Here is a 44,015-nt window from a genome sequence, read left to right as displayed (position 1 = left end):
GCCCGGGGCCGGAGATCGCCGCGCCCCTGGGGCACGCCGGGGCCACCGCAGCGGTGCTGACCCTGTCGGCCGGCGCCGCGTGCTGCGCCGGCTGGACGAGCCGGGTGCCCGCACAGCGGCTCGCGCTGTGGCTGCTCGCCGCGGGCGTGACGGCTGCCGCGGCCTTCCTGGACTCGACGACGGGCGTGGTGACCTGCTGCGCCGCGCCGGCGTGCTCGCTGGCCGCAGGGCGGATGCGCCACCGGGGTCCGGCGCTCGCCGCGTCGGCCGCGGCGGCTGCCCTGGTGACCGGCCTGACCTGGGCCGTCGCCGGGAAGCGCGTTGCCTTCGAGGCTCGCCGGCCCGCTCACGGACCGGTTGACGCCGCACCGCGTGGACCTGTGCGCGACGCCCTCGGCATGGTCCGCCGCCCGAGCGCGCTGGGCCTGGGCCCGGGACGCTTCGGCGAGCTGAGCACGACGGCGGAGCAGGCGACGCTGTCCGACGGCAAGCCGCATTCAGCGCCGCTGCAGACCGCGGCGGAGCAGGGCGTCGTCGGACTGCTGCTGCTCTCGGCGGCCTTCTGCTGGGTGTTGTTCGTGCTGTGGCGGTCGCAGCGTCCGACCCCGGTCGTCCTCACCGCCGGAGCCACGCAGACGGCGCTCGCCGCGGTGGCCGCGGTGGCCGCGGTGGCCGCGGTGGCCGCGGTGGCCGCGATCGGGAACGCGCTGAGTTTCACCATCGTGTCTGTGGGCGCGGCGCTGCTGGCCGGCCTGGCGACGGCCCGGCCGCTCGCCGCGGAACCCGCGACGCACGGCGCCCCGTCGGCGTTCGGGCGGGATCTGCGGCACGGCGACCGCCCGACGGCCGGACGCCCGTAGAGGCCGGACGCCGGGAGAGGCCGGACGCCGGGAGAGGCCGGACGCCGGGCGGGGGCGGACGCTCAGCGCGCGGGGCCGGGGGCTCCGGTGCGCAGCCGCTCCTGGATGACGCGGACCGCCGACTCGGCGTCGTCCACGGTGATCGTGAACGTGTGGCCGTCCCACAGGCGCAGCACCACGCCCTCGCCCTTGCGGACGACGACCGCCGTGCCCTTCTCGGGCCGCCAGCGATAGCCCCAGCCGCCCCAGTGACGCGGCGTGACGTGCGGTTCGAAGTCGGCGCCGGCGACATGCGTCAGCGGGATGCGCCGGCGCGGCAGCCCGATGTGGCCGCAGCGCACCTCGAGGGACTCCTTGTCGAGCTTCAGGTCGACGTGGACGAAGGCGAGGGTGCCGAAGAGCACCAGCAGCCCGGCGGCGATGCAGCCGACGACGGACATCACGAGCGGGGCGACGCCGGACGTCCAGGCGGACTCGACGGCGAGTTCGACGCCGAGCGCCAGGCAGGCGGCCCCGACCAGGGCGAGCAGCCACTGGAAGCGGTTGGTGGCGCGCCCCGTCCAGACGTCGGGGTGCGGGGCGTCGGGGTGCGGGACGTCGGGAAGCGGGATGCTCTCGTCGTGGGGGTGGTCCCTCATATTCATGAGGTTACTCAGGTTTCGCTGCGCCGGTACCCCGTAGCGCAGGGTGACTGCTCCGCCCGGGGGCCCCTGCGGGGCGTCCGGGCCGGACGGGTCACGGGTCGGGGTGCGCGACGGTCAGGGAGCGCGGTGCGCGACGGTCACGGGGCGGGGCTGACGGGCTGGAGCAGGCGGCCTTCCGCGTAGGCCAGCGCCGGCGCCGGCAGAGCTCCGGGGCGACCGCTGAGCAGAACCGTCACTGCACCGAGCGCCGCGTCCTCCGGCTCGGGGCGCGCGCCGATCCTGCGCAGGGCCTGCGCGACGACCGCGCCGGCCGATCCGTGCAGGACCAGCGGCTGGCGGCCGGGGCGTTGCACGGCGGCGCGGATGCGGTCGGCGACGAGCTCGTAGTGGGTGCAGCCGAGGACGACGGTCGTGACGTTCTCGGGGGTGAGGGCCGCCGCCGCGGCAACCGCCGCGTCGATCGCGCTCTGGTCCGCGTGCTCCACGGCCTCGGCCAGCCCCCAGCACGGGACCTCGGCGACCGTGACGCCGCCGGCGAAGTCCTCGATCAGGCCGCGCTGGTAGGGGCTCCCGGTGGTGGCGGGGGTGGCCCAGATCGCCACGGGTCCGCCGCCTGCCGCGGCCGGCTTGATCGCCGGGACGGTGCCGATCACCGGGATGCCGGGCTCGAGGGCGGCCCGCAGCGTGGGCAGGGCGTGCACGGTGGCCGTGTTGCATCCCACGATGAGGGCCTCGGGCCGGTGCGCCGCGGCGGCCTCGGCGACGGCCAGCGCACGCGAGGTGAGGTCCTGCGGTGTGCGCGGCCCCCAGGGCATGCCGTCGGGGTCGAGGGAGAGCACGAGATCGGCGTCCGGTCGCAGGCGCCGTACCGCGGCGGTGGCCGCCAGCAGGCCGATTCCGGAGTCCATGAGCGCGATCTTCACCCGGCCACCATAGACGATGTGCGCCTGCGGCCCGTTCGGGTGGGGAAGACTGCGCACGTGAGCGCCATCGTGTGGATCGCCGCCCTGTCCCTGGCCGCCTGGCTGTGGCTGCTGCTCTGTCAGGGATTCTTCTGGCGCACGGACATCAGGCTGCCGGACCGGACGGAGCCGCGGGAGTGGCCGTCGGTCTGCGTCGTCGTCCCCGCGCGCGACGAGGCGGCGGTGCTGCCCGCGAGCCTGCCCTCGCTGCTCGCCCAGGACTATCCGGGGCGGGCCGAGATCTTCCTCGTCGACGACGGCAGCGGCGACGGCACGGGCGACCTGGCGCGCGCCCTCGCCCGGCGGCACGGCGGGCTCCCGCTGACCGTGGCCTCACCCGGCGAACCGCCTGCGGGCTGGACCGGGAAGCTGTGGGCGGTGCGGCACGGGATCGCTCTGGCACGCGCGCGTGAGCCCGAGTACCTCCTCCTCACGGACGCCGACATCGCGCACGCGTCCGACAGTCTGCGGGAGCTGGTCGCGGCGGCCCGCACCGGCGGCTTCGACGCCGTGTCCCAGATGGCGCGACTGCGGGTGGAGAGCGCGTGGGAGCGACTGGTGGTGCCGGCGTTCGTCTACTTCTTCGCCCAGCTGTATCCGTTCCGCAGGATCGGCCGGCGCGGTGCGCGCACGGCGGCCGCGGCGGGCGGCTGTGTCCTGCTGCGCGCCGACACGGCCGAGCGGGTGCGGATCCCGGACGCCATCCGGCAGGCGGTCATCGACGACGTGGCGCTCGCGCGGGCCGTGAAGGGCGCGGGCGGGCACATCTGGCTGGGGCTGGCCGACCGGGTGGACAGCGTGCGGCCGTACCCGAGGCTGCACGACCTGTGGCGGATGGTGTCGCGCAGCGCGTACGCGCAACTGCGTCACAGCCCGGCCCTGCTCATCGGAACGGTGCTCGGCCTGATCCTGGTGTACCTGGTCCCGCCGCTCGCCCTCCTGTTCGGGCTCGCGGCCGACAGCGCGCCGACGGCGGTGTGCGGCGCGCTGGCCTGGCTGGTCATGGCGGGGACGTACGTCCCGATGCTGCGTCACTACCGGCAGCCGCTGTGGCTCGCTCCCGCGCTGCCGTTCACCGCGTTCCTCTATCTGCTGATGACGGTCGACTCCGCCGTGCAGCACTACCGGGGGCGCGGCGCGGCCTGGAAGGGCCGCACCTACACACGTCCGGACGCCGTCGCCGACGAAGGCTGACCGGCCCGGCCCGGTCCGGGCCTGGCCAGGTCAGGTCAGGTCAGGCCAGGCTCCTATTTGCGGCCCGGCGTCCAGTTCATGCCCCAGCCGTAGACGTGGTCTACGGTGCGCTGCGGGCTCACGCCGCGCTCGGGCACCAGATAGCGGGCCTCGCGCTGGACGACGAGGTCGCCGCCCTGGTTGGTGATGAGCGCCAGCGCGCAGACGGTCGACGGGACGGTGCACTCGTCCAGGGAGAAGTCGACCGGTGCGCCGAACTGGGGCTGCAGTGTGACCGTGGCGTGCAGGTCGGCGAACGATCGGGCCCCCTCGTAGATCGTCACGAAGACCAGGATGCGCCGGAAGTCGTTCTTGCGGTCGAGGTTGACCGTGAGGTTCTCGCCGCTCGACACGGCGCCCGTGCGGTCGTCGCCGTCGAGGTGGATGTAGGGCGGCTGGTGCAGCGAGCCGAAGGCGTTGCCGAGGGCCTGGACCACGCCCTTGCGGCCGTCGGCGAGTTCGAACAGGGCGCACAGGTCGAGGTCGAGGTCGTTGTGCAGCGCGACCGCCCGGCCGCGCTTGCTTCCCCACCCGGAGAACTGCTTGCGCACCTCCCAGTTGAGGTTGACGCGCAGGGCGCCCGAGGTGCCGCCCTGCTTGGTCAGGGACACCGACGGGGCGGCCTTGGTGAGCGTCACCTTGGTGAGCCTGACCGGCGCGCCCGGCGCCGCGGGCGGGGCGGGCGGGGCGGGCGGGGGCGGCGGGGCCTGGTGGAGGGGCGGGGGCACGGTGACCGGGAAGGCGGGCATCGTCGGCTGCTGGGGCGGCGGCGTCGGGGCCACGGGGGCGGGGGCCGGCGGGACGGGGGCGGCGTGCTGGGGCTCGTCGACGGTGATGCCGAAGTCCGTGGCCAGGCCCTCGAGTCCGCTGTCGTACCCCTGTCCGACGGCCCGGAACTTCCAGGCGCCCTGACGGCGGTAGAACTCACCCAGCACGAAAGCGGTTTCGACGGTGGCGCCCGCGCTGTCGAACCGGGCCACGACCGCGCCCTGCGACGCGTCCCGCACCTCGATGTAGAGGTCCGGGATCCGGCCGAAGGAGCCGCCGTCCGACGAAGCGGCCAGGACGACGGTCTCGATCGAGGGCTCCACGCGCGCGAGGTCGACGAGGATGCCGTCGGTCACCCGCCCTCCGGCGTCGCGCTTGCCCTCGTGGCGGACGGCGCCGGAGGAGTGCGCGGGCTGGTTGTAGAAGACGAAGTCGGCGTCGGAACGGACCTTCCCGCCCACCAGCAGCAGCGCCGACGCGTCCGCGTCGGGAACACCCGGCCCGGAACGCCATCCCAGCTCGACGCGCAGCGCCGTGGTCGGCACCGGGACATTGGACCCCTTCGACATTGACATGTACGCCCCCCTCACGTGTCGGTGCACCGGGCCGTAGGCGCCGACGCCCCTCGGCTTGTCTACCGGCCAACCTATTCCGAGGGACGGCACACGCCCATCGGGAGCGCAGGATCAGCCCTGGCCAACCCTTGGTAACCCACCCGGAACTCGGCCTTTACACGATCTACGCGCTGTTCGCCGTCCTTTTTTCCCAAGTTCGCTCGCATTGGGGATCCGAGGCTCCTACCGACACGGAAATCAACCCTCTTATCGGTCTCCCCAACCAGCACATCGTGGGCTTACCTTATGTGCCATGACCTCCCCCCGCTCCACCTACGGAGGCGGCTACTACTCCGCCTTCCCGGACACTCCGATCTACGACTCGCTCGTGGCCGAGCGGGGCACCCCGCAGATCGCTCCGATCCGGGTCCCCGCCGCGTACGACATGGGCGGCAGCAACCTGCCCGCGTTGCCGTCGGCGCTGCCCGCCCTTCCGGCGGGTCCCTCGCAGCAGTCCTACGGCTACCCGCAGGCGCAGCAGCCCGCGCCGCTGCAGCAGGCTCCGGCGGCCTACATCCCGCCGCAGGCCGTCGCGCCGCGCGGCTACCCCGGCCCCCAGGCGCAGCAGCAGCGTCCCGCGGCGCCCGGCATGAACTACGAGGCGATGCGCCCGGCCGCGCCCCGGCCCGCCGCGCCCCAGTACCAGGATCCGTACAACCAGCAGCAGTACCGCGGTTACTGAGCCGTTCCGGGGTCACCCGCGCCACCTGGCAAAATGACCCCATGCCTCTCGCGGAACTGCTGTCGATCCACGTCCATCCGGTCAAGGCGTTGCGGGGCCAGGCGCCCCGTGAGGCCGTCGTGGAGCCCTGGGGGCTGGCCGGGGACCGACGCTGGGCGCTGATCGACGACGGGGGAAAGGTCGTCACCCAACGCCAGCAGCCGCGCCTCGCACTCGCCGCCGCCGAGCTCCTGCCCGGCGGCGGCCTGCGTCTGTCCGCGTCCGGCCGGCCGTCGTTGACGGTCGCCGTGCCCGATCCCGCGGCCACGGTGTCGCTGGAGATCTTCCGCGACAAGGTGGAGGGGGTCCTCGCCGACGCCGCCGCGCACGCCTGGTGCAGCGACTACCTGGGCACGGACGTACGGCTCGTCCACATGGACGATCCCGCCACCCGCAGGCCCGTCGACCCGGCGTACGCGCTGCCCGGCGAGACCGTGTCGTTCGCCGACGGATACCCGCTCCTGGTCACCACGACCGCGTCCCTCGACGCCCTCAACTCAGCTGTCGCGCAGGGCGAGCACGCCGCCGAGGGGCCGTTGCCGATGAACCGTTTCCGGCCGAACCTGGTCGTGTCGGGCACCGATGCGTGGGCCGAGGACGGCTGGTCGCGACTGGTGGTCGGCGAGGTGGAGTTCCGGGTCGCCAAACCGTGCGGCCGGTGCGTGGTCACCACCACGGACCAGGACACCGCGGCGCGCGGCAGGGAGCCGCTGCACACCCTCGGACGGCGTCGGCGCATCGGCGGCGCGCTGCTCTTCGGCCAGAACCTGGTGCCGATGTCCCGCGGGACGATCAGGATCGGCGATCCGGTGCGGGTCACCGGCTGACATCCCGCGCACCGCCGCCCTCCGCACGTCACGGCCCCGCCCGGCCCGCCCGGTCACGGGCGGAAGGACCGGCGGGAACCCCTGCCCGGCTCCCGGGCGTTGGGAGGGCGGGAGCGATTCATGGGGGACGTCGGTCTTGGTGATTTCGCTCTCTCTTTCACGGGACGCGCGTGCGGACGGCTCCGGCGGGGGTTGTCTCGGAGCGGGAAGGGGGTGCGGTCCATGCGAGCGATCGGCGGAATCTGGCGTTGGCGACACAACCCGCTGCGCCGCGGAACGGACCTGGTCGAGGCGTGGGTGGCCCTGTCGGCCCTGCTCCTGATCCTGCTCGTCGCGCCCGTCGCGGGCTCCGTCGTCGGCGCGGCGGCCCAGGGCGCTCTGCAGCAGTCGGTCCGTGCGCAGCACGCGTCGCGCCACGAGGTGACGGCCACCGTGGTGCGCCGGGCGAGCGGTTCGTCGGTGGAGGTGGATCCGGAGACGACCACCGGCAGGGAGACGCGGACCCGGGTCGTCGCCGACTGGACCGCGCCGGACGGCACGGCGCAGCACGGCACGGTCCTGGCCGGTCTCAGGACCCCGCACCGCGGCGACCACTTCGCGATATGGACGGACGGGCACGGCCGTCTGGCGGCCCGTCCCCTGGACCCCGCCACCGCCACGACGCATGCCGTGCTCGCCGGCTTCGGCGCGGCCCTGTTCACCGCGGGCGCCGTGGAGGGCGGCCGACGGCTGGTCGTCTGGCGCATGGTCCGCCGCCGTTACGCCCGTTGGGACCGGGCCTGGGAGCGTGCGGGCCCGGACTGGGGGCGCACCGGCGCCGGCAGCTGACGGCCTTTCGTCTCTGGTCAACCCACTGCCCGCGCGCACGCTACGGTGGTCCGGCCGAAGCCTTCGGCATCAACCCGCGTACCACGAGGTGGGGGCACAGCAACGCCATGGCACAGGGCACGGTCCAGGTGACGCACACCGGCACATCGCGGTGGCGGCGCCGCACGGGTGAGTACGCATCGCTCGCCGCAGCCCTGGAGGCCGCGGCGGAGGGCGACGTCCTCACCATCGCTCCCGGCACCTACCGGGAGAACCTCGTCGTGGAGCGGCCGGTGACCCTGCGCGGTCCCGAGGGCTCCCCGGGCTCCGTGCGGCTGGCTCCGGTGGACGGAGTGCCGCTGACGGTGCGGGCCTCCGCCGTCGTGCAGGACCTGCACGTGGAGGGTCAGGACGCGGCCGCGCCTGCGGTGCTCGTCGAGGAGGGCACGCCCGAGCTGCTGGACCTGCGGATCGTCACCCGGTCCGCGGCGGGCGTCGAGGTGCGCGGCGGGGCCCGCCCCACGGTGCGGCGGTGCACCGTCGACAACCCGGCGGGCATCGGCATCGCCGTGGTGGACGGCGGCGGGGGCGTCTTCGAGGAGTGCGAGGTCCTCGCGGCCGGGCAGGCCGGCGTGGCGGTGCGCGGCGGCGCGCGCCCGCGATTCGAGCGCTGCCGTGTGCACCACACCGCGGGGGCGGGTCTGAGCGCGACCGGCGACCACACCGCGCTGGAGGCGGTGGGCTGCGAGGTGTACGAGGTCAGGGGCAGCGGCGTGCAGGTCAGCGCGCGGGCCACGGCCCATCTCACCGACTGCGACGTGCACCGCACCACCGCCGACGGCGTCACCCTCGACACCGACGCCGTGCTCACCCTGGCCGACTGCCGTATCCACGACATCCCGGAGAACGCGGTCGACCTGCGGTCCCGTTCCGTCCTGACGCTGACCCGCACGACGGTGCGTCAGTTCGGGCGCAACGGGCTGTCGGTCTGGGACCCGGGCACGCGCGTGGACGCCAACCAGTGCGAGATCTTCGACAGCACCGGTGACTACCCGGCCGTCTGGGTCAGCGACGGCGCCACCGCGGTGCTGGACTCCTGCCGGGTGCACGACGTGCCGGACGCCCTGTTCGTCCTCGACCGCGGCTCCCGTGCGGACGTCGTCGACAGCGACCTCTCCCAGGTGCGCAACACCGCGGTGTCGGTGAGCGACGGCGCCACGGCCCAGCTCGACGACTGCCGGATCCGGGACGCGGCGACCGGCGCCTGGTTCCGCGACCACGGCAGCGGCGGCACCCTCGACAACTGCTCCATCGACGGCACGCAGACGGGCGTGATCGTCACCAAGGGCGCCGACCCGACCGTCGAGCGCTGCACGGTCGACTCCCCCGCCGAGGCCGGGTTCTACGTGTCGGCGGGCGGCCGCGGCAGCTTTCTGAACTGCAAGGTGACCAACAGCGGGGGCTACGGCTTCCACGTCATAGACGGCAGCCGCACCACGCTGCGCAAGTGCCGGACCGAGCGCTGTGCGCGCGGCGGCTACGAGTTCGCCGACGCCGGTGCGGATTCCGCGTCCGGTTCGGCGCCCGTGGTCGAGGACTGCAGCAGCGACGAGAGTGCGGGCGTGCGCTCGCCAGGGGCCCCCGTCGCCCTGGAGACGGCCGTGCAGACGACCGTCCAGTCCCCGGGGCTGCTCGGCGTGCTGCCCGATCAGCGCGTCGCCGCGCCGGAACCGCAGCCGGCCGCACCGGAGCCGCAGACGCCGGTGCGGACCTCGCAGGACGTGCTCGGCGAGCTGGACACCCTGGTCGGTCTGGACAGCGTCAAGCGCGAGGTGCGGGCCCTGATCGACATGATCGAGGTGGGCCGGCGCCGTCAGCAGGCGGGGCTCAAGGCGGCGTCCGTCAAGCGCCACCTGGTCTTCACGGGCTCCCCCGGAACAGGCAAGACGACGGTCGCACGCCTGTACGGCGAGATCCTCGCCGCGCTCGCCGTGCTGGAGAAGGGCCATCTCGTCGAGGTGTCCCGGGTGGACCTGGTCGGCGAGCACATCGGCTCGACGGCGATCCGCACCCAGGAGGCGTTCCAGCGGGCGCACGGCGGCGTGCTGTTCATCGACGAGGCGTACGCGCTGTCGCCGGAGGACGCCGGCCGGGACTTCGGCAAGGAGGCCATCGACACCCTGGTGAAGCTGATGGAGGACCACCGCGACTCCGTCGTCGTGATCGTGGCGGGCTACACGGCGGAGATGGAGCGCTTCCTGTCGGTCAACCCGGGTGTGGCGTCCCGTTTCTCACGGACCATCACCTTCGGCGACTACGGCCCGGACGAGCTGCTGCGGATCGTGCAGCAGCAGGCCGAGGAGCATGAGTACCGGCTCGGTCCGGGCGCCGCGGACGCGCTGCTGAAGTACTTCACGGAACTCCCGAAGGGCCCCGCCTTCGGCAACGGCCGCACCGCCCGCCAGACGTTCGAGGCGATGGTGGAGCGGCACGCGAGCCGTGTCGCGCAGGTGGCGGAGCCCAGCACGGACGACCTCACCCTGCTGTACGCGGAGGACCTGCCGGAGCTGCCCTGACCCTGCAGGACCGGCCGCCCTGCACGACGGCGCGCCCTGCATGACGGTCGGCCCGACCGACCCTCGCCGCTTCGCGCCCCCGCTGCTTCACGGCCCCCCGCCGCTTCACGACCGCTGCACCGGCACCTCCCCCGAGGGCGTCTCGGGCCGCAGCCGTCCCAGCAGCCGTTCGCGCTCCTCGGCGAACGCCGGGTCGGCCTGGTAGTCGGAGTGCCCGAGGACGGGCGCGGGCAGCGGATGGTCCTCGCTGCGACCGTACGCCAGGGGGTCGGCCAGCGGCTCGCGGTCCACCCGCGGGCCGCAGCCGTCGCCGGACAGCCGTACGGGGCCGCCGATGGGATCGGTCGGCCGGTACAGATTGCGCCAGCAGTCGATGTCCTCGTGCAGGGCGGCCAGCGCGGCCGGTCCGAAGTGGGCGGGGAACCAGCGGCCGTAGAGGCGCTCGATCGGGGAGCCGTAGGTGAGCAGGGCGACGCGGGCCCGGTCGGAGGGTTTCAGCTGCCAGGCCGCCGCGGCCGCGAGGACGCTGCCCTGGGAGTGCCCGGAGATGACCAACCGCCCGCCCGTCGCACGCGTCCAGGTGGCCATGCGCCAGGTCAGGTCGGGTACCGCGCGCTCCGCGTAGCAGGGCGGGGCGAAGGGGTGCGCGGCGCGCGGCCAGAACGTGCCGACGTCCCAGAGGATGCCTATCGTGCGTCGCGCGGAGACGTCCTTGTAGGCGCGCCGCCCCCAGGTCACGAACAGGATGAAGCCGAGCCCGATCATCCAGGAGCCCAGCGCCTGAGCCGTCTGCGCGGCGCCCTGCACGAAGGGCGCAGCCGATTGCGCGGCCCGCACCGGGGTCCGTCCGGTGCCGAAGGCGCCGACGAGCGCGCCGGCGCCGAGGAGCAGGGTCGCGGTGGCGACCACGGCGACGAGGAGCGGGCCGCGGTCGGTGAGCGCGGCCATCGCACGGGCCCGGGCGATGAGCCGGGTGCGCGCCGCGTCGCCCGAGCGCACCCCGTACGTCCGGATCACCTCCTGCTCCTCGACCCGGATCAGCAGCAGGGTGCGCCGGGCGAGCAGCGCGCACACCACCAGCACCACCGCGAGCAGCACCGGAATGACGGCGGCCTGCCAGGTCAGCAGCACCGGCGGGCCTTCGAGGGAGGTCCCGGTGCCGTCGAGCCAGTCCGACACCCGCTGCGACACCCCGCCGGACATGACGCCGCCCAGCGCGCAGGCCAGCATCGCGACGGCCGGTCCGCCGAGGCCGTGCAGCGCGCAGCGCTCCGGCGGCGCGTCCGGCCCGTGTCGTCGCGGGCAGTGGTGCAGGGTGCGGGCGACGACGGCGAGGGCGATCACCAGGGCGCCCTGGGCGAGAGCCAGTGCGCCGAAGGTCGCGTCGCCCGCGAGCCGGCCGTCGGACCTCCAGCCCGGGCGGTCCCATCCGGCGTACACCAGGGTGAGGGCGAGCAGCACGAGGGCGGCCGACGGCAGCCCGTGCACGAGGCGGGCGTCGACCCGCCGGTCGAGGCGGTGCTCGCTGCGGCCCCGGCGGCACACCACCCACACCGTGGCCAGCGCGCCCGCGGCCAGGGAGGCCTCCAGGGCGCGGCCCAGCAGGTCGAGGAGGGCGGGGCCGCCGGGCCTGCGGTCCTCGCGCGCGGCCGCCGTGCCCACGGCCGCGGCGACCGTCAGCAGGCCGGCCGCGGTGTGCGCGGCGCGCAGCCTTGCGACCAGGCGGCGGCCGTACCAGAAGCCGGGCCGGCCGAGCGCCGTGTGCGCGGGGCCCGTCCCGGGCTCGGGCGCGCGGTCCAGGGGTTCCTGGGACTCGTACGCCCGCCAGGTGCGGTGGGACAGGTACCACAGGAGCGCGGTGAGCGCGGTCGGCAGCAGGGCGGCGAGGGCGAGCCTGCGGCCCGGCAGGCTCCACCAGCCGCCGTCCGAGACGGTCGGCGAGAGGAAGCCCAGCCAGGTGTGGCGTTCGGCGCAGGCGGTCGTGCCCGCGCACTGCCAGGCCGTCAGGTCGAGGGCGACCTCGCAGGCCGCGGCCACCAGCAGCACCGTCAGGCTCAGCGCGGCGAGCCGCACCAGCAGGCCGTACACCCGCACCGCGCGGGCGCCCTCCCGTGCGGCGGGGCGCATCCAGTGGGCGAGGTTGACGACCATGAACGGCAACAGCAGCAGCCACAGGGCGCGGGTGCCGTTGCCGGACGTGAGGTTGGACCACACGTACGCCTCGGGGACCGGTACGCCGCGGCCGCGGTCGACGCCGGGGCCGGTGTCGGCGGCGACGTCGTCGGCCCGCCGGTAGACGGCCGCCGTCCCGTCGCCGGTGATCCGCACGGTACGCGGATCGTTGAGCATCTTCTCGGGCGTGGCGCCGCCCACGCCGTGGACCAGGAGTTCCAGGGCGGCTCCGCCCGCGGAGGCAGGTTTCACGATGCGCACTTCCCCCATGACACGCCTTCGAATGTGTCCGTGCGGGCATAAGGATCGCCGCTTCGGACGCGTGATACACCTCCGGTCACGGAATCTTCGCGCGGTGTGCGAGCGACGGGCGCCCACCTCGGTGGCATGCACGCGTCGGGGTGGTGGTACAGCTGTGACCCCGCCGTGCGAGGATGGGACGCCCGCACACCGGCGTCGGGGGCGAAACGTCCTCGTCGGAGCAGGTGAGCGGCCCGTCGGACGGCTTGAGGGAAAGGACCGGAGCGTACGTGAGTGAGAATCAGAACCTCCTCGCGGAGCAGCGGCGCTCCCTGATCCTGGACGAGGTCCGACGCCGTGGCGGCGTCCGCGTCAACGAGCTGACCCGCAAGCTCGGCGTGTCGGACATGACGGTGCGGCGTGATCTGGACGCGCTGGCCCGGCAGGGAGTGCTGGAGAAGGTGCACGGCGGCGCGGTGCCGGTGGTGGAGGCGAGCACCCACGAGCCGGGCTTCGAGGCGAAGTCGGGTCTGGAGCTGACCGCCAAGGAGGACATCGCCAAGGCCGCGGCGGAACTGGTCGCCCCGGGCAGCGCGATCGCGTTGTCGGGCGGTACGACCACCTATGCGCTGGCCCATCACCTGGTGGACGTGCCGGACCTGACCGTGGTGACGAACTCGGTGCGCGTCGCGGACGTCTTCCACGTGGCGCAGCGCACCGCGGGCCCGCGGCAGGGAGCGGCCACGGTCGTGCTGACCGGCGGGGTGCGCACGCCGTCGGACTCACTGGTGGGGCCGGTCGCCGACCAGGCCATCGCGGCACTCCACTTCGACGTGCTGTTCCTCGGCGTGCACGGCATATCGGCCGAGGCCGGGCTGTCGACGCCGAACCTCGCGGAGGCCGAGACCAACCGGCGGCTGGTGCAGTCGGCGCGCCGGGTCGTGGTGGTCGCCGACCACACCAAGTGGGGTGTGGTGGGCCTGAGTTCGTTCGCCGCGCTGGAGCAGGTCGACACGCTCGTGACGGACGCCGGTCTGCCGGAGGCGGCGCGCGCGGAGATCTCCGAGCACCTGCGTCGGCTGACGGTGGCGGGCGAGCCCGACGAGGGTGCAGACATCTGAGAGGGCGACGGCTAGGGTGGCGCACCCGTCTCCCCGCCATGCGGAGGTCGCGCGTATGCCTCGCCGGTTGCGCCCCGAAGGGCTCGACTTCGTCCGGACCGCTCGCGTGCGGCTGGTCTTCGCGACGGAGGTGTCCGCTGCCCCCGAGCGGGTCTACCGTGCTCTCGCCGAGGACGTGCCCGGGTGGGCGCAGTGGTTTCCGGCCGTGACGTCCGCGCAGCCGCTGGACGACGGGGCGGCGCGCGAGGTGCGCCTGCGGGGCGGCACGCGTTTTCGTGAGACGGTCCTCGCGGCGAAGGAGCCTGAGCTTTACGCCTACCGCGTCGACGTCACCAACGCTCCGGGCCTCGGGGCGCTGGTCGAGGAGTGGCGGCTGGCGCCGGCCGGGGCGGGGACGCGCGTGCAGTGGACGTTCGCCGCGGACGGGAGCGGGGCGTTCCGGGCGGTGCTGCGGCTGGCCCGGCCGGGGCTCGGGCGGTCCTTCCGCGGTGCCGTGACGCGACTGGACCGCCGGCTGTCCGGTTGAGCGCGCCGCCCGTGGCGGGTGCTCCGGTTCAGTCCTGCCACACGCCGGTGGCCAGCAGCGTCTCGATCACCGCCGTGTAGGGGGCGATGTCCAGGCCCTGCTCGGCGAGCCAGTCGTCGGAGTAGTACTTGTCCAGGTAGCGGTCCCCCGGGTCGCACAGCAGGGTGACGACGCTGCCCCGGCGGCCGTCGGCCACCATCTCGGCGACGATCTTGAGCGCGCTCCACAGCCCGGTGCCCGTCGAGCCGCCCGCCTTGCGGCCGATGGCCCGTTCCAGGGCGCGCACCCCGGCGACGCTGGCGGCGTCGGGGACCTTCATCATGCGGTCGACGGCGCCGGGGATGAAGCTGGGCTCCATCCGGGGCCGGCCGATGCCCTCGATACGCGACCCGCAGTCGCAGGTGACGTCCGGATCGCCGCTCGTCCATCCCTCGAAGAAGCACGAGTTCTCCGGGTCGGCGACGCAGATGCGGGTGTCGCGCTGGGTGTAGTGGACGAAGCGCGCGAGGGTGGCGGAGGTGCCGCCGGTGCCGGCCGTGGCGACGATCCAGGCGGGCTCCGGGAACCGCTCCAGCTGCAGTTGCCGGAAGATGGACTCGGCGATGTTGTTGTTCCCGCGCCAGTCGGTGGCCCGCTCCGCGTAGGTGAACTGGTCCATGTAGTGGCCCTCGAGGTCCGTCGCGAGGCGTGCGGACTCCTCGTACAGCGTGCGCGAGTCGTCGACGAAGTGACACCGCCCGCCGTGGAACTCGATCAGTCGGATCTTCTCGGCGCTCGTCGTACGCGGCATGACGGCGATGAAGGGCACGCCGATCAGCTTGGCGAAGTACGCCTCGGACACCGCCGTCGAGCCGCTGGACGCCTCGATGACCGGGCGGTCCGGCCTGATCCAGCCGTTGCACAGGCCGTAGAGGAAGAGGGAGCGGGCGAGCCGGTGCTTGAGGCTGCCGGTGGGATGGGTCGACTCGTCCTTGAGATAGAGGTCGATGCCCCAGCTCTCCGGGAGCGGGAAGCGCAGCAGGTGGGTGTCGGCCGAGCGGTTGGCGTCGGCCTGGACCCTGCGGACGGCTTCTTTCAGCCAGTCACGGTAGGCGGCGTCGCTGCGATCGACGTCGAGGGTGGCACCGGTCCTGGTGGGCGGGGAGGTGGTCACGGCGGGGCTCCTTCGGACTTCGCGCCGACGGCGGTCCGCGCGGCCGACACTCCGATCATAAACACCTTCCACATGCTTCTCACCTGCATAAATACACCTTTGGGGTACTCAAAGGCGGCCCTGGGGGCGGGTGCGGGCGCCGGGGGGCGCATTCATCCGAATGCTCCGGACGGCCCCTTGCGGACCTGCGGACGCACTGGTGCTCGGGGGCAGGCGCGGGCAGACTGCACCGGGTCGGGGCGGCCCCCGGACGGGGGCGCGCACCGGGTCATGGGACGAGTTCGGACACGAGGGGGCGGAAAGGCATGGCGGAGCCGGAGTTCACGGCTACGGGCGTGCGTATCGGGAAGCGGCTGCGCTCGCTCACCCGGGCCGGGCAGGTCCGCATCAGCGACGGCAGGCTGGAGTTGCTGACCAGCTACGGCAGCGAGATCGACAGCGCGCCCGTGCAGGCGGTCCGCGCCTCGAAACCGTGGTTCGCCCCGGAGGACCGGGCGCTGGCGGACCTCAACGGCAACCGGTACCTGCTGACGCTCGGCGAGCACGACCCCGCGCCGGGCGAGCCCGGCCCGCCCGCGGCGCGCCGCTTCATCGAGGCAGTGCGCAGGGCGGCGGGGCGCGGCGGCTGAGCCGCAGGGGGCGAGAGACCGGCCCGGGTGGCCGAATCACCGCGAGTTGCGCTACCGCATCCGCTGCGTCACTCTGGTCTCACGTCACTCTGGGTTTACCGGCGATAACGCTGCGAACCAGCCCGCCGGCCAAGACAGCAGGCGGCCGCCTCGCGCAGACGCCCTGCTCGATCCGAACTCCGTGTTCTTCCGGACCTCAGTCGGGGAGTCGCAGCCGTGATCAGCAACCCAAGCAGGCACTGCATGGTGGAGCTTCAGGCCCTGCCGTCGCGGATCGGTCAGGTCCGCAGAATCGTATCGGCGCAGTTGCGCTACTGGCACATGGATCCGCTGATAGACCGGGCCGCACTCGGTGTGACGGAGCTGTTGACCAACGTCCACCTGCATGCCCAGCCCGACAAGACCTGCGTCGTCGAGATGGAGCTGCTGTTCGACCGGCTGACCGTCTCCGTGCGTGACCACGACCCGCGACTGCCGGTCGTCAAGGCGGCCGAGACGCTCTCCACCTGCGGACGCGGGCTGGCCATGGTCGCCGCGGTGAGCGAGAGCTGGGGCGCCCGGCCAGAGGGCGAGTCCGGCAAGGTCGTGTGGTTCACGCTGCCGGCGCCCGTCGCTGCGCGGGAGCTCGCGGCGCGTCCGCCGCGCCGAACACCGCGCGAGCAGGCCGCTCCACGGTTCACGGAGGTCGTCTCCGTCGACGATCTGCGGCCCGCGCATGCCCCCGCCCGGTCGGCCGTCGTCGGTTGACCGGGCGGTGACGTCCCGCACGACGAGACGCCCCCGCGCCCGGTGCGCCCGCCCCCGTCGAGGGCCGGCACACCGGGCTCGGGCGTTCCTGGGAGGGGGCGTTCCCGGGCGGGGGCGAACGCCGGCGCCGCGCTGACGCGCTTCGACCGCCGGAGAGCCGTGAGACCGGCGCCGCCGTCGGCGTCGTCCGCGACCATGGCGTCGACGACCCCTCGGCGTGCCGTGTCCGGGCGGGGGCGGTCGGCGCGATCACACCGCGCCGCCCCTGCCCACGCGGCCGAACTGCTCGTCCAGGACTGACAGTCGCCGCCAGTACTCGTCCTCGTCGATCTCGCCGGAGGCGAAGCGGCGGCCGAGGACGGCGAGGGGCGAGTCACCGGTGGGACGGGGGTCGCGCGGCGCGCCCCAGGGACCGGGGCGGCCGCGCCACACGGTGCGGCGCAGCAGCGTGACCGCGCCGATCACCACGGCCGCCCAGATCAGCGGGAGGAACAGGATCCACGGGCCGGGGCCGCCGCCCTGCCAGTCGGCCAAGGTGTTCATCTCGGGTCATCTCCTCAGGGGATCTGCAAGGGGACCTTGCAACGGAACGTTTCCGACGTCTCGAGAGTCCCGCCGGGCGGGGGCCCGCGTCGTCGCACGGTCGGCGGCAGTGTGCGTACCTCCCCGGGAGTACGCGGGCGCGCCACGGATGCTCCCTGGGTCTGCTCCCTGGGTCCTCGACTTCTGTACCTACTGGTATGTACAGTCACTCCATGGGCACATCGGAGCGACTGATCGAGTCCACCCGGGAACTGCTCTGGGAGCGCGGATACGTGGGGACGAGCCCCAGGGCGATCCTGGAGCGGGCGGGCGCGGGCCAGGGCAGCATGTACCACCACTTCAAGGGCAAGCCCGATCTCGCGCTGGCGGCGATCCGGCGGACCGCCGAGGAGATGCGCGCCGCCGTCGAGGAGGTGCTGAACGGACCGGGCACCCCCTACGAGCGCATCGAGGCGTACCTCACGCGCGAGCGCGACGTGCTGCGCGGCTGTCCCCTCGGGCGGCTGACGATGGACCCGGACGTCATCGCGAACGACGCGCTGCGCGAACCCGTGGACGAGACGATCGACGCGATCCGCGAACTGATCGCCCATATCGTCGAAGAGGGCAAGGAACAGGGGCAGTTCGGCCCGGAGCTGGACGGCGAGGCGATCGCCGCCACCGTCGTGGCGACGGTCCAGGGCGGCTATGTGCTGGCCCGCGCGGCCGGTTCGCCGGCCGCCTTCGACGCGGGCGTCCGCGGACTGCTCTCCCTGCTCGCCCCCCGCCCGGTCCACCAGGAGGCCCCGTGCACGCCATGCAGTACGAGCTGACCCTGCCCGCCGACTACGACACGGACGTCGTCCGCGCGCGCGTGGCCCGCGTCGGGCGTCTGCTGGACGGCTGGTCGGGCCTCGGTCTCAAGGCGTATCTGCTGCGCGAGCGCGGGGTGCACGGCTCGCCGGTCAGCCAGTACGCGCCGTTCTATCTCTGGAACACGGTGGAGGGCATGAACGCCTTCCTGTGGGGCGCCGGGTTCCAGGGCCTGAGCGACGACTTCGGGCGCCCGGCGGTCCGCCAGTGGACGGGTCTGGCCTACGAGGAGGGGGTAGCCGCCGACGCCCCGGCCCGGTTCGCCGTACGGCGGCGCCGGCCCCTTCCGGACGGCGTCCCGGTCGCCGCCGCGGTGCGGGAGTCGGTGGACGAGGCGCGACGGCTGGCGCGGGAGGGCGGCGCGGTGCTCTCGGCCGCCGCCGTGGACACGAGCCGGTGGGAGAGCGTGCACCTGTCCCTCTGGGAGGACGCCCCGCCGAAGGCCGAGGGCGAGCTGTTCCAGGTGCTGCACCTGTCCGCGCCGGGGCGGGCCGCGCTCCCCGCGGGCCGCCAGTGGTGAGGTGAGGCCCGGGGGCGCGGGCGGAGACCGGCATGGGCGGTCGTGACCGGCGCGGGCAGTCGTGCGGCGCTCCGGGCAGGCCCGATCCTGTCGAAGCGTGGCCTGCCGGACCGCCGACGGAGGCCCGCACTCGCCCGACGATGGAGGGCGACGCACCGACCCCGACGAGGAGCACGTACCGCGATGGCCCTGGAGATGCGCGACCGCTGCGAACGCTGCACGACCGCCGCCCTGCCGCCTGACGGGGCGGCCCGGATCTGCTCCTACGAGTGCACGTTCTGCGTGCCGTGCGGGGAGGCCCTGGGCGGGGTGTGCCCGAACTGCGGCGGGGAGCTGCTCCCCCGGCCGCGCCGAGCCCCCGCCTGCTGACGGCAGGCCCCGGCCCTCGTCCACGCGCGTCCGCACGACCCGGCCCTCGTCCACGCGCGCCTGCACGACCCGACCCCGTCCGCGCTGATCAGCGTGCGGCCGTCCGTGTCCCGGCCGTACCGGGTGGACTCTCCCCCGGGATCGTCAGGCGGTGCCGTCGAAGCTGGCGAAGTAGGCGGCGGCCATGTCCTCGTCGCCGTGGCCCTGCGCGGCGGCCCGCTCCAGACGCTCTGCGCTCGCGGCCGCCACGTCCAGGCGGACGCCGTTCCCGCGCCCCGCCTCGACGATCAGCCGGGCGTCCTTGGCGGCCGTCGCGACCGCGAACTGGGCCGGCGTGAGCCGTTCGTCGAGGATCAGGGCCGCCTTCGCCTTCAGGTACCCCATGTCGAGCGGGCCGCCCTCGATCAGCGCGAAGAACGCCTCCGGGTCGACGCCCAGGGACTGCGCCAGGGCGAGCACCTCCCCGGTGGCGGCGGTGGCCGCGATCACCCAGCTGTTGGCCACCAGCTTGAGCCGCGTGGCGCTGCCCGCGCCGCCGTCCTCGCCGGTCCACACGGTTCGGGCGCCCACGGCGTCGAGGACGGGCGCGACCGCGGCCCGGCTCGCCGAGGGACCCGCCGCGAGGACGGTCAGCTGCCCGGCCTCGGCCGGCTGACGGGTGCCCAGCACGGGGGCGTCGAAGAACGCGAGACCGTGTGCGTGGGCGAAGGCCGCCAGTTCGGCCACGGCCTCGATCCCGGCGGTCGTCGACTGCAACCAGGCCGTGCCGGCGCGCAGGGCCGGAGCGGCCTCGCGCATCACCTCGAGGGTGGCGGGTCCGTCGTAGAGCACGGTCAGCACGACGTCCGCGCCCTCGACGGCCTCCGCGGGGGATGCGGCGACGTGCACGCGGTCCGCGGCGAGCGGCTCGGCCTTGGCGCGGGTGCGGTTCCAGACGCGGACGGTGTGGCCGGCCCGGGCGATGCTGCGGGCCATCGCGGCGCCCATGATGCCGGTGCCCAGGACGCTGACGGTCAGGTGGTCTGTCATGCCGTCAACCTACGTCCGCGCGCGGGTCAGCGGCGCCATTCCCGTGGCACGGCGGCCACCGGGGTACGGCGTTCGGCCGACAGGACTGACGACCCGTCACGAGCGCGTCGGCCCGGACCGGGTCGACGCCCGAGCCGAGCCGCCGGGCGGACGGACGCGGCGCGTCTCACGCCACGGCGAGCGCCCCCAGCGGGTCGTCCAGGACCGGCTGCCAGGCCAACTCGGCCGCGCCCACCAGGCTGTTGTGGTCGAGGGAGCAGGCGAGGATCGGCACCCCGCCGTTGTGGCCCCAGAGGCTGCGCTCGGTGACGACCGCCCGGAGCCGGTCGGGGTCCGCGGCGAGAAGGGTGCGGTGCAGTCCGCCGAGGATGATGCGGTCGGGGTTGAGGATGTTCACCAGCCCCGCCAGGCCCAGTCCCAGCCGGTCGATCAGGGCGTCGACGGCCATCCGGACGACCGGGTCGCCGTACTCCTCGCGAATCAGTTCGTTGGCCTGCTGGAGCAGGGAGCCCTCGGGTCCTGGATGCCGGCCGGCGGTGTTCAGCAGGGCGAGCGGATCGGCCTCCACGTCGAGACAGCCGCGGCTGCCGCAGTAGCAGGCCCGTCCTTCGGGGTTGACGGTGAGATGTCCGACCTCGAGGGCGAGTCCCGAACTGCCGGTGTGCAGACGGCCGTCCAGCACGAGCGCGCCGCCGACGCCCCGGTGCCCGGTGGCCACGCACAGCAGGTCGCGGGCGCCGCGTCCGGCCCCGTGTCGGTGTTCGGCCAGGGCGGCGAGGTTGACGTCGTTCGCCGCGAACGCGGGTCCGGTGACTCCGGCGGCGCGGGTCCGCTCAGCGAAGATCTCCCGCACGGGCGCGCCCGCGGGCCAGGCCAGGTGCAGGGGGTTGAGCGCCAGCCCTTCGGGTTCCGTGATCGCGGAGGGCACGGCGAGCCCGGCGCCCACGCAGCGCCGGCCGGTCCGCCGCAGCAGCTCCGCACCGGCGTCCACGGCCGCCCCGAGCACCTTCGCGGGGTCGGCGTCGACGGCCTCACAGCTGGGCGTGGTGGCGACGATCCGGCCGCCGAGACCGACCAGCGCGGCCCGGAAACCGTCGGCGTGGACCTGTGCCGCCAGGACGACCGGGCCGTCCTGCGCGACTTCGAGCCGGTGGGAGGGGCGGCCCTGCGAACCGGCGGCGGCGCCGGGCCGCGCGTCCACCCGGATCAGGCCCAGTGCGACGAGTTCGGCGGCGACCGCGCCGGCCGTCGCGCGGGTGACGCCGAGCTCGGCCGTGAGCACCGCCCGGGTGGGGGCCCGCCCGGTGTGCACGAGCTCCAGCGCGGGCCCGAGCGCACCGCGCCCCCGGTCCAGCCGCGCCCTCGAGGTGGTCCCTTCCCCCGCCGGCCGGGGGTCCGCCTTGCCGCTCATGAGGGCGAGTCTCCCATGATCCGCTGCTCAGCCGGCGTCGGGGAAGCCGCTCACCCGCAGGGTGATGTTCAGCCGTCCCGTCAGGCCCAGCGCGGGCGGGGCCGTCCCCGGCAGCACGCGTGGCACTCCGTGGTAGGCGAGCCGGGAGGGGCCGCCGAACACGAAGAGGTCGCCGCTGCGCAGCTCGACGTCGGTGTAGGGCCGCGTCCGGGTCCGCGGGTTGCCGAAGCGGAAGACGCAGGAGTCCCCGAGACTCAGGGAGACCACGGGCGCGTCGGACTGCTCGTCGGCGTCCCGGTGCATGCCCATCCTGGCGTCGCCGTCATAGAAGTTGACGAGCGCGATGTCGTAGGCGACCGCGCGGGACTCCTGCGGTCCGAGCGCGTCGGCCACCGCACGCCGGCCCAGCTCGTCCAGCCACTCGGGGAACGGCTTGACGGGCGTGCCGTCGCCGTCGGTGACCGTGCGGGCGTAGGCGTACGGACGCCAGTGCCAGCCCAGACAGACCTGGCGGGCCGTCATCGTGCCGCCGCCGGGCGTGCGGACCGTGCGCAGACCGGCCGGCGGACGGGCCCACTCCCGGCACGACCCGAGCAGCTCGCGCTGGCGGGCCGCGTCCAGCCAGTCGGGCAGGTGCACCGCTCCCGGCGCGACCTCCGCACGCCCACGGGGGAACAGCTCCGTGTCCATGAACCCATCCTCCCGCATCCCGGTGTCGCGGCCGTCCGACGGTGACACCGCGTCTGAGCTGCGGCTCGGCTAGCCTGACCACGATGAACGACCGTATGACGACGCCGTGGGGCGAGGTCGAGCTGGCCCGCCACCCCGAGGACCCCCGCGATCAGCTGCGCGCCTGGGACGCTTCCGACGCCTACCTGCTCAGACACCTCGCGGCGCAGGACGTCCCGCTGACCGGCACGGTGGTGGTGCTGGGCGACCGCTGGGGCGCGCTGGTGACGGCGTTGGCGGCGCACCGGCCGACGCAGATCACCGACTCCTGGCTGGGGCAGGAGGCGACCCGGGCCAATCTGGCGCGGGCCGGCGTCGAGACCGGTTCCGTGCGGCTGCTCACCACCCAGGACCCGGCGCCGGAGCGGATCGACGTGCTGCTGGTACGCGTCCCGAAGAGCCTCGCGCTGCTGGAGGACCAGCTGCTGCGGCTGGCGCCCGCCGTGCACGCGGGCACGGTCGTCGTCGGCGCGGGCATGGTGAAGGAGATCCACACCTCGACGCTGAAGCTCTTCGAACGGATCCTCGGACCGACCCGGACCTCCCTCGCCGAGCAGAAGGCCCGGCTGGTCTTCTGCACCCCCGACCCGTCGCTGAAGCGGCCGGCCAGCCCGTGGCCGTACGTGTACGACCTGCCCGGCGACCTGGGCTCGCCGCTCTCCGGCCGTCCGGTCGTCAACCACGCGGGAGTGTTCTGCGCCGACCGCCTCGACGTCGGCACCCGGTTCTTCCTCGGGCATCTGCCGAGCACCGGGGGCGACCGCCGAGTCGTCGACCTGGGGTGCGGCAACGGGATCGTCGGCACGGCGGTGGCGCTGGCCGATCCGCGGGCGGAGGTGCTGTTCACCGACGAGTCGTTCCAGGCGGTGGCGTCGGCGGAGGCCACCTACCGGGCGAACGGGGTGCCGGGGCACGCCGAGTTCCGGGTCGGGGACGGCCTTGCGGGCGTCGCGGACGGCAGCGTGGACGTCGTGCTCACCAACCCGCCGTTCCATTCCCACCAGGCCACCACCGACGCGACGGCGTGGCGCATGTTCACGGGGGCCCGGCGCGCGCTGCGGCCGGGCGGCGAGCTGTGGGTGGTGGGCAACCGGCACCTGGGCTACCACGTGAAGCTCAGGCGGCTGTTCGGCAACAGTGAACTGGTCGCCGGAGACCGGAAGTTCGTGGTGCTGAAAGCCGTCAGGCGAGGGTGAGTCCCGCCGCCGACGCCCGGGGTCAATACACCTAGGGCGTGTGGGCGAGTTCGATGTCGTGGTCGCTCACGTCGGCGCCGCCGAGGCTGACGTGATCGGCCCGGGGCGGGTAGCCGGCCGCGATGACCGTGTACGGGCCGTCGTCCAGGTCGGTGAAGGCGTACGTCCCGTCGCCGCCGGTCGTGGCGGTCGCCACGACATTGCCCACGGCGTCCACCAGGGTCACCCGGGCATCGCACACCGGAGCGCCCGCGGCGCGTACCGTGCCCCGCACCTGTGTGACGGGCCGCAGCTCGACGTCGACTGGGGTGAGACCGGCGACGCCGATCTCGACGGGCTGCGCCAGCGGCCGACGCCCCGGAGAGCTGACCGCGAGGACGACGTTCCCCGGCACCAGGTCGGCGACGGTGAACTCACCCTTGGCGTCGGTGCGTGCGGTGGTCAGGACATCGCCGTGCACGTCCATGACGACGACCACCGCCCCCGCCAGCGGCGCTCCGCCGTCCTGGGCCCGGACCGCGCCGACCAGACCGCTGGAGCCGCTGAGCAGCACGTCGTGCTGGACGGGCGCCGCCCCGACCACGACGGTCGCGGCCTGCGGCTGGTGGCCGTCGGCCGAGGCGATGAGCACATAGGCCCCCGCTGCGGGCGTCAGTTCGTAGGAACCGTCGAGGCCGCAGACCGCGCGGCCCACCTGGCGTCCGCCCAGCGAGATCAGCGTGACAGCGGCTCCGGCCACCGGCAGGCCCTCGGCGCCTCGCACCCGTCCGCGCACCGCTCGGCCGCCGCCCGCCGGCATGCCGTCGGCCAGTCCGGGAACCGTGGCCACGAGCTCCGCGACGGCACGGGCCAGCGGCACCGCCACGGCCGCCCCCGCCGCCCGCTCCTCCCCGGCCCCGCCGACGCCCCCGCCCGAGGACGGTACGGCCTGCGCTCCGGTGGACGGTACGGCCTGCGCTGCTGCGGTCGCGGTGCGCCGCCCTGGAAGGAACGCCGCGACGGCCAAGGCGAGGATCGCCGCTCCGGCTCCCGCCGCCATGACCACGTCGAACCCGTTGCCCGAGGGCAGTGCGCCGCCGAGGTCGTCGGTCATCCGGACCAGAACCACGCCGGCCACGGCGACGAAGACCGGCGCCGCCAGGGCGACGCCGACCCTGGGCGCCGCGCCCCCTTCCTCGATCCGGGCGGATCGGGTCTGCGCAGGGGACATGGGCCGGGCCTCCGTGGGGGGTGCGGTACTGCACGACTGCGCAGCATCCTAGGCCCACTTGATTTACTCAAGCAACTAGCATGTTCGGTGTGCGACGTGTGAAGGAACCGGGCAGGGAAACCCTGCCCGGAACCCCTTTCCCGTCCGTTACAGCGCTTGCTCCAGGCTGTCCGCCACCAGCTTCACGAACCGGCCGGGCTCCTTCGGCCGCCCGCCCTCGGCGAGCACCGCCAGGCCGTGCAGCAGCTCCGCCGTCTCCGCGAGACCGGAGCGGTCCTCGCGCTCCTGGTAGGCCTTGTTCAGACCCCTGACGAGCCCGTGCCCGGGGTTGAGCTCCAGGATCCGCCGGGCCCGCGGCACCTCCTGCCCCATCGCCCGGTACATGTTCTCCAGCGCCGGGGTGAGATCGTTGGCGTCGGAGACGATGCAGGCCGGCGACACCGTGAGCCGGGAGGAGAGCCGCACCTCCTTGACGTCCTCGTCCAGGTGCTCGTTCATCCAGGCGAGCAGACCGGCGTACTCCTCGCTCTGCTTCTCCCGCTCGCCGTCCGCCTGTTCGCCGCTCTCCCCGTCGAGGTCGACCTCGCCCTTGGCGACCGACCGCAGCGGCTTGCCGTCGAACTCGCCCACCACGTCGGCCCACACCTCGTCGACCGGGTCGGTGAGCAGCAGGACCTCCACTCCCTTCGCCCGGAACGCCTCCATGTGCGGGGAGTTCTCGATGCTCTGCCGGGACTCGCCGGTCAGGTAGTAGACGGCGTCCTGGCCCTCCTTCATCCGCTCGACGTAGCCGCGCAGGGTGGTCGGCTCGTCCACGCTGTGCGTGGTCGCGAAGGAGGAGACCGCGAGAAGCGCGTCGCGGTTGTCGGAGTCGGACAGCAGGCCTTCCTTGAGGACGGCGCCGAACTCCCGCCAGAACGTGGCGTAGCGGTCGGGCGCCGCGGTCATCATGTCCTTGACCGTGGACACGACCTTCTTGGTGAGCCGGCGCTGCATCATCCGGATGTGCCGGTCCTGCTGCAGGATCTCGCGGGACACGTTCAGCGAGAGGTCGGCGGCGTCGACCACGCCCTTGACGAAGCGCAGGTACGGCGGCAGCAGCGCCTCGCAGTCGTCCATGATGAAGACGCGCTTCACATACAGCTGCACACCGCGCTTGTAGCCCTGGTTGTACAGGTCGTGCGGGGCGTGCGAGGGCACGAACAGCAGCGCCTGGTACTCGAAGGTGCCCTCCGCCTGCAGCCGGACGGTCTCCAGCGGCTCGCGCCAGTCGTGGCTGATGTGCTTGTACAGCTCGTGGTACTCGTCGTCGGACACCTCGTCGCGCGAGCGCGCCCACAGGGCCTTCATCGAGTTCAGCGTCTCGGGAGCGGGCGCCGCGTCGTCGCCCTCGCCCTTCTTCGGGGTCATCCTGATCGGCCAGGTGATGAAGTCCGAGTAGCGCTTGACGATCTCCCGGATCGTCCACTCCGAGGCGTAGTCGTGCAGCTTGTCCTCGTCGTCCGCCGGCTTCAGGTGGAGGGTGACGGAGGTGCCCTGCGGCGCGTCGTCGACGGCCTCCAGCGTGTACGTCCCCTCGCCGCGCGACGACCAGCGGGTGCCGTGCGCCTCCCCTGCCCGCCGGGTGACCAGGGTCATCTCGTCGGCCACCATGAAACCGGAGTAGAAGCCGACGCCGAACTGTCCGATCAGCCCCTCGGCATTGCCCGCGTCCTGCGCCTCGCGCAGCTCCCTGACGAACTGGGCCGTGCCCGAGTTGGCGATGGTGCCGATCAGCCGCCCGACCTCGTCGTACGACATCCCGATGCCGTTGTCCCGCACGGTGAGGGTGCGGGCCTCGGGGTCGGTCTCGATCTCGATGTGCAGGTCGGTGACGTCGGCGTCGGGTGCGTCCTCCCGCAGCGCGGCGAGGCGCAGCTTGTCCAGCGCGTCGGAGGCGTTGGAGACGAGTTCGCGCAGAAAGACGTCCTTGTTCGAGTAGACCGAGTGGATCATCAGCTGCAGCAACTGACGGGCCTCTACCTGGAACTCAAACGTTTCGGTCGACATGGTTCGCGTGTTCCTCACAGGTTCCGAAAGAGCTCCTGAACTGGCGGAAGCCACTTTAGGACACCTTCTCGGGCTGCGTGGGCCGTGCTGCGCGATACTCCCCGCTCTCACGTGTGACGGGGCGTCAGCGCATCAGCGCGGCGCGCACGGTGAGGCCGTAGCCGACGCGGAGCCGGCGCAGTTCCCAGAGGGCGACCGCGGTGACCGACAGCGGGGCGCCCAGCAGAAGCAGGATCCGCACCGGCCCCGGAACGCCCTCGTACGCGCCGGTGAACGCGTCGATCACCGTCGTCTCCCACACCAGCACCAGCGCCAGCAGCGGCGGGACCGTCTCGTGGATGTCCGCGGTGCGGAACACGTGCACGAGCGACATCCCGACGCCGTAGACGACGAACGGCAGAACCCAAACGATCATGAACAGCGCGACGACGACGGTGATCACGGTCGTTGCGGGACCGGTTGCGAAACGTCCGTCGAGCAGGCCGGTCAGCACGGCCGCAGGGAACAGGGCGACCGCGGCGATGATCGCCACGATCGAGCCGAAGGGCTTGGCCGCCCGGCGCAGCAGCTCGCGACGGGCCGGCGGGCGCGCCGCACCGATCAGCGCGCCGACGACCAGGGGGAGGGTCACCGCGAGGACGAGGACGTTGTTCCAGGTCTGGTCCACCCGGTCGTCGGCGAAGTCCCCGACGGAGGCGACGAGTTTGTAGGAGATCATCACCCACACCACGGCGGTCAGTCCGACGGCGGTGCGGATCCGCTGCATGCGGGTGACCGCCGGATCGTCGACCCTGCCGGGCCGGGACGGCCGGAACACCGTACGGCCCACCGCGATCGGGCCGACGGCCCGCCACCACCTGCGGAACACGCCCACGCGGGGCGGCGGTTGCGGGAACGGCTGCGGCCCGTAGGGGCCGTGCGGAGGGTGGTATGGGTGGTGCGGCGGCTGTCCGCCCTGCTGGTTCCAGGCGTTCATGATGTCGGCTCCCCCGATGCGCTGCGCTGATGACGGATGCGCGCGGAAGCCTAGCGACCGCGTCGCCCAAGCATCGGGGCCGTGCGCGGATCAGCGCGGAATCTCCTTCACCTGTGCGAAGCCTTCCGTCGCTGTCCAGTCGAGCCGGGTCAGCGTCTCGGTGGAGTTCCTGGTGAAGAGCAGGCTCCGCGCGTCGCCGTCGCCCCGCGCGACCACCTTCGTCCAGCCGTCGAAGTCCTCGGTGAGCTCGGTGTCCCAGCGTCCGAGGTCCGCCGTGCCGACCGCGGCGATCGACTCGGTCGGCGGTTCGCCGTCGTAGCAGTAGACGCCCCAGTCCGCGATCACGGCGACCGTGTTCCCGAACGCCTTGAGCGTCAGGCTGTGACAGCGGTCCGTCGCGGTCGCGTACACCAGGCGGGGCGCGCTCCAGGCGCCCGTGTCGGCGTCCCGATGCCGCTCCACCAGTCCGCGTCCGACCGCGTACGACATGCCCACACGTCGGCCGTCGGCCAGGCGGACCTCCCCGTCGAAACGCGGGTCCGGGGAAGTGGACGGGGTCGGGTTCGGGGTCGGGGTCGGGGACCGAGTCGACGGGGCTTCGGCGACGGACCTCGTCGGCGGCGCGGTCCCCCCGGCTCCCGCGTCCGCCGCCCCCGTGCCCGCCGTCCCGCCGCAGGCCACCGCGAGGCCCGCCGCCATCGCCGCCGCGGCCAGGGCCCGCAGCGGATCACCGCTCATGCGCATCCCCCCATGGTGCCCCGTACGCCGAGCGCGACCACGACGGGCGGCCGTCAGTCCGTCAGCATTCTGGTCAGCACCGCGCGCTGCACCGGTCGCACGTCGCCGTGCAGCGCGCGTCCCTTTCCGGTGAGCGCCACGCGGACGCCTCTGCGGTCCTCCGCGCACAGGCCCCGCTCGACGAGACCGTCCTTCTCCAGGCGCGCGATGAGCCGCGACAGCGCGCTCTGGCTGAGATGGACCCGTTCGGCGATCTCCTGCACGCGGAAGCCGTAGGAGACGTCCCGTGCGGCCGAGTCGGCGAGGACGTCGAGCACCTCGAAGTCGCTGGCGCACAGCCCGTGTCGGTGCAGTGCCCGGTCGAGTGCGCACTGGGTGCGGGCGTGCAGGGCCAGCATGTCCCGCCACTGCTCCACGAGCGCTTGTTCGGCCTCGGACCCGTCCTGCTCCACCGCCATGGGGCGCACCGTAGCAGAGCACAAATTTCGTTGCACCTAAATTAAATGCGTTTGCATTCGATGCATACGCATGTACTGTCCTCGGCATGACCTCACCGCTTCCCTCCCCCGCGGTCCCGCTCCCCGAGGGCCGCTGGACCGCCCGGCTCTGGGGCACGCTCCTGGTGCTGTGCGCCGCGATGTTCCTGGACGCGCTCGACGTGTCCATGGTCGGCGTCGCCCTGCCGTCCATCGGCTCCGACCTCGGGCTCTCCACCTCGACACTGCAATGGATCGTCAGCGGCTACATCCTGGGTTACGGCGGACTGCTCCTCCTCGGCGGCCGCACGGCCGACCTGCTGGGCCGCCGCCAGGTGTTCCTGGTCGCGCTCGGCGTCTTCGCGCTGGCCTCGCTCCTCGGCGGCCTCGTCGACTCGGGCCCGCTGCTGATCGCCAGCCGGTTCGTGAAGGGGCTCAGCGCCGCCTTCACCGCCCCGGCCGGCCTGTCGATCATCACCACGACGTTCCCGGAGGGCCCGCTGCGCAACCGCGCGCTCTCCATCTACACCACCTGCGCCGCGACCGGCTTCTCGATGGGGCTGGTCCTCTCCGGCCTGCTCACCGAGGCCAGTTGGCGCCTGACGATGCTGCTCCCCGCCCCGATCGCGCTGGTCGCGCTGGCGGCCGGCCTCAAGCTCCTGCCGCGCAGCGACCGGGAGAAGAACCACAACGGCTACGACGTCCCCGGCGCCGTCCTCGGCACCGCGTCGATGCTGCTGCTCGTGTTCACCGTGGTGCAGGCCCCCGAGGCGGGCTGGACGTCCGTCCGGACACTGCTGTCCTTCCTCGCCGTCGCCGTCCTGCTGACCGTCTTCGTCCGCGTCGAGCGGCGCTCCGCCGGGCCGCTGATCCGGCTCGGCGTACTGCGCTCGGGCAGCCAGATCCGCGCCCAGCTCGGAGCGATGGCCTTCTTCGGCTCCTACGTCGGCTTCCAGTTCCTGGCCACCCTGTACATGCAGACGCTGCTCGGCTGGTCCGCGCTGCACACGGCGCTCGCCTTCCTGCCGGCCGGCGCGCTGGTGGCGGTGTCCTCGACCAAGGTCGGCTCGATCGTGGACCGGTTCGGCACCCCCCGGCTGATCGCTGCGGGCTTCGCGTTGATGGTCGCCGGGTACGCGCTCTTCCTCCGCGTCGATCTCCATCCGGTCTACGCCGCCGTCGTCCTGCCGTCGATGCTGCTGATCGGCGCGGCCTGCGCGCTGGTCTTCCCCTCGCTCAACATCCAGGCCACCAACGGCGTGGCGGACCACGAGCAGGGCATGGTCTCGGGTCTGCTCAACACCTCGGTGCAGGTGGGCGGAGCGATCTTCCTCGCCGTCGTGACGGCGGTCGTGACCGCGGGCGCTCCCGCCGACCCCACCCCGCAGGCCGTCCTCGACAGCTACCGCCCCGGACTGGCCGTGGTGACGATCGTCGCCGCCGCCGGTCTTCTCATCACTCTCCCCGGCCTGCGCACCCGGCGCGCCCGGAACTCCGTCGTCGTCGCCAAGTCCCTCTCGACGGCAGCGGAGTTCGAGTCGGAGGCGGAGTCGGTAGGGGCCCGGGACTGATCCGGCGCCCGAAAGCGCCGTCCGCAACGGGACGTCCGGCGGGGTCGATTGCCGCGCCGGGCGTTCGCCTGTGACACTCGGCCCCATGGACGGACACGGGGGACGGCGGACACAGGCCGAGCGGGACGCGATCACCGTCGAGATCGGTTACGCGCTCGTCAGCGCCGTGTTCGCCGCGGCGGTGGTCTTCGGCGCGGTCGCGGGCCCGGCGCTGCTGTTCGACCTGCCGGGCCTGGCGGAGACATGGCTGGTGCGGGCGGCCCTCGTGCTGGCCCCGGTGCTGTTCGCGGCCCGGGTGGTCTCCGTGCTGCTCCGCTTCAGGCCGGGCGCTCAGCCCAGCCAGCCCGGGCGGACCAGCCCCGACTCGTAGGCGAGGACGACCAGTTGGGCCCGGTCCCTGACGCCCAGCTTCACCATCGTGCGGCTGACGTGCGTTTTGGCGGTGAGCGGGCTGACGACCAGCCGGCGGGCGATCTCCTCGTTGGACAGACCGATGCCCACCAGGGCCATCACCTCCCGCTCCCGCTCGGTGAGCCGGCCCAGCGTGTCCTGCGTGGCGGGCTCCTTGGAGCGGGCCGCGAACTCGGCGATGAGCCGGCGCGTCACCCCTGGAGAGAGCAGTGCGTCGCCGGCCATGACCGCCCGCACCGCGCGCAGCAGTTCGTCCGGCTCGGTGTCCTTGACCAGGAAGCCGGAAGCACCCGAGCGGATCGCCTCGAACACGTACTCGTCGAGTTCGAAGGTGGTGAGCATGACCACCCTGACCTGGCCGAGGGTCTCGTCGTCGGTGATCCGGCGGGTGGCGGCCAGGCCGTCCAGAACGGGCATCCTGATGTCCATCAGGACGACGTCGGGCCGCAGTTCCCGCACCGCGCGCACGGCCTCCTGCCCGTCCGCGGCCTCGCCGGCCACCTCGATGTCGGGCTGCGCGTCGAGCAGCGCCCTGAATCCCGCCCGGACCAGCGACTGGTCGTCGGCGAGCAGTACGCGGATCACCGGTCCTCCCTCGTTCCCCGATCGCTCCCGGCCGTCGCGGGCAGCACGGCCAGCACCCGGAATCCGCCGTCGGGCCGCGGCCCCGCCTCGATCGTGCCACCCAGGGCCGCGGCCCGCTCCCGCATTCCGGCGAGACCGTTGCCGCTGCCGCCCGCGTCGGCGCCGGTCGCGGGGCCGTCGTCGTCGATCCACAGCCGCAGCGTCGTGCCGCTCGCGTCGAGCCGCACGCGCGCGTGCCGCGAACCGGAGTGCCGTACGACGTTGGTCAGGGCCTCCTGGACGATGCGGAACGCGGCGAGGTCCGTGTGCGGCGACAGCCGCGGCGGCCGTCCGCTCACGTCGACCGTGAGGCCGGCCCGCGCCGCCTGATCCACCAGTTCGGGCAGCCGGTCCAGGCCGGGCGCCGGGGCTCGCGGCGCGTCCCCCGGTGCGCGGAGGGCGTCCAGCACCTGGCGCACCTCGCCCAGCGCCTCCTTGCTGGCGGACCTGATGGCGCCGAGCGCGGTGCGCGCCTGCTCGGGGTCGGAGTCGAGGAGCGCGAGACCCACGCCCGCCTGCACGTTGATCACCGAGAGGCTGTGCGCGAGGACGTCGTGCAGTTCACGCGCGATCCGCAGCCGCTCCTCCCCGGCGCGCAGCCGCTCCTCCCCGGCGCGCCGCCGGGCCGCCTGGGCGCGTTCGGCCCGCTCACGGGCCCACTGCTCACGCCGGCTCCGGACCAGCTCCGCGAGCGCCACGATCGCCACGGCCCAACCGGCGACGACGAGTTCCTGCCCGAAGGGGGCCGGATCGTCGCCGTCGGGCGGCAGCCACCGGTACCACCAGTGCGCGACCAGCAGATGCACGGCCCACAGCATGCCCAGAGCCGTCCAGGCGGCCCGGCGGTGCCCGGAGGCGACCGCCGCGAAGCAGGCCACCGCCACGGTCAGGAAGACCGGTCCGTAGGGGTAGCCCGCGCCGAGATAGAGCGCGACGGCCGCAGCGGCGCCGAACACGACGGCCACGGGGTACCGCAGGCGCCACAGCAGGAGCCCCGAGGCGGCCACCAGCAGCACGCGCGCGAAGACGTCGAGGGAAGCACGCTCGTCTTGTTGCGCACGGGCTGCGAAGGCCGAGCCCGCGAGCACGACCACGGCGACGAGCGCGGTCGAGGGCCACGGCAACCGGGCGGAGCCGGACGCCGTGTCGTCCTCGCCGTCCGGCGGCACCGCCCACCGCCCCTGCCCGCGCCCCCGCCAGCCGCGCTGCCACGGGGACGCCCCGCGCGAGCGCCGCCCTCGTCGCTGCGGGTCGGCGCCCCCGCCCACCTGCTCTCCGTCCATGCCCGCCACGCTAGACGCGGCCGGCCCCGCCCGACGTCCGCCGTGCGAGGTGATCGGCCGTACTCCCCCGGCAGTACGACTGGGGAACGGATGGCGCGCGCACGGCGGCCGGTCGCCCGTCGGCCGTGTCGGCAACACCGCGGGACGGCCGCAGGTCGCCTGCGGGTGGTGTGCGGGTCGCCTGCGAGTCGCGTGTGGGGTGCCTGTGGCTCACGCCTCTAGCGCAGGCCCACCTCGCGGGCCAGGCGGGTCACCGCGTACCGGAAGAAGGGCTCGCGTTCCTCCACGACGCGGTGGAACTGCCCGAAGAGCTCGAACCCGACCAGCCCGTACAGCTGCGCCCACGCCGCCACGAGCGCGGCGACCGCCCCCGGCGGGAGATCGGGGGCGAGGTCCGTCGCCATCCGCACCGCCTCGGGGACCAGGTCGTCCGTCAGGAGCGGTACGTCCAGCCGGTCCTCGCGGCGCGCGTCCCGCACGATGCCGATCAGGAGGAGGCCGACCCGGGCGGCGGAGGGGACCGTCGTCTGAGGGGCGCTGTAGCCGGGCACCGGCGAGCCGTAGATCAGCGCGTACTCGTGCGGATGCCCGAGCGCCCAGACGCGCACCGCTTCGCCGACCGCGACCCAGCGCTCCACTGGCGCGGCGTCCGCGACAGCCGTGTGCGCGGCCTCCGCGCTCTCGCCGAGGGAGTCGTAGGCGTCGATGATGAGCGCGGTGAGCAGGTCGTCGCGGCTCGGGAAGTACCGGTAGAGCGCCGAGGAGACCATGCCGAGTTCACGGGCCACGGCCCGCAGCGAGAGCTTGGCGGCGCCGTCGGACGCCAGCTGTCTGCGCGCCTCCTCCTTGATGGCGGCGGTGACTTCGATCCTGGCCCGGGCCCGTGCGCCTCGAACGGTGTTGCTGCTCATGTCCGCAGTGTCCCACGGAACCGGATCGGTGCACACAATCGTGAGCAGCGCACAAAAAAGAGAGCACTGCTCTTGCAATGGCGGACCGCACTCAGGCACACTCGTCAGTAGCGAGAGCAGTGCTCACACTTTTCGCCTCAGGAGGCAGCAGCCATGTCGACCCACGTGCAGAAGCCCGGCTGGTTCACCGTCAACGTCTTCAACCGTGCGGTGGCCTGGCTCACCCGTCGCGGTCTCAGCGTGTGGGGGTCCAGGGTGCTGGCCGTCCGCGGCCGCAGGAGCGGCGCCTGGCGGACCACCCCGGTGAACCTGCTGACCGTGGGCGGACAGCAGTACCTCCTCGCCCCGCGCGGCCACGTCCAGTGGACGCACAACATGCGCGCGGCGGGCGGCGGCGAGCTCCACCTCGGCAGATCCGTGGAGGAGTTCACCGCCGCCGAGGTGACCGACGACGACAAGCCGCCGCTGCTGCGCGCCTACCTCAAGCGCTGGAAGGCCGAGGTCGGCGTCTTCTTCAACGGGGTGGGCCCCGACTCCTCCGACGCCGAACTGCGCCGTATCGCCCCCGACCACCCGGTGTTCCGGATCACGGTCACCGGCCGCCGTTCCTGACGGAAACCGTCAGGAACCGCTCTCCTCGGCCGACGGCGCCGGCGTCGACGCCGGTTCCGCCGTGGCCGCGATCCGCCGGTCCATCGCGGTCAGCGCGCGCTGGGCCATCGGATGGGACCGGACGAGTTCGCCCAGCGTCGTCCGGCCACGCGTGATGTCGGTGAACGCCCGCCAGGCCGGCCGGAAACCGGTGAGCGCCGCGTGGAACAGCCCGGGACGGCGCTCGAACGCGGCCAGCATCCGCTTGCCGACGCTCATCTCGACACCGAGACCCGCCTTGACCGCGAAGGCGTAGTTCAGCGCCTGGCGGCGGGCGTCGACCGCGTCGTGCGACTCGGCGATCCGGACCGCCCACTCGCCCGCGAGCCGGCCAGAGCGCAGGGCGAAGGAGATGCCCTCGCGCGTCCACGGCTCGAGCAGCCCCGCCGCGTCCCCGCAGACCAGCACCCGCCCGCGCGAGAGCGGTGAGTCGTCCGCCCGGCAGCGGGTCAGATGACCGGAGGAGATGCTCGGCTCGAACCCGGCGAGGCCGAGCCGCCCCACGAAGTCCTCCAGGTAGCGCTTGGTGGCCGCGCCTTCGCCGCGCGCCGAGATCACGCCGACGGTCAGCGTGTCCCCCTTGGGGAACACCCAGCCGTAACTGCCCGGCATCGGGCCCCAGTCGATGAGGACGCGGCCCTTCCAGTCCTCGGCGACCGTGTCCGGCACCGGGATCTCCGCCTCCAGGCCGAGGTCCACCTGGTCGAGCTTGACGCCGACGTGCGCTCCTATCCGGCTCGCGCTGCCGTCCGCCCCGACCACCGCGCGCGCCAGCAGCGTCTCGCCGCCCTGCAGGACGACGGCGACCGAGCGCCGGTCCGGCACCGCCGAGCCGTGCTGTTCGACGCGCTGCACCGTCACTCCGGTGCGCAGCTCGGCGCCCGCCTTCTGGGCGTGCTCCACCAGCTGCTGGTCGAACTCGGGCCGGTTGATCAGCCCGAACAGCATCTGCCGGGAGCGGCGCGTCCGGGTGAAGCGCCCGTTGTTCGAGAACGTCACCGCGTGCACGCGGTCGCGGAACGGCAACTCGAATCCGGGCGGCAGCGCGTCCCGGGAGGGGCCGATGATGCCGCCGCCGCACGTCTTGTAGCGGGGCAGTTCCGCCTTCTCCAGCAACAGCACGCGCCGCCCCGTGACCGCGGCCGCGTAGGCGGCCGAAGCCCCCGCGGGTCCCGCGCCCACGACCACGACGTCCCACACCTGCCGGGCGTCGTCCGCCGAAGAGTTCTCGTCGTCCGCCGCAGAGTTCTGGCTGCTCACGATGGTCTACTGCTCCCGATCAAGCCGCTTGCCGCACCTGTCCCCCCGCATCCTACGGCGGAGATCGTCACGGTCCGATGACGGTCCGCTGTGGCAGGATCGGCGGCGTGCGCGCCCCCACCCGGCAGGCGCGTACGCTCGCACGGTCCCTCGAACGGACCAGTGCCACCCTGTACAACGTCGCACCCACAAGGAGCGTGCCCATGTCGTCGAATCCGGTCGCCGAGACCGTCGCCTCGCTGATGCCCAGGGCGCGGGCGGAGCTCACCGAACTGGTGGCTTTCGCGTCGGTGGCGGACTTCGACCAGTTCCCGAGGAGCGAGAGCGAGGCCGCCGTCGACTGGATCTCGGCGGCCCTGCGGGCCGAGGGCTTCCAGGACGTGACCGCGCTCGACACTCCCGACGGCACCCAGTCGGTCTACGGCTGCCTGCCCGGCCCGGCCGGCTCCAGGACCGTCCTGCTCTACGCTCACTACGACGTGCAGCCGCCGCTGGACGAGGCCGCGTGGACCAGCCCGCCCTTCGAACTGACCGAGCGGGACGGCCGCTGGTACGGCCGCGGCAGCGCCGACTGCAAGGGCGGCGTGATCATGCACCTGCTCGCGCTGCGCGCCCTCAAGGCGAACGGCGGCGTGCCGGTCACCGTCAAAGTGATCGTCGAGGGCTCCGAGGAGCAGGGCACCGGCGGCCTGGAGCGGTACGCGGAGCAGCACCCCGACCTGCTGGCGGCCGACGCGATCGTCATCGGCGACGCGGGCAACTTCCGCGTCGGTCTGCCGACGGTCACCTCCACCCTGCGCGGCATGACCATGCTGCGGGTGCGGATCGACACCCTCGAGGGCAACCTGCACTCCGGTCAGTTCGGCGGCGCGGCCCCCGACGCGCTGGGCGCGCTGATCCGCGTCCTGGACTCGCTGCGCGCCGAGGACGGCTCGACGACGGTCGACGGCCTCACCGACGACTCGCGGTGGGAGGGCCTGCAGTACGACGAGGCGCAGTTCCGCCAGGACGCCAAGGTGCTGGACGGCGTCGGCCTCATCGGTTCCGGCACGGTCGCGGACCGCATCTGGGCCCGTCCCGCCGTGACGGTTCTCGGCATCGACTGCCCGCCGGTCGTCGGGGCCACCCCGTCCGTGCAGTCGAGCGCCCGCGCGCTGATCAGCCTGCGCGTGCCGCCGGGCGTGGACGCCGCCGAGGCCACGAAGCTCCTCCAGGCCCACCTGGAGACGCACACCCCGTGGGGAGCGCGGGTGAGCACCGAGCAGATCGGCCAGGGCCAGGCGTTCAGCGCCGACACCACCAGCCCGGCGTACGCGGCGATGGCCGAGGCGATGGCCGTCGCCTACCCGGGCCGGGAGATGCAGTACGCGGGCCAGGGCGGATCCATTCCGCTGTGCAACACCCTCGCCGGCCTCTACCCACGGGCGGAGATCCTGCTGATCGGCCTGAGCGAGCCCGAGGCGCAGATCCACGCGGTCGACGAGAGCGTGTCCCCGCAGGAGTTGGAACGGCTGTCGGTGGCGGAGGCCCTGTTCCTGCGCCGATACGCGGCCAGCTGATCCACCGTACGGATACCGCCGGGGGCGAGGATGTCGCGGCCTGCCCGCAAAAGGGTGCGGACCGACCCGCGCAAGGAGCGGACCGACGCGGGAGGGCCGTCCGGGGCGAGGGCGGCGTCCTCACCGGGACCCGTCAAGTCGGCCGCGCCCAGCGGTCGACGGCCAGCGGTCGGGGCCCACTGGTCGGCCGCCGACCGAGGGGCCCGCTACACCACGGTCGCCGACATCACGGCCCGGACGCCGTCCCACGGCTGCCCCGCGAGCGCCGGGTCTGTCGAAGGCGGTTCCGCGAGCAGAGGCGGACGGAAGACGGTTCCGGGCGCAGGGATCAGCGGAAGGCGGTTCCCGGAGCGGGGACGGGCGGAAGACGGTTCCCGCAGCGGGAGCCGGCGGAAGGCGGTTCCCGGCACGGAGACGGGCCGCAGGCGGTTCCCGACGCAGAGGCCCACGGAAGACGGTTCCCGGCACGGGGCGGCGGGAAGCGGTTCCGAGCGCGGCGGTCGGCAGAAGACGGTTCCCGGCAGAGGGACGCCAGAAGACGGTTCCCGATGCAGAAACCCCCGAAAGGCGGTTTCCGGAGCGGGGGCCGACAGAAAGCGGTTCCAAGCACAGAGGCCGAAGGAAAGCGGTTCCTGGAGGGAAAACCGGCGGAAAGCGGTTCCCACGCCGAGGTCCGGCCCGAAAGCGGTTCCGCGCGTGATAGTCGGCCGAAAGCGGTTCCGCGTGTAGGAGCCGGCCGGAAAGCGGTTTCGGGCTCAGCGCGAGCTGATCTGTGACCTGGCGGCGACCGTCTCTAGCGGAGGGCCGCAAGGCCGTTCCCGGCGGCGACGTTCTCTGCGGGGCGTGTCGTGGTCCGACCGCGCCGCGCTCACCCCTGCGGAACGCCGGCTTCGAGGTAGTGCGCGGCCCCGCGTTCACGGGCCCGCAGCGCCCACCGCAGTCGCTGGTAGCGGACCGGCGGCAGCAGGACGGCGGCTTCCTCCTCCGTGACGAAGCGCCAGGCACGCAGTTCGGGGCCGGGCAGCAGCAGCCCTTCGACGGCGGCGGCGTCGAGCCGCCCGCCGTCGAAGAGGAGGCGCAGGCCCCCGTAGCGCGGCGGTGCGGGCCGCTCCCAGTCGACGACGAGCAGCCGGGGCACGTCCGCGAGCCGGATCCCGGTCTCCTCCTCGACCTCGCGGATGCCGGCGCGCGCGGGCGCCTCGCCGGGTTCCACCACACCGCCGGGAAACTCCCAGCCGGGCTTGTAGGTCGGGTCGACGAGCAGCACCCGGTCCTGGTCGTCGAAGAGGAGCACCCCGGCGGCCAGGGTCTCGGCGGTGGGCTCGGGGGTCTGCACGATGTCGCAGGCGGACGCGGCGCCGCTGCCGACGGCCTCGGCGATCCGGAGGGCGGTCTCGTGGGGGGTGAGGACGCCGTTGTCGACGAGGTGGGCGTCGGCGGTGAGCCAGGACGCGAGGGCCGCGCGGTAGGGCTCGATGTGGTCGTAGGACCACTGCCGGACCCGTATCTCGCCGTCGGGGAGGTCCGCGGGGATCTCCCGGCCGGCTATCCGCTCGCGCAGGATCGTTTCCGCCGGGGCGAGGAGCACGTGTCGGACAGCGATGCGGCGGGCCGCGAGACCGCCGAAGATCTCGTCGCGGTACTCCTGCCGCAGCAAGGTCATGGGGACGACGAGGGTTCCGCCCAGGTCGGCGAGGAGCGCGGCCGCCGTGTCGATCACGAGGCGTCGCCAGACCGGCAGGTCCTGATAGTCGCCGACCTCGGCGAGACGCTTGGGCGGCAGCAGGTGCGGGAGCGCCGCGCCGACGACCTCGGGGTCGAAGAGCGTGCTGTTCGGGATCAGGTCGATCAGTTCCCGTGCGGTGGTCGTCTTTCCCGCACCGAACGCGCCGTTGATCCAGACGACGGTCACGGTTCCCCCTCTTCTGTTGGCCCCCTGTGGCTTGCCCGCTCCACCCTGCCACGGAAACCAGTTCGCGTTGAGAGCCCGCGAACGCGCCGACGCCGGCGCCCCTCGCGGTGGGGCGCCGGCGTCGTGGCCTCGGCTCGGGGGCGTCCGTCAGTCGGCCTGGCCGAGGGCGTCGTCGTCCACGGCGAGGCTGTCGCTGGAGAGGGTGTGGTCGAGGGAGCTGAGCGTGTCGTTGACGTTCAGTCCGTCGAGGTCGTCGGCGGCCAGGCCGTGCGAGGGGCTGATCGCGGCGACGACGAAGCCGGTGGCGAGGGAGGCGATGGCGAGCATGCTGCGCTTCTTCATGCGCGGATCAACTGCGCGGGCGGGCCCGGAGTCACGCCCGCCCCGCAATCCGTTCGCGCGGTCCGCCGGCCGGCGGTGAGAATGCCGTGGTCGCCGACGTCACCGAGGAGTCATGTCATGGGAGTTGCGTCATGAGCAGTGCGCCCCACGCCCACGCCAGCCTGGACGGGCTCGTGACGGGAGACGCGTTCGGCGACGCCTGGTTCACCCGCTCCGACGAGCCCGCCGAGGAGCTGTGGGCGGCCCGTGAGCCGCGGCCCGCACCCTGGTCGTGGACGGACGACTCGGCGATGGCCTTCGTGCTGTTCGCCCATCTGACGGCTCACGGAGAGGTCCGGCCGGGCGATCTGGCGAGCGAGTTCGCCGCCGAGTACGGCCGCGACCCCGGCCGCAAGTACGGCCCGTCCATGCACGGCGTGCTGCGGCGCGTCGCCGAGGGCGAGGACTGGCGCGCGGTGACTGCCGGTCAGTTCGGCGGGCAGGGTTCGCACGGCAACGGCGCCGCCATGCGGGTCGCCCCGCTCGGCGCCTGGTTCCGGGGCGACCCGGGCGCGGCCCGCGAGCAGGCCCGGCTGTCCGCGCTGGCGACCCACGCCCATCCGGAGGCGGTCGCGGGCGCGGTGGCGGTGGCCGTCGCCGCCGCGCTGGCGGCCGGCCTCGAGGGCCGGGACGTCCCGCCGCGTGCCGCGTTCCTGCGGGAGGTGGCCGGTCATCTGGCGGACGGCGACGTCCGCTCCGGGCTGCTGGTGGCGGCCGGCCTGCCCGGGCACACCTCGGTGCGTCACGCGGCGTCCGTGCTGGGCTCGGGCCGGCTCATCTCCGCCGCGGACACCGTGCCGTTCGCCCTCTGGTGCGCCGCGGGCCATCTGGACGATCTGCCCGAGGCGCTGTGGCAGACGGTCGGCGGATGGGGCGACCGCGACACCACCTGCGCCGTCGTGGGAGGAGTCGTCGCGGCCCGCACCGGCACCGCCGCAGTTCCGGCGGCGTGGCGTGCGGCCCGCGAGGACATCCCCGCCCGGAGCGGCTGGGACCCGCTCGTCGCGGCAGGGGTGGGCATCGACTGAGGCCTGCCCCCGCCGCGGACCTGCGATCCGTGAAGCGGGGGTGACGGCACGGACCCACAGGAACACCGACGCCCGCGCCCACGCGTGGCCACCGGCACCAGCGCCCACACGCGCGGCCACCAGCGTCAGCACCGGCACGGAGGACGGGGACGCCCGCCGGAACGTTCCTGCCTTCTCCCGTCAGACGTCAGACGTCAGACGCCCGCAGCCGTGGCGCCGACCCCCGCTCCGGTCGCCGCCAGCGCGGCCGCGGCCGCTCCCACCAGGCCCGCGTCCGTGCCCATCTGCGCGGGCGTCACCGTCAGACGCCGGACGAAGGAGAGGGTGGCGTAGTCGCGCAGGGCCCGGCGCAAGGGAGCGAAGAGCACCTCGCCCGCCTTGCCGACGCCGCCGCCGATCACCGCGATGTCGATCTCGACCAGGGTGGCGGTGGCCGCGATGCCGGCGGCCAAGGCCTGGGCGGCCCGTTCGAAGGAGGCCACGGCGACCGGGTCGCCCGCGCGGGCGGCGGCGGCCACCGAGGCCGCGGAGACGTCGCCGTCGGGTCCGGGCTGCCAGCCGTTCTCCCGTGCCCGTCGGGCGATGTTGGGGCCGCTGGCGATGCGTTCCACGCAGCCGCGCGCTCCGCACGGGCACGCGTCGCCGTCGAGTTCGACGCTGATGTGGCCGATGTGACCCGCGTTGCCCGTGGGCCCCGTGTGCAGCCGGCCGCCCAGGACCAGGCCGCCGCCGACGCCGGTGGAGACCACCATGCACAGCGCGTTGTCGTGGCCGCGCGCGGCGCCCTGCCAGTGCTCGGCCGCCGTGATCGCGACGCCGTCGCCGATCAGTTCGACCGGCAGCCCTCCGGTCGCCGCCCGGACCCGCTCGACCAGCGGGTAGTCCCGCCAGCCCGGCACGTTCACCGGGCTGACCGTGCCCGTGGAGGCGTCCACCGGGCCGGCGCTGCCGATGCCCACGGCGTGGACGCGATCCCATCGGGGGGACGCCGTCAGCTCTCCCAGCACCCCCTCGACGGCCCGCATCACGGTGTCGCCGCTCTCCTGCGCAGGCGTGGGCCGCTGGGACCGGGCCAGGATCGCTCCGGCGCCGTCCACCAGCGCTCCGGCGATCTTGGTGCCGCCGATGTCCAGCGCGGCCACGAGGTCGGTCTGCATCAGTCTGGGTTCTCCCCGTCCACCATGGAAAAGAGCTGGCCGGTCCAGCGATCGGGGACGCGGCCGGAGTTTGCGACGGACAGTGTCCCCTGCGGCTGACAACGTTGTCCAGGCTCTATGCTCGACGCCACATCCTCATACAGACCCAGGCGTGACGCACCCTCGCGCGCAGCATTCTGTGGAACTGGTGCGTGACGGCCGCCCGTGGACCGACAGGACAGGACACAGCATCGTGCCCGAGACGCACCGCCGGCCAGAGAATCGTTACGGCAACCGTCCCACCATGAAGGACGTGGCAGCTCGGGCCGGGGTCGGCCTCAAGACCGTGTCGCGCGTGGTGAACGGCGAGCCCGGGGTCACGCCGGAGACGGAACGGCGCGTCCAGGAGGCCATCGAGGCGCTCGGCTTCCGCCGCAACGACAGCGCGCGGGTGTTGCGCAAGGGCCGCACGGCCAGCATCGGGCTGGTCATGGAGGATCTGGCCGACCCGTTCTACGGGCAGCTCAGCCGCGCGGTGGAGGAGGTGGCCCGGGCGCACGGGGCGCTGCTCATCAACGGCTCCAGCGCCGAGGACCCGGACCGCGAGCAGGAACTGGCGCTCGCGCTCTGCGCCCGACGGGTGGACGGACTCGTGATGATCCCGGCCGGGGACGACCACAGCTATCTGGAGCCCGAGATCAAGGCGGGGGTGGCCACGGTCTTCGTCGACCGGCCCGCCGGGCGGATCGACGCCGACTGCGTCCTGTCGGACAACTTCGGAGGAGCCCGGGAGGGCGTGGCCCATCTGCTGGCGCACGGCCACCGCCGGATCGGCTTCATCGGCGACATGCCGCGCATCCACACCGCCGCCGAACGTCTGCGCGGCTACCGTGCGGCGATGGAGGACGCCGGGATACCGGTCGAGGACGCATGGACGTCCCTGGGGGCGACCGATCCGGCGCGGGTGCGCCGGGCGGCCGAGGAGATGCTGTCCGGGCCGGCGCCGGTGACGGCGGTCTTCTCGGGCAACAACCGGGTGACGGTCACCGTGATCCGGGTGCTCGCCGAGCAGCCCCGCAGGACGGCGTTGGTGGCCTTCGACGACCTGGAGCTCGCCGACCTGCTGCAGCCCGGTGTCACCGTGGTCGCCCAGGACGCGGCCACGCTCGGGCGTACCGCCGCGGAACGCCTGTTCCGGCAACTGGACGGCACCCTGCTCGTGCCCGAGCGGATCGAGCTGCCCACCCGGCTCGTCGCGCGCGGCTCGGGCGAGCTGCCGCCGGCGGACTGAGGCGGTCGTGGACGCCCGCGGCGCACGCCGCACCCTGGAGGAGCTGGGGCTCGCCGAGGCTCCGAGCGACCGCCCGCTGAGCTATCCGGGGGTGTGGCCGACAGGGTCCGGTCTGCTGGACGGCGACGAGTGGCTGCCGCTGGACCGGCTGACGCACCCGGGACGGACTCCGGTGGTGGCCGTCGGCTCCAACGCCAGCCCCGCCCAACTGCGGCACAAGCTGGCCGCGTTCGACGTGTCCGCCGCCGTCCCGATGACGAGGGCGCGGGTGACGGGCGTGGAGGTGGGGGTGTCGGCGCATGTCAGCCGGGCCGGATACGTGTCCGCGTCCCCCGTCCACGCCCCCGCCGCCACGAGGGAGCTGTTCGTCGTCTGGCTGGACGCCGGGCAGCTCGAGGTCCTCGACGCGACCGAGCCGAACTACGACCGGGTCCTGCTGCCGGCGCCCGGGTTCCGGGTCGAGCTGGAGGACGGCGAGCCGCTCCTCGACGCGTTCGCCTACGTGAATCATCATGGCGTGCTGCACGACGGCTCGGGCGTTCCGCGCCGCCATCCCGGGCAGCGTGCCCTGCTCACGGAACTCCTCTCGGAGTCGGCCGAGTTGCGGCGGCTGTTCGGCGTCACGCCGGAGGAGTTCTGCGCCCGGGCCCGGGGCGACGCTCGGCGCTGCGAGGAGGGCAGGCGGGTGTTCGCACGGGAGAAGTGGGTGACCGCGTCCGGTCTGGAGCATCTGCGCGTCCGTTAGGGTGATCGAACGGCGTCGCGTGTCGGTCACCGGCCGGGTGAGGCATGGAGGCGCCCGTGAGTTTGCCTTACGGAGGCATTCACACATGTCAGTCGAGTTGAACCACACCATCGTCCATTCCCGTGACAACCGCGAGTCCGCCGAGTTCCTCGCCCACATCCTGGGGCTCGAAGTCGGTTCCGAGTGGGGCCCGTTCGTCCCGGTGGCCACCGGTAACGGGGTCACCCTGGACTTCGCCGCCGTCCCGGCGGAGTCGATCGTCATGCAGCACTACGCGTTCCTCGTCTCCGACGAGGAGTTCGACGCCGCGTTCGAGAGGATCGAGCGGGCGGGGATCGCGTACTTCGCCGATCCGCACGGCAGGCAGCCCGGCGAGATCAACCATCACCACGGCGGCCGGGGCGTGTACTTCATGGATCCCGCGGGGCACGGGATGGAGATCATCACGACCCCGTACACCTTTCCCGCGCAGTAGCGGCGCCTGAGGCGGCCGGCCGGGCGCAGGGGGCGTTCGTCGACCAGCGGGACGACGGCCACCCGGCGCGGCCGGCCCG

General features: G+C 73.6%; 42 protein-coding genes and 1 pseudogene. 22 read left to right on the top strand and 21 right to left on the bottom strand.

The window, feature by feature from the left end:
• Positions 1 to 860: pseudogene (locus ABT300_RS18370) on the top strand (O-antigen ligase family protein); the annotation flags it as partial.
• 62 nt (positions 861 to 922) lie between these two features.
• Here ABT300_RS18370 and ABT300_RS18365 read toward each other — a convergent pair.
• Entirely contained in the window at positions 923 to 1,498 is a 576-nt protein-coding gene (locus ABT300_RS18365; protein ID WP_351676596.1) for a hypothetical protein, read from the bottom strand.
• Between the two features lie 143 nt (positions 1,499 to 1,641).
• Positions 1,642 to 2,427, bottom strand: a complete 786-nt coding sequence (locus ABT300_RS18360) for a glutamate racemase (RefSeq protein ID WP_351676594.1) — start codon at positions 2,425 to 2,427, stop codon at positions 1,642 to 1,644.
• A gap of 39 nt (positions 2,428 to 2,466) precedes the next feature.
• On the opposite strand from ABT300_RS18360, the gene ABT300_RS18355 reads away from it, so the two are divergent.
• Positions 2,467 to 3,660, top strand: coding sequence for a glycosyltransferase (locus ABT300_RS18355; protein WP_351676591.1), 1,194 nt, complete (start codon positions 2,467 to 2,469; stop codon positions 3,658 to 3,660).
• Positions 3,661 to 3,713: 53 nt separating this feature from the next.
• Here ABT300_RS18355 and ABT300_RS18350 read toward each other — a convergent pair whose 3' ends face one another.
• The gene (locus ABT300_RS18350; RefSeq protein ID WP_351676599.1) at positions 3,714 to 5,036 is read right to left on the bottom strand and encodes a TerD family protein; all 1,323 of its coding nucleotides are present in this window, start codon (positions 5,034 to 5,036) and stop codon (positions 3,714 to 3,716) included.
• 298 nt (positions 5,037 to 5,334) lie between these two features.
• Between ABT300_RS18350 and ABT300_RS18345 the strand changes: the two genes are divergently transcribed.
• From ABT300_RS18345 to ABT300_RS18330, 4 genes are all read left to right on the top strand, one after another.
• Positions 5,335 to 5,763 carry a DUF6643 family protein gene (locus tag ABT300_RS18345; protein ID WP_351676589.1) on the top strand — a complete coding sequence of 143 codons (429 nt, stop codon included), beginning with the start codon at positions 5,335 to 5,337 and terminating at the stop codon, positions 5,761 to 5,763.
• Between the two features lie 41 nt (positions 5,764 to 5,804).
• The gene (locus ABT300_RS18340; protein ID WP_351676587.1) at positions 5,805 to 6,629 is read left to right on the top strand and encodes an MOSC domain-containing protein; all 825 of its coding nucleotides are present in this window, start codon (positions 5,805 to 5,807) and stop codon (positions 6,627 to 6,629) included.
• Positions 6,630 to 6,851: 222 nt separating this feature from the next.
• Complete coding sequence (locus ABT300_RS18335; RefSeq protein ID WP_351676584.1) at positions 6,852 to 7,457, top strand: Rv1733c family protein; 606 nt, start codon at positions 6,852 to 6,854, stop codon at positions 7,455 to 7,457.
• A 107-nt stretch (positions 7,458 to 7,564) separates the two neighbouring features.
• On the top strand, positions 7,565 to 10,012 hold the full coding sequence (locus ABT300_RS18330) for a right-handed parallel beta-helix repeat-containing protein (RefSeq protein WP_351676581.1): 2,448 nt from the start codon (positions 7,565 to 7,567) through the stop codon (positions 10,010 to 10,012).
• Between the two features lie 105 nt (positions 10,013 to 10,117).
• On the opposite strand, the gene ABT300_RS18325 is transcribed toward ABT300_RS18330, so the two are convergent.
• Positions 10,118 to 12,436 carry a hypothetical protein gene (locus ABT300_RS18325; RefSeq protein WP_351676578.1) on the bottom strand — a complete coding sequence of 773 codons (2,319 nt, stop codon included), beginning with the start codon at positions 12,434 to 12,436 and terminating at the stop codon, positions 10,118 to 10,120.
• 278 nt (positions 12,437 to 12,714) lie between these two features.
• Here ABT300_RS18325 and ABT300_RS18320 point away from each other — a divergent pair, with 278 nt between their 5' ends.
• Both ABT300_RS18320 and ABT300_RS18315 read left to right on the top strand, forming a co-directional pair.
• Positions 12,715 to 13,545 carry a DeoR/GlpR family DNA-binding transcription regulator gene (locus tag ABT300_RS18320; protein ID WP_351676575.1) on the top strand — a complete coding sequence of 277 codons (831 nt, stop codon included), beginning with the start codon at positions 12,715 to 12,717 and terminating at the stop codon, positions 13,543 to 13,545.
• Positions 13,546 to 13,600: 55 nt separating this feature from the next.
• Positions 13,601 to 14,071, top strand: coding sequence for an SRPBCC family protein (locus tag ABT300_RS18315; RefSeq protein ID WP_351676572.1), 471 nt, complete (start codon positions 13,601 to 13,603; stop codon positions 14,069 to 14,071).
• Between the two features lie 28 nt (positions 14,072 to 14,099).
• On the opposite strand, the gene cds1 is transcribed toward ABT300_RS18315, so the two are convergent.
• Entirely contained in the window at positions 14,100 to 15,224 is a 1,125-nt protein-coding gene (gene cds1 / locus ABT300_RS18310) for an L-cysteine desulfhydrase Cds1 (protein WP_351676569.1), read from the bottom strand.
• A 305-nt stretch (positions 15,225 to 15,529) separates the two neighbouring features.
• Between cds1 and ABT300_RS18305 the strand changes: the two genes are divergently transcribed.
• Together ABT300_RS18305 and ABT300_RS18300 are read left to right on the top strand one after the other, a co-directional pair.
• Complete coding sequence (locus ABT300_RS18305; RefSeq protein ID WP_057582518.1) at positions 15,530 to 15,853, top strand: hypothetical protein; 324 nt, start codon at positions 15,530 to 15,532, stop codon at positions 15,851 to 15,853.
• A 243-nt stretch (positions 15,854 to 16,096) separates the two neighbouring features.
• Complete coding sequence (locus tag ABT300_RS18300) at positions 16,097 to 16,600, top strand: ATP-binding protein (protein ID WP_351676566.1); 504 nt, start codon at positions 16,097 to 16,099, stop codon at positions 16,598 to 16,600.
• Between the two features lie 249 nt (positions 16,601 to 16,849).
• Here the strand turns inward: ABT300_RS18300 and ABT300_RS18295 are convergent, their stop codons facing one another.
• Positions 16,850 to 17,143, bottom strand: a complete 294-nt coding sequence (locus ABT300_RS18295; RefSeq protein WP_351676563.1) for an SHOCT domain-containing protein — start codon at positions 17,141 to 17,143, stop codon at positions 16,850 to 16,852.
• A 212-nt stretch (positions 17,144 to 17,355) separates the two neighbouring features.
• On the opposite strand from ABT300_RS18295, the gene ABT300_RS18290 reads away from it, so the two are divergent.
• The 3 genes from ABT300_RS18290 (at position 17,356) to ABT300_RS18280 (ending at position 18,884) form a co-directional block, all read left to right on the top strand.
• The gene (locus ABT300_RS18290; protein WP_351676561.1) at positions 17,356 to 17,955 is read left to right on the top strand and encodes a TetR/AcrR family transcriptional regulator; all 600 of its coding nucleotides are present in this window, start codon (positions 17,356 to 17,358) and stop codon (positions 17,953 to 17,955) included.
• Positions 17,931 to 18,515 carry a DUF4865 family protein gene (locus ABT300_RS18285; protein WP_351676558.1) on the top strand — a complete coding sequence of 195 codons (585 nt, stop codon included), beginning with the start codon at positions 17,931 to 17,933 and terminating at the stop codon, positions 18,513 to 18,515. Before ABT300_RS18290 ends, ABT300_RS18285 begins: the two co-directional genes overlap by 25 nt.
• A 183-nt stretch (positions 18,516 to 18,698) precedes the next feature.
• Positions 18,699 to 18,884 (top strand): DUF1272 domain-containing protein, encoded by a 186-nt coding sequence (locus ABT300_RS18280; RefSeq protein WP_351676556.1) that lies wholly within the window; start codon positions 18,699 to 18,701, stop codon positions 18,882 to 18,884.
• 144 nt (positions 18,885 to 19,028) lie between these two features.
• Here the strand turns inward: ABT300_RS18280 and ABT300_RS18275 are convergent, their stop codons facing one another.
• The 3 genes from ABT300_RS18275 to ABT300_RS18265 all read right to left on the bottom strand — a co-directional run bounded on the left by ABT300_RS18275 (position 19,029) and on the right by ABT300_RS18265 (position 22,014).
• Entirely contained in the window at positions 19,029 to 19,913 is an 885-nt protein-coding gene (locus ABT300_RS18275) for an NAD(P)-dependent oxidoreductase (RefSeq protein WP_351676553.1), read from the bottom strand.
• Positions 19,914 to 20,079: 166 nt separating this feature from the next.
• Complete coding sequence (locus tag ABT300_RS18270; RefSeq protein WP_351676550.1) at positions 20,080 to 21,324, bottom strand: ROK family protein; 1,245 nt, start codon at positions 21,322 to 21,324, stop codon at positions 20,080 to 20,082.
• A gap of 27 nt (positions 21,325 to 21,351) precedes the next feature.
• A complete protein-coding gene (locus tag ABT300_RS18265; RefSeq protein WP_351676547.1) occupies positions 21,352 to 22,014 on the bottom strand; it encodes an alpha-ketoglutarate-dependent dioxygenase AlkB family protein in 663 nt (220 codons plus the stop codon).
• Positions 22,015 to 22,097: 83 nt separating this feature from the next.
• Between ABT300_RS18265 and ABT300_RS18260 the strand changes: the two genes are divergently transcribed.
• On the top strand, positions 22,098 to 23,249 hold the full coding sequence (locus ABT300_RS18260) for a methyltransferase (protein ID WP_351676544.1): 1,152 nt from the start codon (positions 22,098 to 22,100) through the stop codon (positions 23,247 to 23,249).
• A 31-nt stretch (positions 23,250 to 23,280) separates the two neighbouring features.
• Here the strand turns inward: ABT300_RS18260 and ABT300_RS18255 are convergent, their stop codons facing one another.
• From ABT300_RS18255 to ABT300_RS18235, 5 genes are all read right to left on the bottom strand, one after another.
• On the bottom strand, positions 23,281 to 24,459 hold the full coding sequence (locus ABT300_RS18255; RefSeq protein WP_351676542.1) for an MSCRAMM family protein: 1,179 nt from the start codon (positions 24,457 to 24,459) through the stop codon (positions 23,281 to 23,283).
• Positions 24,460 to 24,606: 147 nt separating this feature from the next.
• Positions 24,607 to 26,508, bottom strand: a complete 1,902-nt coding sequence (gene htpG / locus ABT300_RS18250; protein ID WP_351676539.1) for a molecular chaperone HtpG — start codon at positions 26,506 to 26,508, stop codon at positions 24,607 to 24,609.
• A gap of 124 nt (positions 26,509 to 26,632) precedes the next feature.
• Entirely contained in the window at positions 26,633 to 27,484 is an 852-nt protein-coding gene (locus ABT300_RS18245; protein ID WP_351676537.1) for a hypothetical protein, read from the bottom strand.
• Positions 27,485 to 27,574: 90 nt separating this feature from the next.
• Entirely contained in the window at positions 27,575 to 28,222 is a 648-nt protein-coding gene (locus ABT300_RS18240; protein ID WP_351676534.1) for a hypothetical protein, read from the bottom strand.
• Between the two features lie 53 nt (positions 28,223 to 28,275).
• Positions 28,276 to 28,680 (bottom strand): MarR family winged helix-turn-helix transcriptional regulator, encoded by a 405-nt coding sequence (locus tag ABT300_RS18235; RefSeq protein ID WP_351676531.1) that lies wholly within the window; start codon positions 28,678 to 28,680, stop codon positions 28,276 to 28,278.
• A gap of 86 nt (positions 28,681 to 28,766) precedes the next feature.
• On the opposite strand from ABT300_RS18235, the gene ABT300_RS18230 reads away from it, so the two are divergent.
• Positions 28,767 to 30,269 carry an MFS transporter gene (locus ABT300_RS18230; RefSeq protein ID WP_351676528.1) on the top strand — a complete coding sequence of 501 codons (1,503 nt, stop codon included), beginning with the start codon at positions 28,767 to 28,769 and terminating at the stop codon, positions 30,267 to 30,269.
• 85 nt (positions 30,270 to 30,354) lie between these two features.
• Positions 30,355 to 30,639 (top strand): DUF6332 family protein, encoded by a 285-nt coding sequence (locus ABT300_RS18225; protein WP_351676526.1) that lies wholly within the window; start codon positions 30,355 to 30,357, stop codon positions 30,637 to 30,639.
• On the opposite strand, the gene ABT300_RS18220 is transcribed toward ABT300_RS18225, so the two are convergent.
• The 3 genes from ABT300_RS18220 to ABT300_RS18210 all read right to left on the bottom strand — a co-directional run bounded on the left by ABT300_RS18220 (position 30,600) and on the right by ABT300_RS18210 (position 33,498).
• Positions 30,600 to 31,265, bottom strand: a complete 666-nt coding sequence (locus ABT300_RS18220; RefSeq protein WP_351676524.1) for a response regulator transcription factor — start codon at positions 31,263 to 31,265, stop codon at positions 30,600 to 30,602. The two genes, ABT300_RS18225 and ABT300_RS18220, sit on opposite strands and share 40 nt — an antisense overlap.
• Entirely contained in the window at positions 31,262 to 32,587 is a 1,326-nt protein-coding gene (locus tag ABT300_RS18215) for a sensor histidine kinase (RefSeq protein WP_351676522.1), read from the bottom strand. Before ABT300_RS18215 ends, ABT300_RS18220 begins: the two co-directional genes overlap by 4 nt.
• Before the next feature lie 218 nt (positions 32,588 to 32,805).
• Positions 32,806 to 33,498 carry a TetR/AcrR family transcriptional regulator gene (locus tag ABT300_RS18210; RefSeq protein WP_351676520.1) on the bottom strand — a complete coding sequence of 231 codons (693 nt, stop codon included), beginning with the start codon at positions 33,496 to 33,498 and terminating at the stop codon, positions 32,806 to 32,808.
• Positions 33,499 to 33,651: 153 nt separating this feature from the next.
• On the opposite strand from ABT300_RS18210, the gene ABT300_RS18205 reads away from it, so the two are divergent.
• The gene (locus ABT300_RS18205) at positions 33,652 to 34,110 is read left to right on the top strand and encodes a nitroreductase family deazaflavin-dependent oxidoreductase (RefSeq protein WP_351676518.1); all 459 of its coding nucleotides are present in this window, start codon (positions 33,652 to 33,654) and stop codon (positions 34,108 to 34,110) included.
• Positions 34,111 to 34,119: 9 nt separating this feature from the next.
• On the opposite strand, the gene ABT300_RS18200 is transcribed toward ABT300_RS18205, so the two are convergent.
• A complete protein-coding gene (locus ABT300_RS18200) occupies positions 34,120 to 35,409 on the bottom strand; it encodes a geranylgeranyl reductase family protein (RefSeq protein WP_351676516.1) in 1,290 nt (429 codons plus the stop codon).
• Positions 35,410 to 35,612: 203 nt separating this feature from the next.
• Between ABT300_RS18200 and ABT300_RS18195 the strand changes: the two genes are divergently transcribed.
• The gene (locus ABT300_RS18195) at positions 35,613 to 36,968 is read left to right on the top strand and encodes a dipeptidase (protein ID WP_351676513.1); all 1,356 of its coding nucleotides are present in this window, start codon (positions 35,613 to 35,615) and stop codon (positions 36,966 to 36,968) included.
• Positions 36,969 to 37,836: 868 nt separating this feature from the next.
• On the opposite strand, the gene ABT300_RS18190 is transcribed toward ABT300_RS18195, so the two are convergent.
• Positions 37,837 to 38,880: an NUDIX hydrolase gene (locus ABT300_RS18190; protein WP_351676510.1), complete on the bottom strand. Its 1,044-nt coding sequence runs from the start codon at positions 38,878 to 38,880 to the stop codon at positions 37,837 to 37,839.
• A gap of 147 nt (positions 38,881 to 39,027) precedes the next feature.
• Positions 39,028 to 39,222 (bottom strand): hypothetical protein, encoded by a 195-nt coding sequence (locus tag ABT300_RS18185; protein ID WP_351676508.1) that lies wholly within the window; start codon positions 39,220 to 39,222, stop codon positions 39,028 to 39,030.
• Between the two features lie 131 nt (positions 39,223 to 39,353).
• Here ABT300_RS18185 and ABT300_RS18180 point away from each other — a divergent pair, with 131 nt between their 5' ends.
• Positions 39,354 to 40,289: an ADP-ribosylglycohydrolase family protein gene (locus ABT300_RS18180; RefSeq protein ID WP_351676505.1), complete on the top strand. Its 936-nt coding sequence runs from the start codon at positions 39,354 to 39,356 to the stop codon at positions 40,287 to 40,289.
• A gap of 194 nt (positions 40,290 to 40,483) precedes the next feature.
• On the opposite strand, the gene ABT300_RS18175 is transcribed toward ABT300_RS18180, so the two are convergent.
• Positions 40,484 to 41,446, bottom strand: a complete 963-nt coding sequence (locus ABT300_RS18175; RefSeq protein ID WP_351676502.1) for an ROK family protein — start codon at positions 41,444 to 41,446, stop codon at positions 40,484 to 40,486.
• 232 nt (positions 41,447 to 41,678) lie between these two features.
• Here ABT300_RS18175 and ABT300_RS18170 point away from each other — a divergent pair, with 232 nt between their 5' ends.
• From ABT300_RS18170 to ABT300_RS18160, 3 genes are all read left to right on the top strand, one after another.
• A complete protein-coding gene (locus ABT300_RS18170; protein ID WP_351676499.1) occupies positions 41,679 to 42,716 on the top strand; it encodes a LacI family DNA-binding transcriptional regulator in 1,038 nt (345 codons plus the stop codon).
• Between the two features lie 7 nt (positions 42,717 to 42,723).
• Positions 42,724 to 43,461, top strand: a complete 738-nt coding sequence (locus ABT300_RS18165) for a hypothetical protein (protein ID WP_351676497.1) — start codon at positions 42,724 to 42,726, stop codon at positions 43,459 to 43,461.
• Positions 43,462 to 43,546: 85 nt separating this feature from the next.
• On the top strand, positions 43,547 to 43,936 hold the full coding sequence (locus ABT300_RS18160; RefSeq protein WP_351676494.1) for a VOC family protein: 390 nt from the start codon (positions 43,547 to 43,549) through the stop codon (positions 43,934 to 43,936).
• The last annotated feature ends 79 nt before the right edge of the window (positions 43,937 to 44,015 follow it).

Source organism: Streptomyces sp. NPDC001027, from assembly GCF_040299045.1.
In the GTDB taxonomy this organism is placed as follows: Bacteria; Actinomycetota; Actinomycetes; order Streptomycetales; family Streptomycetaceae; genus Streptomyces.
This window is presented reverse-complemented; position numbering and strand designations above follow the sequence as displayed.

What these genes read in the sequence shown, in the direction of transcription:
- ABT300_RS18210 (WP_351676520.1), bottom strand. Translation starts at nt 33,498, where the DNA reads ATGAGCAGCAACACCGTTCGAGGCGCACGGGCCCGGGCCAGGATCGAA.
- ABT300_RS18160 (WP_351676494.1), top strand. Translation starts at nt 43,547, where the DNA reads ATGTCAGTCGAGTTGAACCACACCATCGTCCATTCCCGTGACAACCGC.
- ABT300_RS18240 (WP_351676534.1), bottom strand. Translation starts at nt 28,222, where the DNA reads ATGAGCGGTGATCCGCTGCGGGCCCTGGCCGCGGCGGCGATGGCGGCG.
- ABT300_RS18280 (WP_351676556.1), top strand. Translation starts at nt 18,699, where the DNA reads ATGGCCCTGGAGATGCGCGACCGCTGCGAACGCTGCACGACCGCCGCC.
- ABT300_RS18345 (WP_351676589.1), top strand. Translation starts at nt 5,335, where the DNA reads ATGACCTCCCCCCGCTCCACCTACGGAGGCGGCTACTACTCCGCCTTC.
- ABT300_RS18195 (WP_351676513.1), top strand. Translation starts at nt 35,613, where the DNA reads ATGTCGTCGAATCCGGTCGCCGAGACCGTCGCCTCGCTGATGCCCAGG.
- ABT300_RS18330 (WP_351676581.1), top strand. Translation starts at nt 7,565, where the DNA reads ATGGCACAGGGCACGGTCCAGGTGACGCACACCGGCACATCGCGGTGG.
- ABT300_RS18290 (WP_351676561.1), top strand. Translation starts at nt 17,356, where the DNA reads ATGGGCACATCGGAGCGACTGATCGAGTCCACCCGGGAACTGCTCTGG.
- htpG (WP_351676539.1), bottom strand. Translation starts at nt 26,508, where the DNA reads ATGTCGACCGAAACGTTTGAGTTCCAGGTAGAGGCCCGTCAGTTGCTG.
- ABT300_RS18205 (WP_351676518.1), top strand. Translation starts at nt 33,652, where the DNA reads ATGTCGACCCACGTGCAGAAGCCCGGCTGGTTCACCGTCAACGTCTTC.
- ABT300_RS18245 (WP_351676537.1), bottom strand. Translation starts at nt 27,484, where the DNA reads ATGAACGCCTGGAACCAGCAGGGCGGACAGCCGCCGCACCACCCATAC.
- ABT300_RS18335 (WP_351676584.1), top strand. Translation starts at nt 6,852, where the DNA reads ATGCGAGCGATCGGCGGAATCTGGCGTTGGCGACACAACCCGCTGCGC.
- ABT300_RS18180 (WP_351676505.1), top strand. Translation starts at nt 39,354, where the DNA reads ATGAGCAGTGCGCCCCACGCCCACGCCAGCCTGGACGGGCTCGTGACG.
- ABT300_RS18215 (WP_351676522.1), bottom strand. Translation starts at nt 32,587, where the DNA reads ATGGACGGAGAGCAGGTGGGCGGGGGCGCCGACCCGCAGCGACGAGGG.
- ABT300_RS18225 (WP_351676526.1), top strand. Translation starts at nt 30,355, where the DNA reads ATGGACGGACACGGGGGACGGCGGACACAGGCCGAGCGGGACGCGATC.
- ABT300_RS18315 (WP_351676572.1), top strand. Translation starts at nt 13,601, where the DNA reads ATGCCTCGCCGGTTGCGCCCCGAAGGGCTCGACTTCGTCCGGACCGCT.
- ABT300_RS18270 (WP_351676550.1), bottom strand. Translation starts at nt 21,324, where the DNA reads ATGAGCGGCAAGGCGGACCCCCGGCCGGCGGGGGAAGGGACCACCTCG.
- ABT300_RS18295 (WP_351676563.1), bottom strand. Translation starts at nt 17,143, where the DNA reads ATGAACACCTTGGCCGACTGGCAGGGCGGCGGCCCCGGCCCGTGGATC.
- ABT300_RS18265 (WP_351676547.1), bottom strand. Translation starts at nt 22,014, where the DNA reads ATGGACACGGAGCTGTTCCCCCGTGGGCGTGCGGAGGTCGCGCCGGGA.
- ABT300_RS18300 (WP_351676566.1), top strand. Translation starts at nt 16,097, where the DNA reads ATGGTGGAGCTTCAGGCCCTGCCGTCGCGGATCGGTCAGGTCCGCAGA.
- ABT300_RS18350 (WP_351676599.1), bottom strand. Translation starts at nt 5,036, where the DNA reads ATGTCGAAGGGGTCCAATGTCCCGGTGCCGACCACGGCGCTGCGCGTC.
- ABT300_RS18185 (WP_351676508.1), bottom strand. Translation starts at nt 39,222, where the DNA reads ATGAAGAAGCGCAGCATGCTCGCCATCGCCTCCCTCGCCACCGGCTTC.
- ABT300_RS18235 (WP_351676531.1), bottom strand. Translation starts at nt 28,680, where the DNA reads ATGGCGGTGGAGCAGGACGGGTCCGAGGCCGAACAAGCGCTCGTGGAG.
- ABT300_RS18275 (WP_351676553.1), bottom strand. Translation starts at nt 19,913, where the DNA reads ATGACAGACCACCTGACCGTCAGCGTCCTGGGCACCGGCATCATGGGC.
- ABT300_RS18230 (WP_351676528.1), top strand. Translation starts at nt 28,767, where the DNA reads ATGACCTCACCGCTTCCCTCCCCCGCGGTCCCGCTCCCCGAGGGCCGC.
- ABT300_RS18365 (WP_351676596.1), bottom strand. Translation starts at nt 1,498, where the DNA reads ATGAGGGACCACCCCCACGACGAGAGCATCCCGCTTCCCGACGTCCCG.
- ABT300_RS18175 (WP_351676502.1), bottom strand. Translation starts at nt 41,446, where the DNA reads ATGCAGACCGACCTCGTGGCCGCGCTGGACATCGGCGGCACCAAGATC.
- ABT300_RS18305 (WP_057582518.1), top strand. Translation starts at nt 15,530, where the DNA reads ATGGCGGAGCCGGAGTTCACGGCTACGGGCGTGCGTATCGGGAAGCGG.
- ABT300_RS18255 (WP_351676542.1), bottom strand. Translation starts at nt 24,459, where the DNA reads ATGTCCCCTGCGCAGACCCGATCCGCCCGGATCGAGGAAGGGGGCGCG.
- ABT300_RS18260 (WP_351676544.1), top strand. Translation starts at nt 22,098, where the DNA reads ATGAACGACCGTATGACGACGCCGTGGGGCGAGGTCGAGCTGGCCCGC.
- ABT300_RS18340 (WP_351676587.1), top strand. Translation starts at nt 5,805, where the DNA reads ATGCCTCTCGCGGAACTGCTGTCGATCCACGTCCATCCGGTCAAGGCG.